A 55677-nucleotide genomic window follows, 5' to 3' on the forward strand; every position below is an offset into this window, starting at 1 on the left:
GGTTGTGCCGTGGGAGGATACTCGGATGGATCGGCGCGCCGCTGAGGCGCGCTTCCTGATCACAGGCCCCCGAACATGGCTCCGCTTGGGGGGGAAAGGTGCGTCCCAGCGAGGGCTGCTTTGCGCCCACATGGGTCAATCGAACGCTTCAGCGTCGTTACGCAGAGCTGATATCAGCCTGCAGCGGCATATGGACTCCTGAAGGTGGGCAACGGACTTGGCGTGAAGGCCCGGTTATGAGAGGGCGGACAGCAGTGACCGAAGTAGGTGTTGAAGCGGATTAAGGATTGGGCGCGGGCGCTCAAGCGTGGCGTTTATGCGCTCTACCTCGCAGCCCGCGATCCCCGGAAGCCATGGCACGCCAAGGCATTCGCGCTGGTGATTGCTGCCTAAGCTCTTTCGCCCATCGACCTCATCCCGGACTTTATCCCGGTCCTTGGTTGCCTCAATGAGGTGATCCTGTTGCCGCTGGCAATTCTGATCGCCGTTCGGCTGATGCCACCTGAGGTTATGGCGGAGCACCGCGCATTAGCCCCGCGGCCGATCTACGTCTGCTCCCGGTCGGAAGCGGCTATTGCGGCCTGTCTTTTCTGCGGCCGCCTCAAGAATGCTCTACTCAAAGCGGACCATCCGCCTTGGTGAAGGGATCCGGCTGCCGCAGGCGTGCCAAAGTCGCCGAGGAACGAACTCGCGGTCCGGTGGCGCCCCGTATGGGAGTTTAGCGGATGGGCGGGGCTGTGCAGGTCAGCTGCGCGACGTTGATGGGCAGGCTGCGGCGGTGATGCCGGTGGCCGATGTTGTGCTTCGCGCCGGGATCTGGCGCAGGATCACCGCCGCGACGCGCATGCTGAAGACTTGCTGGTGAGCGATGGTCGAGGGTCACCGTCGATTGCAGCAGGGCTGGGCTCCTGGAGTTAAGCAGGCCGTGCCGGATCACGGCGAGCCTCGTCCGGATGAGCATGCGGGCCGCGGCGGTGCGCACGGCTGGGCGGTGCGCTCGAAGGTCTCGAGGTTGAGCATGCGGCCGCCACAGCAAGGACAGGGCGGCCGATGATCCGCGGGCTCGCCCTCCTCGTCTGGCTCAGGCGGACGTGGCGGTACCGCGAGGAGTTCGCAGGCCCTGGGAAGAATTTCACAACGGCCACCGGTTGCGAGCAGGCCGTAGTGGCGGATGCGGTGAAAGCCCCGTGGCAGGACATGCAGGAGAAACCGGCGGATGAACTCGTCGGTCCGGAGCGTCATGACCTGTTAGCGCTCAGTACCGAGATGAGCCGGCACGTCCTGGCGTACAACATGAAGCGGGTGATCGCGATCTTGGGCACCGGACCACTGATGCAGACCATCCCGGCCTGATTACCCGAGCAATCCAGACAGACTACCGCGGCCACAGCTGTAAGCCGATGCAAATCGACCCATCAGCGTGTCTTGCCACGGCCTCAGCCAGAAGCGGCCTTCGCCCTACAACCGGCCTAATGGGCTGGCGCGCTGCCCGCATTCGACGACAGCCACGAGGCCTAGCCGGGAAACTGACGTACCCAGCTTCGTTGCCGACGTTCCGTATCTGCGCCAGGAGCCAGAGACAAGTGCCCGAACTGACGACCCGCACGAACGCTTGTCACAATTGAAGCTTGCCGCTTACTGGTCTGGGTAGTTCCCGCCTCAACCAAAGTGGCGCGACGACCTGAGCACCTAACTACGTTGCGGGTTTCGCCCGGCCAACTCCGCCGCTCGCACCAAGTCCGCGAGGGTCCGTACATCCATCTTCCGCATAACACTGGCGCGGTGGAGCTTCACAGTAATCTCACTCAGGCCCAATTCGGCGGCGACTTGCTTATTCATGAGCCCACCTACGACGAGGGCCATGACCTGCGCCTCGCGGGGAGTAAGGTTAGCATAGCGCGACCGAACTGCCGCGGCCATCTCTAGACTACGGCGTCGCTCACGGTACTTCTCCAACGCGGCGTCAACAGCGTCCAACATATCCTGGTCGCGGAAAGGCTTGACGAGAAAATCGACCGCTCCCGCCTTCATCGCACGAACGCTCATTGGCACGTCGCCATAGCCCGTGACAAAAATGATGGGCGGGTGTTCCCCGCGTTCGGCCAGACGCGCCTGGAACTCGAGCCCACTCATGCGAGGGATGCGCACGTCCATGATGATGCATCCAACTTGGTTCGGCAGGGGAGCATCGAGAATCTCGTGAGCGACCTCGTAGAGGCGGGTGCTGTGGCCGACAGAGCGGAGAAGGCTATCGATCGCTTGGCGAACCCGAACGTCGTCGTCCACCACAAGCACGAGGGGTTTAGGCTCCTGCCCATCATCCGGGTTCCTGCCCTCCTCCATTCGACCTCCCGCCGGAAATGCCCCGCGCGTTCATAGCGGCTTGCCCTCGCCCACGGCAACGTGAATACCGCCTTGATTGCTCGGGCACAAAGAAGGTACCCGGGGTCGGTCGCCCACGCCGACCCGCGCTGCCCTCAAAGTGCCAGCATCCAATCTCGGGTCAGGGCCACGTCCATCTGAGAGAGGCTGTGCCCGAGCGGCAGCAGGTGATGCTTCACGGCCGCGCCCGCGTCCTGGAGGATCCAGGCCAGTCGCTCGCTATCCTCGGCGGGCACGATAGGGTCGGCGGCACCAGAGAGCAGCAGAGCCTTCGTACCGTCCAGCCGTGCCGCCGGCGGGTCGCGGAAGGGCGGCATGGCGCGCAGCAGCGCCGCGCCGCGCAGCAGGCCGGGATGGCGCAGCAGCAGGGACGCCGCGACGTTGGCGCCGTTCGAGAAGCCGAGCGCGACAGGGGCGGCGATCCCGTATCGCGCCTGCGCCGCACGGATGAAGTCCGCGAGGTCGTCGGTGCGGCCGCGCAGGTCCCCCTCGTCGAACACGCCTTCCGCCAGCCGGCGGAAGAAGCGGGCCATGCCGTTCTCCAGCACCTGGCCGCGTGGGGAGAGCAGGGATGCGCCGGGCGCGACCAGGCGGCCGAAGGGCAGCAGGTCGTTCTCGTCGCCACCCGTGCCGTGCAGCAGCAGCACCGGCGGACGGGCGGTGTCCGTGCCGGGCTCGAAGACATGAACAAAGTCGGCGTTAGAACTCACGGTCGTGGCTCCCGGGCCGCGCCTTGGCGCGGCCTACATTGGGGATGGTCAGGCGAGGATGGGCAGGGCGGCCTCGATGGCCTCGCGATGTCCTTCCAGGAAGGCCGGCAGCTTCAGCGCACGGCCGAGCTCGCCGGCCGGCTCATCCACGTCAAAGCCCGGGATGTCCGTCGCGATCTCGAACAGGACATGGCCGGGCTCGCGGAAGTAGACGGAGCGGAAGTAGTCGCGGTTCTTCTGCTCCGTCGTGCGCAGCCCGTGGTTGGCGGCCAGCTTGCGGACCATCTCCATCTCCGCCGCGTCATCCGCCGCGCGGAAGGCGAGGTGGTGGACGGAGCCGCGCCCCAGCCGCGCCGGCAGGAAGCCGCTGACCGCGCGCAGGTCCACGATGCCGCCGATCTCCGTGCCCTCCACGGCGTAGCGGGTCGTGTCGCCCTCCCGCGCCACCTCCCGGAAGCCGAACACGTCGGAGAGGATCGCCCCCGTCGCCTCGGTCCGCTCCAGCATCAGGCTGACGCTGTGGAAGCCGCGGATCGCGTGCTCCACCGGCACCTCGCCTCCCCCGGCCGTGCTGTCCCAGGCGGGCTCGGCGTCAATGCCCGGCAGGCCGACCAGCGCGAGCCGCAGCCCGTCCGGGTCGCGGAAGGTGAGCACCGTCTCGCCGAAGCGCGTCGCGCGCTCCACGCCGTGGTTCACCAGCCGCGCGGTCCAGTAGCCGATGGCGGATTGCGGGATGCGGAACACCGTCTCCTGCAACTCGCCCGCGCCGGCGCGGCCAGGGGCGGCGTGCTCCCAGGGAAAGAAGGTGAGGATCGTGCCGGGGCTGCCGGCCTCGTCGCCGTAGTAGAAGTGGTAGGCGCCGGGATCGTCGAAGTTCACGGTCTTCTTCACCAGCCGCAGCCCGAGGGTGCGCGTGTAGAAGTCAAGGTTGCGCTGTGCGCTGCCGGCGATGGCGGTGACGTGGTGGATGCCGTTGCGGGCCATGGTGGATGCCTCCGGGAGGAGCGCGTCGGGCGCTCCGATGGGGACAGGAAATAGGACCCGGCCCGCACGGGGCCAGCGCAAACCGATTGCGCTCCTGCAATACAGGCCTTGCGACCTCCGGCATGGCATTGCGGCGCCGGGGCAGCCAACCTCCGGGCCAACGATCCCGCCCCGGGATCCCCTCGGAGACCCCCTCCCATGATCGACCCTCGTCTTGCCCCCTACGCCCTCCTGCTCCTGCGCGTCTCGCTGGGGGTGATGTTCATCGCCCATGCCTGGCTGAAGGTGGCGGTCTTCACCGTGCCGGGCTTCGCCGGCTTCATGGCCCAGGCCGGCTTCCCCGCCTTCCTCGCCTGGCCCGTGGTCCTGGCCGAGCTGGTCGGCGGCCTCGCCATCCTCTTCGGCGTCTATGCCCGCGCCGCCGCGGTGCTGACCCTGCCCGTGCTGGCCGGCGCCCTGATGGTGCATGCCGGGAATGGCTGGGTGTTCAACGCCCCGAATGGCGGCTGGGAATACCCTGCCTTCCTCATCGCCGCCGCCATCGTGCAGGCACTGGCCGGTGACGGAGCGCTGGCACTCCGGGCCACCCCGGTGCCGGCCACCCGCCCGGCCCTCGCCGCCACGGCCTGAAGCGACTAGAATTCTGCGATCCGCCGGCGGCACGGTTCCCCGTACCGCCGGCTTCGCGCGTCAGGACCCCTGCCTTGAAGGAACCCGCCCGCACCCTTGCCTGGGACGACTTTCGGCTGATCGATGCGGTGGCGGGCACGCGCAACCTGCCTGCGGCCGCCGCCCGGCTGGGCATGGACCATTCCACTGTCTTCCGGCGACTGAAGGCGATCGAGGCGGTCCTCGGCCAGCCGCTCTTCGAGCGGCACCGCACCGGCTACACGCTGACCCCGGCCGGCGAGGAGGTGGCGGCGCTCGCCGCGCGCGTTGACGAGGACATCACCGCCGTCACGCGGCGCCTAGCCGGGCAGGCCCTTGCCCCCTCGGGCGAGGTGCGGATCGCGACCAGCGACAGCCTGCTTTCCGATCTGCTGATGCCGATGCTTAGCGCCTTTCGCGAAGCGAACCAGGCGATCCGGCTGGACGTCGTGACCGGCAATGCGGCGCTAAACCTGTCCCGCCGAGACGCGGACGTGGCAGTGCGCGCGACGGACGCGCCGCCGGACACGCTGGTCGGACGCCGCGCCGCGCGCATCGCTTGGGCCCTCTATGGCGCCGCCAGCGCGGAGCATCCGCAGGATCCGGCGGAGAGCGCGCACTGGGTCTGCCTCGGCGACAACCTCTCGGGGCTGAAGGTGGTGCGCTTCGCCCAGGCCGCGGTCGCGCCGGGGCGGCTGGCCGCGCGCTTCGACACGGTGCTCGGGCTCGCCCACGGGGTGGCGGCCGGGATCGGGGTCGGGCATTTGCCATGCTTCATCGGCGATGCCTGGCCGGGCCTGGTGCGCCTCGCGCCGCCCGACGCGGCCTATGCCTCTGACCTCTGGCTCCTCACCCACCCCGACCTGCGGCACACGCCCCGGGTGCGGGCGCTGATGGACCATCTGGCTGAGGCGATCTCGGCGAAGCGTCCGCTGATCGAGGGAGCCTCGTCCCCCATCAGCCCCGGCCCGGCCTGACCGTCAGGAAGTGCCGGACCACCGGTGCCTCCGGGCCGGTATGAAAACTGCGCACGGCCTCTTGCACATCCGCATCGGCACGGGAGACGCGATGGTGCTGGCGCAGGTGCTCGGCCCAGCTCTCGACGGTGAACCACTCCACCATCTTCTCCGGGTCCGCCGCATCCTCGGTAATGCCCCAGCCAAAGGCGCCATCGCGCCGCCTCTCCTTGGAGAGGCTCTCCACCGCACGCAGGAAGGCGGCGCGATCGGCCCTGGCGACCCGGTACTCGATGAGGATCAGCACAGGGCCGCAATCGTGCGGAACGGGGTCGGCTGTCAGCGGCTCCGGCCAGTGATCGGAGGGGACGAGGTCCGCTTCCCCCGCCGGCAGCTTCACCCGGTGCAGCACGAAAGCCACCAGCACGAGGCCACCTGCCCCAAGCAGCAGCGCCGCCGGTACCCCGACCGCCTCTGCCACCAAGCCCCAGCCAAGGCTGCCGAGCGACATCGCCCCGTTGAACACGGTGAGATAGACGGCCAGCGCCCGGCCACGGACCCAGTTCGGCAGGATGGCCTGCGCCGCGCCGTTGAGCGTGGTCAGCGCCACGATCCAGGCGATGCCGAGCAGTAGCAGGGCGGGCAGCGCGAGCCAGCTTGGTGGTGCGAGCGCCAGGGCGGCCATGACGGCCGCCGCGGCGATGCTAGCCGCGAGCATCAGCCCGTCCGCATCCAGTACCGCGCGCAGGCGGGGCAGCAGCAGCGCCCCACCGATGGCCCCCAGCCCGACCGCGCCTAGCAGGATGCCGTAGAACCCGGCATCGCCGCCTAGTAGGTTGCGCGCTACCAGCGGCAGTAGCGCCCAGACCGCGCTGGCGAAAGCGAAGAAGATGGCGGCCCGCAGCAATACCAAGTGCAACTCACGGCTGGCGCGGGCGTAGCGGATGCCCGCCCGGAAGGCGCCGCCGAAGTTCTCGGCCAAGGCGTCCTCTGCCTTTGCGGGGCGCTTCCACCAGAGCAGGGCGAGAATTACCAGCACGTAACTCGCCACGTCCGCGCCGTAGGTGACCGCGGCGCCCGCCGCCGAGAGGAGGAGGCCGCCCGCAGCCGGCCCGATGGCGCGGGCGATGTTGATGCCGAGGGAATTGAGCGCGACCGCGCCCTTCATCTCCTTCGCCGGCACCAGCTCCGGGACGATGGCCTGCCAGGTGGGCGCCATGAGGGCGGCGCCGATGCCGCCGACGAAGGTGAGCGCGACGAGCGACGTGACCGTCATCAGTCCGAGAGAGGACAGGACCATCAACGCGCTGCTGACAGCCGCCAGCAGCAGTTGCACGGCAATCAGGAAGCTCCGGCGGTCCAGGATATCGGAGAGGACACCGGCCGGGATCGCCAGCAGAAAGATCGGCAGCGTGCCCGCCGCCTGGATCAGCGAGACAGCGGCGGGACCCGCCGCGAGGTCCGTCACCAGCCAGGAGCTAGCCACATCCCGCATGAAGCTGCCGGTGTTGCCGAGGACGGTGGCGGCCCAGATCACCGCGAAGGTGGTCTGGCGCAGCGGGGAGAAGGGGCCGGGCGCGGCGCTCATGTCACCCTCCGGTCCCAGAGCGCGACGAGGAGGAAGGCACCGGCGAGGCCGAGATGCTCGTAAAAGGAATTGGCGGTCATGAAGCGCTCCATGCCGCCTGGCAGTTCCCAGTAGCGGTTCGCGATGAAGGTCGCGGCGAGGGTGAAGGCCATCAGGCCCAGTGCGCCGAGCCAGCGCAGCCAGCCGGTCAGGATCATCGCGCTGGCCAGGAGTTCCAGCGCGATGGTGGCAGCCGCCGTGGCGGGCGGCAGCGGCAGGCCGAAATAGGCTGCCTCCGCCACCGCGCCGGGGTAGTCGAACAGCTTGTTCAACCCGCCCTGGAGATACGCCGCGCAGAGCCCGAGCAGGCCGAGGAAGGTCAGCGCGCGGCGCGCGGCCGGGCTCATCCTCAGAAGGCCCAGCAGGAGCAGCCGAGGGCACCCCAGAAGCCCTGATCCTTGCCCGCCGGGGTGGAGGCAGCCCAGGCGCGGGCATGGTCGTGCCCGTGCACGCCGCAGGCCGCATCGCAGCAGCCGGCCACGGCGCGGGCGAAGGCGCCCGCCGCGCCCGGCTTCCCCGCCCGGCGATCCTGATAGCCACCGAAGCGGCGCACCGGCGACCAGTCCGGCATGGCCGGCGGCAGGAGCGGCGCCAGGGAGGCGAAGTCCCCTGCCCCATGCACGATCTTGCCACCGACGACGGTGAGGAGCGAGGTGACGTCCTGGATCTCGTCCCCCGGCACCTTGAAGTAGTCCCGGTCCAGCACGGCCAGATCGGCGAGCTGCCCCTCCGCGATCAGGCCCTTCTTGCCCTCCTCGTTGGAGAACCAAGTGACCTTTTCCGTCATCATCCGCAGCGCCGTCTCGCGGTCCAGCGTGTTGCGTTCCGGCGTGATGCGGAGGCCGCCAACGGTCTTGCCCTGGGTAAGCCAGTAGAGCGCGACCCAGGGATTGTAGGAGGCAACGCGTGTGGCGTCCGTGCCGGCCGAGACCTTCACCCCCATTTCCAGCATCTTCGCGACCGGCGGCGTCGCCTCCGCCGCGCGGGCGCCGTAGCGCTCCACGAAGTACTCGCCTTGGTAGGCCATGCGGTGCTGCACGGCCACGCCGCCGCCGAGGCGCGCGATGCGCTCCAGGCTGCGCTCGCTCACCGTCTCCGCGTGGTCAAAAATCCAGTGGAGGTCGCCGATCGGCATCTCGGCGTTGACCTTCTCGAATACGTCCAGCGCTCTGGAGATGGTCTGGTCGTAAGTGGCATGCAGGCGCCAGGGCCAGCGGTTCTGGATGAGGATGCGGACCACCGCCTCCAGCTCCGGCTCCATCTCCGGCGGCATCTCCGGGCGCTCCACCCGAAAGTCCTCGAAGTCGGCGGCGGAGAAGACGAGCATCTCGCCCGCGCCGTTCAGGCGAAAGTAGTCGTCGCCCTGCTGATATTTCGCGCTGCCCGTCCAGCGGAGGAAGTCTTCCTTCTCCTGCTTCGGCTTCTGCGTGAAGAGATTATAGGCAATCCGAACCGTCAGCTCGCCATCCTCGGCCAGCTTCTGGATCACCTTGTAATCGTCTGGATAATTCTGGTAGCCACCGCCCGCGTCGATCGCGCCCGTCACGCCAAGCCGATTCAGGTCCCGCAGGAAGTGGCGAGTGGAGTTCAGCTGGTAGTCGAAGGGCAGAGTCGGGCCCTTGGCCAGGGTGGCGTAGAGGATGGTGGCGTTCGGCCTGGCCAGCAGCAGCCCGGTCGGCGTCCCATCCGGCGCGCGCTGGATCTCTCCGCCTGGCGGGTTCGGCGTGTCCTTGGTGTAGCCCGCCGCCCGCAGCGCCGCGCCGTTCAGCAGCGCGCGGTCATAGAGGTGAAGGATGAAGACCGGCGTGTCGGGAGCGACCGCGTTGATCTCCTCCAGCGTCGGCAGGCGCTTCTCCTCGAATTGGTGCTCGGTGAAGCCGCCGACGATGCGGACCCATTGCGGCGGCGGCGTGATCGCTACCTGCTTTCGCAGCATCTCCATGGCCGTGGCGAGGGACCGTACCCCGTCCCACCGCAGCTCCATGTTGAAGTTCAGGCCACCGCGGATGACGTGCAGGTGGTTGTCGATCAGGCCGGGGATGAGGCGCCGGCCCTTCAGGTCGATCACCCGAGTGCCCGGCCCGGCCATGGGCAGGATCGCTGCGCTGTCGCCCACTGCCGAGAAGCGGCCATTCGTGACCGCCACGGCCTGCGGGGCCGGATTGCTCCGGTCCAGCGTGGTGATCTCGCCGTTGTGCAGAATCAGGTCGGGCGCGGATGCGGCCATGGCGGGGCTCCGATCAAGGGTGGACAGGCCGATGGCGGTTAGGCCGCCGGCGATGCGGCGGCGGGACAGGTTCGGCATCACGCGTGGTCCCTTGCGGTGGCATCATGGCCGGGCAGCCGGCCGAAAAGGTGCTGTGCGCAGCCGGCCTGCGAAACTGCTGCGGAAGTTGAATGCCCCTCCAAAAGGCGCCTAGCCACGGGCACGAGTTGCTCGCCCAGCAGGATGCCGAGCAGGCCCACTAGTGCGATCACCGGTGGTGCCGGAGAGCGGACGCCCATAAGGCTGTACATCGCGCCGACGAGCAGGCCGGCGCCGAGGGAGAGCAGGTAGGGCTTCATCGCTACCTCCGAGGAGCGCCGGGCGCTGTGTCCCGGCGCGCGGTTGCGGTCTCAACCTTCGTGGGCGTTGAACATCGACTTTGCGTAGATGATGCCCAGGCCGTAGCCGCCGCCGTACTTCTTCGCGATACCAGTCGTCATGTCGTAGGTTCCGGTGCGGGCCCAATCGCGCTGCAGCTCCAGCAGGTATTGTAGCGCGGTCATCGGCCGCGCACCGGCCTGGATCATCCGCTCCACCGCGCGCTCATGCGCCTCGGTCGAGACGTCACCGCAGGCATCAGCGATGAAATAAACCTCAAAGCCCTGGTCCAGCGCGGAAAGCGCGGGGCCCACGATGCAAACGCCCGTCCAGAGCCCGGCCAACACGATGCGGGGCTTGCCGATGCGGTTCACCTCATCGATCACCGCCGCATCCTCCCAGGTGTTCATGGAGGTGCGGTCGAGCAGCGCCTGGTTCGGGAAGGGTGCGGTGACCTCCTCGAACATCGGACCGGAGAAGGACTTCTCGGCCACCGTTGTAAGGATGGTGGAGACGCCGAAGCCGGCAGCGGCAGCGGAAACGAGGGCGGCGTTGTTCCGCAGCGTGACCGGGTCGATCGACTTGGTCGCGAAGGCCATCTGCGACTGGAAGTCGATCATGATGAGCGTGTGGTCGGAAGGGTTGAGCAGGAGCTTGCCAGGGGTCGGGGTCGCTGTGGGCATATCGGCCATTCCTATCATGGCTAGTGTGGTGCAATGATTATGGTGAAAGAGGCGCAAGTCCATGACAGCGGCAGCAATACGGGGATTGCATGCACGCAATCGAGAGGAAGAGCGCCACTGCGGGCGCCCTTCGCGGTCAGGACTTGGCGAAGGCGAGCAGGTCGGCGTTCAACTGGTCGCGCGCCGTGTCGGGCAGCGCATGGGCAACACCCGGGTAGATCTTCAGCGTCGCCCGCGGCGCGAGCTTCGCGGAGCGCATGCTGGTGGCCGCGATCGGCACCACCTGGTCATCATCACCGTGCAGGACCAGCACGGGGATGGTCAGCTTCTTCAAGTTGTCTGTCAGGTCCGTCTCGGAGAATGCCCTGATGCAGTCGTACTCGTTTTTCAGCCCGCCCATCATGCCCTGCAGCCAGAAGCTGTCGCGCATGCCCTGCGTCACCTGGGCGCCGGGGCGGTTCGCGCCGAAGAAGACGGTGGTGAAGTCCTGGAAGAGCTGAGAGCGATCCTTCAGCATGCTGGCGCGGAGCCCGTCCAGCGCCTCCAGCGGTACGCCGTCCGGGCTCACCTCGTTTCTTACCAGGAAGGGCGCGACCGCGCTGACCAGCACGAGCTTCGTGATGCGGGAGGTGCCGTGGCGCCCGGCCACGTGCAGCACCTCGCCACCGCCTGTGGAATGGCCGACCAACATCGCGCCGCGCAGGTCCAGGTGCTCCATCAACGCGTAGAGATCGTCCGCGTAGGTGTCCATGTCGTTGCCCGAGAAGGGCTGGGAGGAACGCCCGTGGCCGCGCCGGTCGTGGGCGATGCAGCGGAAGCCGTTTGAGGAGAGATACATCATCTGCGCCTCCCAGGCGTCGCTGCTCAGCGGCCACCCATGGCTGAACACGATCGGCGTGCCGCTGCCCCAATCCTTGTAGTAGATCGAGGTGCCGTCCCGTGTGGTGAAGGTGGCCATGCTGCGATGCTCCGAATGCGGTTGGGTGTGATGCGCCGGCGCGGTCTGCGCGCCGGCAGGAAGAGCCGGGAGAGCCGCAGCGCCGATGCCGCCCAGGACCAGGCCACGGCGGTAAACCGCGCCGGCGGGTGATCTGTCGCTCATGCTGCTTCTCCTGCCGTGTCTGGGCACCGCGACGCACGGGGCTCTCCCTCGGACAAAACGGAAACTAGGAGGTGAAGCAGCGGCCCTCTTGTCAGGCATTGACGGATTTGGATCATCCGAACATCGTTAGCGGCCCGTTACGCGAAACCTGTCGGGCGGGCAGGCGCGGATGGGGCCTGATCTTTCGTATAGTGTTGTATCGAGGGCCAACGCAGTATAGCCGCACCGGACCGTCGTGCCCGTGCGGGGTCCCGGGAAGGTCGGACGACTTGCGAGATCACCTCATCGCCATCGTGGACGACGACGACAGCGTCAGGGTGGCGCTGACAAGCCTCGCGCGCTCAGCCGGGCTCAGGGCCAGGGGCTACGCCTCGGCGGACGCCTTCCTGGCGGAGGATATCTCGCCCTTCGATTGCGTTGTCTCCGACATCCAGATGCCGAAGCTGTCCGGCTTCGACCTGCTTCAGGCCGTGCGGTCCCGCCGCGCCGAGCTTCCTGTGATTCTGATCACCGCCTATCCCGACGAGCGCATCCAGCAACGCGCCATCAGTGGCGGGGCGCGCTTCTTTCTCGAGAAGCCCTGCGATCCTAACCTCCTCGTCACGCGGCTCGCGGAGGCGATGGAGGCGGCCGCCCCGTGAGGATGGATCTTTTGCCCCTGGCGCCCGAAGCCACGCCGGACCGCCCAGCTGACGCCAAGTGGCTCGCGGCCCTCGCGACTGAGCCGGTGGCGACCGACGGGTTAGTGGAAACCCTTCGTGCCCGCTGCCCGAAAAATGGCCGGAGCTGGCTGATCTCCCGGGCCATGGTGCCGGAGGAGTCCGCCGCAGCAACCCGGCTCCGCCGCGCCTTCGCGCTGCGGCAGGTGCTCTCCCCCGATTGGGCCGTGCTGCCGCTGCACCTTATTCCGACCCTGGACGGGCCGGTCCTCATCCTGCGTGACGACGGAGGCGTGCCACCGTCGGATGGGGCAGTGCGCGACATCGCGGGCTTCCTCCGCCTTGCGGCTGGCACCGCCCATGCGCTGAGCCAAGCCCATGCGTATGGGCTGCTCCATCGCGACCTCACGCCCGCCAGCCTGTTCGAGGGCACTGACGGCGTGGTCCGGCTGGCCGGGTTCGGCCTGGCGCTCGCGGAAGGTGAAGGCTTCCTGGCGGGAGAGAGCGGGTTTGGCAACCCAGCCTTCACCCCGCCCGAGCGCGCGCGGCGGACCGAACCCTTCAGCGGTGCCCGGAGCGACCTCTACGCGCTCGGCATGACCCTCTACGCGCTCCTGGCCGGGCGCCTTCCCTTCGAGGCGGAGGATGCGCTGGGCTGGGTCCATGCCCACGCCGCAAGACGGCCGCCCCCGCCCGGCCGCTTCCGAGCCGGGGTGCCGGCGATGCTGGACGCGGTTCTGCTGAAGCTGATCGAGAAGGAGCCCGGGCGGCGCTACCCCTCCGCCTCCGCACTGGAGCGTGACCTGCGGCGCTGCCTCGCAGACTGGGAGCGGGAGGGGGCCGTCGAGCCATTCAATCTTGCCGAGACGGTAGGGGACGGCGCTGTGCCCGCCGCGTCCAGCAAGGGCACCACCTCACGAGCCCTACCATCGAGAGCGGTCGGGATGCGACCGCGGGCAGAGTGCCTAATTCTCGAGGGACGCTTCCCGGAGGCTGCGGTGGAGATCGCGCGCCTCCGGCAGGCGGCGACGGAGGAGGCGGAGCACCTCGCCGCGCTCCGTCTCGACATCCGGCTGCGAAGCCTGCGTTCCGACTTCGCGGGCGCAATCCGGGCGGGGACCGAGGCGCTGCCGCTGCTCGGCATAAAGCTGCCGGCCTCCCCTGGCATTCCCGAGACCGAGGCTGCCTACTGCCGACTACGGGCCGCGATGGGCGCGCGTGGCCCCGCTGCACTGCCCGAGCTGTCGCCCATGACCGATCCGCTCCTGCAGGAGGGGATGGAGCTGCTCGCAAGCCTCGTAATTCCGGCCAACTTCGTCGATGACGCGCTGATGTTCGTGCTTCTTTGCGAGCAGGTGCGGCTCACCGTCCTGCACGGGATTGCACCAGCATCGGCGCAGGGTATTGCCTGGTTCGGCGTCGCCCTCGCCCACCGGTTCGGCGAGTACGGGCGCGGGATGGAGTTTGCGGAGGCGGGTATGCGCGTCGCCGAGGCGTCAGGAAGCGCTGAGATACGGAGCGCCACCCTTGTCGCCCTGGACCAGGTGAGCGCCTGGAGCCGCCCCTTCGACTTCGCTCTCGGCTGCGCCCGTGCCGCCCTGGCCGAGAGCAGGGATAGCGGCGACAACGCTATGGCCTGCTACGCCTGCAACCACATCGTCTCCGACCTCATCGTTATGGGTGTCCCTCTTGTCCGGGTGGAGGAAGAGATCGCGCGCGGGCTCGCCTTCGCACGACAGGTCCATTTCGCGGATGTGGAAGCCATTCTCGGCGTGCAGCACGCCTTCGTGGGCGCGCTCCGCGGGAACGGGGCGCTGCCGGCCGAGCCGCCCCGAAGTGCGATGACGCCGCTCCTCTGCTGGTACTGGATGTTCCGCGGCATCCTCGCCTTCACGGAGGACGATCCGGACAGGGCGGAGGAGTACCTGGACCGTGCGCGCTCGCTCGCCTGGTCCACGCCGGCGCATATCCATGTGATGTGCATCCACTTCTTCGCCGGCCTGATCCAAGCGGCCCGGGGCGACGCGGCGGGACTCGCACCTCACCTCGCAAAAATGCGCGGCTGGGCCGGCCTCAACCCCGGGAACTTCCGGGACAAGGCGCTGTTGCTGGAGGCCGAGTCGGCCCGGCTTGAGGGCGCAACGCTGCGCGCCCTCTCCCTGTACGAGGAGGCCGTCGTGGCCGCCGCAGCCGCGGACCGGCCGCAGGTGCGCGCCATCGCGCATGAGCGGGCCGCCACATGCTACGCGGCGCATGGGCTGGAAGGCGCGGCCCGCCACCATCTTCGCGGCGCCCATTCCCAGTACGAGGCCTGGGGCGCCGTGCAACGGATGGCAAAGCTCTCGGCCCGGCACTCCTTTTTACCAGCCCCCGTCCAGGCCGCCGCACGGCGCGACAGCCAGCATAGCCATGACGGACTTGATCTCGGCGCCGCCATGGCGGCCGTGCAGAGCCTCTCGGGTGAGATCGACACGGATCGCCTCGTCGAGCGCCTGCTCGGACAGGCGATGGCGGTGGCGGGCGCAAGCCGCGCCGCCCTGGTCATGACCGGTGAGGGGCACACGGTGCTGGAAGCGCTCGGCACCTTGGATGACGGTGCGCCTGGGAAGGGCCACATCTCCGTTTGCTTCGCCCGCACCACCCCTTCCGTGAGCGACCTTCCGCTCTCCATTCTTTACGGGGTGATCCAGCGCCGCGCCGCGGTTTCCATTCCCGACCTGCGCGGGCCGCATGAGCACGGCTTTGACGGCTACTTCGCTATCCGCCCCGCCCGCTCCCTCCTCACGCTGCCACTGATCAAGCAAGGCGCGCTCATCGGTGTGCTGCACCTGGAGAACGAGGTCGCCGCCCACGCCTTCGACGGGTCCCGCCAAGTGCTGCTGGAGATCATCGCCAGCCAAGCGGCGATTTCGCTGGAGAACGCCCACCTTTACGCCGCCCTGCGGACGAGCGAGGCCTTCCTCACCCTCAGTCAGCGCATCAGTCGCTCCGGCAGCTTTCGCTGGAATCGCGCGAGGGACGAGCACAGCTGGTCGGATGGGCTATTCCTCCTTTGGGGCGCCGACCCGTCGGGCAGCCCGCTGTCACTGGACGAGATGCGGGCGCGCACGCACCCCGAGGACCGGGCCCGCCTTGAGGCGGTCATCGGGCAGCCCTGGGGCGGTGGGGTAACCGGCCCGCACGCCTTCCGCATTCTCGATCCGGCGGAGGGCGCGGCGCGCCATGTAGAGCTTATGATCGGATCGGCGGAGCCGGAGGTTTTCGTCGGTGTCCTCACTGACGTGACAGAGCGCCGCGCAACTGAGGCGGCCCTGCGCCGCGCCAGGACGGAGCTGGCCCAGGCGGCCCAGGCGGCCACCATGGGGGAGCTTGCCGCCTCGATCGCGCACGAGATCAACCAGCCCCTCTCAACCATCGTTGCGCAAGCCGGTGCCGTGGGGCGCTGGCTGAGCCGCCCGGCGCCCGAGATCGGGGAGGCCATGGCCGGGTTGGCCGACATCCTCCACGACGGACAGAGAGCGAGCGACATAGTTCGCTCGCTGCGCGCACTGGCCCGCCAGACCGCGCCGGAGCGCCGCCAAGTGGCAGTGGACGCCCTGGTCCGGAGGGTGGCCAGCCTCATCTCGGCCGAGGTTGAATTGAAGGGTGTGACGCTCGAGCAGGTGCTGGCCGCGCCGGATGCCACCGTCCTCGCCGACCCTGTCCAGCTGGAGCAAGTTTTCCTCAACCTCATCCTCAACGCCGCGGAGGCGCTCGAGGCAATGAGCGGCCAACCGCGCCGCATCGTCATCGCCTCCAGCCACGACGCGGCGACCGCCGCGGTCGAGTTCACGGTGGAGGATACCGGGCCGGGAATTACTGATGCCGACCTCGCCAGGATCTTCGATCCCTTTTTCACCACGAAGTCCACCGGCCTGGGCATGGGACTCCCCATTTGCCGATCCATCATGGAGGCGCATGATGGATGGCTGGAATGCGTCGCAACGGGTCCCTCCGGAAGCCGCTTCCTGGTCCGCCTACCCGCTTCGGTGTGAGGCATCCGGGCAAATTCCGGCTGGATTGGACAAGACCGTCGCGCGTAATGACCCCAGCCTCCACATCGGCCGTGTTCATGCGCGGGGCCGGTCGGGATCCGCCCACCTTCAGCCTGCACCCCCCAGGCTGAGACGGCCCTACCCCCGCTCCCCTCAGTGGGAGCGGGGGCACTGCGCTGTTGGTCAGGTCCACAAGGGCGAGGTATGCGCACTCGTGAGCACAGCTGGGAGCAGGCGACGACCGCAGGATGGTCCCATTCAGGTCCTGACGGAACAAGAACTCGGCTGGCTCCCGCCCCATTCTGTCGAGACCCGGCCCGAGGGGGCTGGCCGAAAGGTTCGACACGCGATGACTGACACCCCCCTGCAGACCCGGCGCCTGGCTGCGCTACTCACTCCCTCCGGCCTTTCAGCGGAGGCAATCCGCGATATCCCGGCGGGGCTGTCCGCGTTGCTGGCGGATGTGTTCGCTCTCTACCTGAAGACAAAGAACTTCCACTGGCACGCCTTTGGCCCGCATTTCCGCGACTACCACCTGATGTTCGACGAACAGGCGGGCGAACTGCTGGCCATGGTGGATCCTGCCGCAGAGCGGGCGAGGAAGCTTGGAGGCACCGCCATCCGCTCGGTAGGGCATGTCGCGCGGCTGCAGCGCGTGCTGGACAACGACGCTGAATTCGTGGGCCCGCAGGACATGTTAGCCGAGCTCCGGGAGGACAACGGTGCCCTGGTGGGCCGTATGCGTGCGTTACGGTCGATGTGCGACGAGCATGGAGACGTCGCCACAGCCAGTCTCCTGGAGAACTGGATCGACGAGGCCGAGGGTCGCGTCTGGTTCCTGTTTGAAACCGGTAGACGAGGGACTGGCTGAAACCAGGGCAGCTTGGTCGGCGCGCTCCCCTCGCCTAAGCTGCACTCTCTCTGGCGGATGGTGGTGCGGAGTCGCCCACGGTGACGATCGATCGCGAAAGCCTTCAGCCGCTCCGCTGGGATGGTCGGACCGTCCTCTCCCGCGCGCGCCCGCAGGCCGCTTCCCCCAGTCTCCTCGTTCTGAGCCCTGCGTCTGAGGAGTTCGCCACCTTGGCCGGGGTCCGGATGCGCCGGGAATTTGCGCTGGCAGGTCGCCTCTCTCGTGACTGGGCGGCCCTGCCCCTCCGCTTGGGCGCCCTGGGCAACGGCGAGGCACTGGTCTTGGAGGATCCCGGTGGCGATCCGGCGAGCCCGGCGACCACCGGCCCTCTGCCTCTCGCCCGCTTCCTGCGTATCGCCGCCAACGCTGCCGAGGCGCTCCGGCATATGCACGGCAACGGCCTGATTCATCGGGACATCCAGCCGAGTCATCTTCTCATCGATTCAGACGATCGGGTTCATCTCACCGGTTTCGGGATAGCCTGCGACCTTCCGCGCGTGCGCCAGGACGCTGCGCCGCCTGCCCTGATAGACGGGACGCTCGCCTACATGGCGCCGGAGCAGACCGGGCGCATAAATCGCCTCATCGACGCGCGTACCGACCTCTACGCACTCGGCGTCACCTTCTACGAGCTCCTGAGTGGCCGGCTGCCCTTCACGGCACAGGATCCGCTCGAGTGGTTCCACTGCCACGTTGCCCGCCCGCCCGCGCCCCTCCCGACCTCGGTCACCACGGCCGCGCCTGCCGTAGCTGCGATCATCCTCAAGCTGCTCGCGAAGGCGCCGGAGGAGCGGTACCAGACCGCGGGAGGCCTTGAAGCCGACCTGCGACGCTGCATCGGAATGGGGGCGCCCCTCCTGCCATTCCCACTCGGGCAGGCCGACGTGCCGGACCAGATCGTGCCGCCGGGATGCCTCTATGGACGGGAGCGCGAGCTGAAGGCGCTCTCTGCCGCCCTCCGCGGTCTGACAGAGCGCGGGGAACAACGGATGTTGCTGGTTTCCGGCCCTCCCGGGATCGGCAAGTCGGCGCTCGTCGAGGAGCTCCGTGCCGCGCTTGTCCCGGTACGCGGCGTGCTCGCCACCGCCAAGTGCGACCAGTACCGGCGCGACATTCCCTATGCCGCCCTGACCGACATCGTCCGTGACCTGGTCGGACGCATCCTCGTAGTGCCCGAGCCGCGGAAACTGGGTTGGCGCGACCGGATCCGGAAGGCGGTGGGGCGGAATGGTCGGGTGCTGACCAATCTTGCCCCTGCCCTTACACGGCTGATCGGCGAGCAGCCGGCTCTGCCGGCCCTGCCTTTGGCAGACGAGACTCGTCGCTTCCAGCGCATCGTCGTGGGCTTCCTGGCGCTCTTCGCGCGGCCGCAGCACCCCCTGGTGCTATTCCTGGACGATCTGCAATGGCTCGACCGGGAGAGCTTCGGGCTACTGGAGGCACTGATCGGGGACCTGCCCGACCACATGCTGCTCGTGGGCACCTACCGAGATGCGGAGGTCCCGCCCGATCACCCGTTGCATGGCATGGTCGCAGCTACCCGGCAGGCCGGGATCGTCGTGGACCAGCTGTTCCTCGGTCCGCTGAATGCCGATGATATGGCGCGCCTAGTGGCGGATACCCTCCATCACGAGCCGGAGGCGGTGCGCCCCCTCAGCGACGCCATTGCCGCGCGCACAGGTGGAAATCCTTTTTTCACCGGTCAGTTCATGACGGGGCTGGCAGAGGAGGGCCTGCTCCGTTTCGACCATGCCGCGCTACGCTGGCACTGGGATCTCGACGGCATCCTCCGCAAGCCCGCGACGGAGAACGTCGTGGCGCTGATGGCCGAGCGGCTGGTCCGGGTTTCGGAGGGCGACCGCGCACTGCTCCTTACCCTGGCCTGCCTCGGCGGCGCCGTCTCGGCCGACCGGCTCGGCTTGGCGCATGGCGTCGACCGCCGCGCAGTCCAGGACGGGCTGCGGGCACCCATTGCCGCAGGGCTGCTCGTGCACGGGGCCGGTACCTACGGCTTTGCGCATGATCGGATTCAGGAAGCCGCCTACGCCGCGCTCCCAAAGGAGGAGCGGGCGGCGCGACATCTCCGCATTGCCCGTCATCTCGCCTCTGCCCTTGGCCCGGAGGAGGCGAACAGCGCCGTCCCACCGGTGGTAGACCAATACAACCGTGCGACGGGGCTGATCGTCGACATGGCTGAGCGTGAGAGGGTCGCCGCCCTCAACCTGCGCGCCGGCCGGCACGCCCGCGCCAGCACGGCCTATGAGGTCGCGTCCGGCTATTTCGAAGCGGGGCTAAACCTGCTGGGCCGGGATGGCGGGCCGCGGGGCCGGTTAGGCTTCGGCCTCTCGCTTGGCGCCGCCGAATGCCTGTTCCTCAGGGGCGACCAAACCACAGCCGAGAGGCGCCTCCTGGCATTGCTACCCCAGGCGGAGGGTGTAGAGAAACGGGCCGCCGTGGCCGCGCTGCTCATAACGCTGCATACGGCGCAGGACCGCAGCGACCGGGCCGTCGAGGCCTGCCTCTCCTTCATGCAGGAAACCGGAGGCCAGTGGCGCCCGCATCCCGGCCCCGAGGCCGCTCGGCAGGAATACGCCGCACTACAGGCCGACCTCGGAGGCCGTCCCGTGGAATCCCTCTCCGGGCTGCCGCGCGCGACCTCGCGCGAGGCGCAGGCCTTCATGGACGTGCTAGCAGCCACCCTTCCCCCAGCCTTCTTCACGGACCAGGACCTAGTCTGCCTCATCCTCTGCCGGATGGCGCGGCTGAGCCTGGCGAACGGGAACGCCGACGCCTCCCCTCTCGGCTACGCTTACCTCGGTATGATGATGGGCCCGTATTTCGGCGACTACCCGGCCGGCTTCCGCTTCGGCCGCCTGGGTCAGGAGATGGTGGAGGCCGAGCCGGTGCCCCGCTACGAGCCGCGCGTGCGCATGTGCTTCGCCTGCCACGTGGCGCCCTGGACTTGGCCCTTCGCCCGCACCCTGCCCCTGCTGCGCCGCGCGCACGAGATCGCGGTGGAGGTGGGCGATCTGACCTATTCCGGCTTTTCGGCCTGCACCTTCGTCACCAGCCTCATTGCCGCCGGCACCTCCCTTGGCGAGGTGCAGGCGGAAGCCGAGGCGAAGCTGACGTATGTCCGCGGCATCCGCTTCGGCCTGATTGCAGACATCATCACCAGCCAGATCGGCCTGCTGCGGGCCCTGCGCGGCCTGCCGTCCGACATCGCCGACCCGGCTTTCGAAGCGAGGCTGGAAGCCGAGCCGGACCTCGCCATCGCCGCCTGCTGGCACTGGATCCGGCGACTGCAGGTTGCGATATACGAGAACGATACGCCGCTGGCGCTGATCGCCGCCCAGCGGGCAGCACCGCTGCTCTGGACCACCGACGGCCATGTCGAGATGGCGGAGTACCATTTCCACGCGGCGCTCGCGCGCGCAGCGGCGGAGGAAGCCTCCGCGCCGGCTGCGCCAAGCCCCGAGCTGCTGCGGCACCAGGGGCAGATGCGGACCTGGGCGGAGAGCGGCCCAGCGAACTTCACAGCGCGCGCCCTGCTTCTGGACGCCGCTGTCGCCACGGTGCGCGGCGATAGCCTCGCGGCCATACAGCATGTCGAAGCCGCCATCCGCGCCGCAAGAGAGAGCCGGCTGATCCAAGTCGAGGCCCTGGCGCAGGAGTGGGCTTTCCGCTTCTACCGCCGCCGGGACCTACCAACGGCGGCCCTCGCCCATCTCCGCGGGGCGCGGAGCGCCTACCTGGCCTGGGGGGCCACAGCGAAGGTGCAGCGGATCGACGAGTTGATCCGCGAACTCATCGAGGTTGGTGAACCGGCGGTCGCCCGGCACTCGCCCGAAGGCGTCACGCTGGACATGGAGAGTCTCGTGCGCTCCTCTCAGGCGGTGTCCGGCGAAGCGGGGCTGCCCGCGCTGATGCGAACCCTGATGGTCACGGTGCTGGAGCACGCGGGCGCCACGCGCGGTCTCCTCGTGCTGCCACGGTCGGGAGAGCTGCGAATGGTTGCTGAGGCACGCGCAGGATCGCAAGGCATTGAGGTGACGTTCCCCGACGCCTCACTCACCGGAGCCACCGCTCCTCTCTCGATTCTTGACCGCACGATGGAAGACCGGGAGCCGGTGCTGATTGGCGATGCGGCGAGGCAGCACGATCTCTCCACGGACCCCTATCTCGAAGCCCAACCCACCCGTTCTCTGCTTTGCCTTCCGCTACTCCGGCAGGCGAAAATCATGGGGCTGCTGTATCTCGAGAATGGGCTGAGTCCGCACGCCTTCACCGAGGCCCGGCTCGCGGTGCTGCGGCTCCTTGCCTCGCAGGCGGCGATCTCCCTCGGCAACGCCGCCCTGGAGGAGAAAGAGGCGCTGCTGAAGGAAATGCACCATCGGGTAAAGAACAACCTCCAGCTTATCAGCAGCCTGCTTAACCTGCAGGCCTCGCGCATCGAAGACCCTCAGGTCGCCGGCCTTTTCGCCGACAGCCGTGACCGGGTCCGCTCCATGGCGCTGGTACACGAGAACCTGTACCACGCCGGCGACTACACGCGCGTCTCCATGCGCCGGCACCTCAGCAGCCTCTGCGCTCAGCTTCGGAGCGCATACCGGTCGCAGGAGCGGGACATCGCCGTGGTGACGGAGCTGGCGGACCTGCACCTGGACCTGGACAAGGCGGTGTCCTGCGGACTGATTGTGAACGAGCTGGTCTCCAACGCCTTCAAGCACGCCTTTGCCGGGCGAAGCGCAGGGGAGATCAGGGTGACGCTCGACGAGGAGGCGGACGGCCGGGCGCGGCTCTCGGTTAGCGACGACGGGAACGGGTTCGCGGGGGGCAAAGTCCCCGATCCGGAAACTGCCGACAGCCTCGGCCTGCAGCTCATCGGCGACCTCACCCACCAGCTACGCGGGGAGATCGCGATGGAAACGGGCGACGGGGCCAGCCTGTCCGTCACCTTCCCGCTCAGCCCGCAGGCCGGCGAAGCGGCCCGGCTGCATTAGCGCCAGTCAGCCCCGGCCCACATCCATCAGGGCGGCGGCGCGGACGAGGTCCGCGAAGCTGCGGACGCCCATCTTGCGCATGATCTGAAGGCGGTGGCCCTTTACGGTCGGCTCCGAGACGCCCAGCCGGCCCGCGATCTGCTTGTTCATTAAGCCATCAACCATGAGCGACATCACTTCGCGCTCGCGCGCCGAAAGTCCGTCATGGGCCTGTTGCACCGCGGCCAGCCTCCGGCGCGCCTGTAGCTCCGCGGCATCGGCAGCGATGGCGGCGTGTATCGCGTCGAGCAGGTCCTGGTTGCGCACGGGCTTGGCGAAGAACTCGAACGCGCCCGCCTTCATGGCGCGCACCGCCATCAGCACGTCGGCATGGCCGCTGATGAAAATCACCGGTAGGTCGACACCGACCTTGCGGAGATCGGTGAGGGCGTCGATCCCATTCCGCCCGGGTAGCCGGACATCAAGTACGAGACAGCCCGGGACATCATAGCGCAGGGCACTCTGGAACGCCGCAGGCGAGGCGAACAGCGCGGGCCGCAGGCCGACAGAGAGAAGCAGCTCTCCCATCGCCTCCAGCACGTCGGGATCGTCGTCGACGACATAGACCAGCGGCTCCTGGCCGCCCTCAGCCTTGGCGGCCGTGCTGCCCATGGTTCGCGCCCGGCAAAACAATCTCGAAGGTAGTCCCTGTCGGCCCGCTTGAGCGGACGCTCAGCCGTCCGTCATGCGCGTCAGCGATGGAGCGGCAGATCGACAGGCCTAGCCCGAGGCCGCCCGCCTTCGTGGTGAAGAGCGGCTCGAAGATGCGGTCCCGGATTTCCGCCGCGATCCCGGGCCCGGAATCCTCCACTGCGACGGTGACCTCCCCGTCCCTCTCAAACAGCGTGACGCGGATCAGCCCGCTCCCGGCTCCCTCGCCGATCGCCTCCCGGGCATTCAGCACCAGGTTCATGACGACCTGCTGCAGCTGTACCCGGTCCCCGGTCACGACGGCCGGTGCGGGCGGGAACCCCGTTCTCAGCGCGATCCCGGCGTGCTGAAGTTCGCCCTGCATCAGCCTCAGCACATCCTCGATGGTTGGCCGCAGGTCGAAGGTGACCATTTCCGGCTTGCTGTTGCGCGCCAGCGCCCGGATGCTCCGGATAACCTCCGCGGCCCGGTGTCCGTTACGCATCACCCGACGCGCGGCCTCCTGCGCCCGGTCGACGTCCGGTGACGGGGCGTTGAGCCAGCGGATGCAAGCTTCGGCATTGGTCACGGCGGCCATCAGCGGCTGGTTCACCTCATGGGCTATGGAGACTGTCAGCTCGCCCAGCGTGGTCAGGCGCGCGGCGTGCGCCAAGTCGGCCTGGGCGCGCCGCAGCGCCTCTTCAGCGTCCCGGCGGCGCGTCACATCGGAAAAGACGAGGACGGCGCCGAGCACCGCGCCATCGTCGCCCAGCACCGGCGCTCCGCTGTCATCGATCGGTACTTCCCCGCCATCGCGGGACCGCAGGACCGTATGGGGCGGAAGGCTTGTCGCGAGGCCGGAGCGCAGCGCGCGCACCACAGGGTCCTCTACCCCCTCCCGGGTGATGCCATTCTCGACGCGAAAGACTTCGGCGATGTTCCGTCCCAGCGCTTCCTCCCGGTTCCAGCCGGTCAGCGCCTCCGCGACGGGGTTAATGAAAATAATATCGGCCTTCTCGTCAGTCGAGATCACGCCGTCCGCGATGCTGGAGAGCGTCGTCGCGTAACGCCGCTCGCTGGCTCGCAGCTTCCGCTCCGCCGCGTGCTTGTAAAGCGCCAGCTCGATCACGGTCATGAGCTGGAGGGACTCGAAGGGCTTCAACAGGTACCCGAACGGCTCGGTTCGGCTCGCCCGGCGCACCGTCATCTCGTCCGCGTAGGCGGTAAGGAAGATGACGGGCACCCCGCAGTGGTCGCGGATCTCCTGCGCGGCCGTCACGCCGTCCATCTCCCCGTCCAGGTGGATGTCCATCAGCACCAGTTCCGCGCCGGTGCCGAGGACGCGGTCCACCGCCTCCTCCCCTTGCGAGGTCGTACCGGCGACCACGTGGCCGAGCCGTGTCAGCTGTTGCGCGAGGTCCCTCGCCACAATGCGGTCGTCCTCGACGATCAGGATGCGTGCTGACTTCATCTTTCCCCGCCGATGCTCCGTCACCCCAGCCCTCACGCGGGTCTCGGCATGCCCAGATTATGCACGATGCTCGACCAAGCGCCACGGCCGTGGAGAGCCCGGATCGCAGGACCCGCGGGGCGGCCGCACACCGTGGCCCGCCCCCCTATACGAAGGTATAGCCTCCGCGGGCCGAACAGCTTACCGGCCCGAACCTGTGCTGAATGGCGAGCGCCCCGCTACTCCCTCACTCTCCCGTCAGCGGAAACCGACGAAAAACGGAGCAGGGCGATGATCTCCAGCCAGCATCCCATCAGGGCCGGTAGCCATGAGGATCCCCGGAGACGAGGCGAGGCGGGGGCGATTCACCGCCTCCTGCGGGATGCGCTCGACCTGCTCGACCGCGACCATGGCGCCGCGGCGGTCAACCTGGCCCGGGCCACCCAACTGCTGGACGCCGTGCGACCGGGCAACGCCGATCGCAACGCCATCCCGGGCGGACTGGCACGGTGGCAGATCGTCAGCATCGTTCGCTACGTCGAGGCAAATCTCGAGAGCCAGATCCTGCACAAGCACCTCGCCGCCGAGGTGCGGCTAAGCTGCGGTTACTTCGGCCGTGCCTTCAAGCAGAGCTTCGGGAAATCCCCACATAGCTATGTGATGGAGCGCCGCATCGAGCGGGCCAAGGCCCTGATGCTGGAGACCCGGGCGCCCCTCTGCGACATCGCCCTGTCCTGCGGGCTGTCCGACCAGGCGCACTTCTCCCGCGTGTTCCGCCGGTTGACGGGCAGCACGCCCTTGGCCTGGCGGCGGCGGCATCAAGCGGCGCTGGCACGGTAGGGGAGGAAGGAGGTACGACCATGACGACAGGCATCCAGACCGGCATCCCCCATTCGTCGGCCGGGCCGCTGACGCAAGGCATGAGCTTCGCGATGGCTGCCGCTGCGGGCCTCGCTGTGGCGAACATCTACTACAACCAGCCCATGCTAGGGATCATCGAAGGAGACTTCCCCGGTTCCGCCAGCACCGCCCTGATTCCCACGGCCACGCAGCTCGGCTACGCCGCCAGCCTGTTCCTGCTGCTGCCGCTTGGTGACCTGCTGGACCAGAAGCGGCTGATCGTTTGGCAGTTCGTTGTTCTCGCGGCCGCGCTCGCACTGGCCGCACTGGCCCCAAGCGCGCCGATACTCGTGCTCGCCTCGCTCGCCGTCGGGCTCTGCTCAACCGTCGCGCAGCAGATCGTACCCTTCGCCGCCCACCTCGCCTCTCCGCAGCACCGCGGAGCGACAGTTGGCACGGTGACCGGCGGGGTGCTGACGGGCATCCTGCTCAGCCGCACGCTAGGCGGCTTCGTCTCCGCCCATGGCGGCTGGCGCGCCATGTTCTGGCTCGCGGTTCCCATGGCACTAGGGGCGGCGGCGCTGATGGCGGCAGTCCTTCCCTGCCGGCCCGTCGCCGCCCAGGTCAGCTACGGCGCGGCGCTCCGATCTCTGCTGGACCTCTGGCGCGGTCACCCATCGCTCCGGGGGGCGACGCTGATGCAGGCTGCCCTCTTCGCCTCCTTCTCCGCCTTCTGGACGATCCTGGCACTCCGGCTGGAACAGCCACCCTTCGGCCTGGGCGCGGAGGTAGCGGGGCTCTTCGGTGTGGTCGGCGCGGTCGGCGTCGCGGCCGCGCCGTTGGCCGGCCGACTGGCCGATCGCCGTGGCCCGCGGCTGGTGATCTGTCTGGGCGCCACGCTCACCCTGGCCGCCTGGGCCGCCTTCGCCGCCTGGCCGAGCATCCCGGGGCTGGTGCTGGGGGTGGTCGTCCTCGATTTCGGGGTGCAGGGCGCTCTCGTCTCCAACCAGCACGTCATCTACGCGCTGCAGCCGGACGCGCCGAGCCGCATCAATACGGTCTTCATGACCGGCATGTTCCTGGGCGGGGCCGCGGGCTCGGCGGGAGCCATGGCGGCCTGGCGGGCCGGCGAATGGGGTGCCGTTTGCGCCTTCGGTGCACTTCTCGCCGTCGTGGCCATCCTCCTGGAACTCGTGGCGAACCGATCCCGGAGGGCCGCCCGATAAGGCCCTTGCGGGTGGCGGTCGCTTACAGCTCGCTGAGTGGTCTCTTCACCGCCTGCCGCCTCCGGCAGGACGGGCATGAGGGCCGGGTTTTCGAGCGCTCCGCCAGCGGGCTGGTCGCCCAGCGCGAGGTCTTCGACAACCTGCGCGCGATGGACGCGTAGCGCGCCGCGCAGATCGGCGTCGTCGCGCGGAAGCGTATTACCTTCGACAGCGCTGGCGACATCGCCCACTGGCAGGCGACGCCGCAGATGCAAGTCTCCTGGAACAATCTCTACCGCTCGGTCCGCGCCCGGCTGGAGGACGGCTCATACATTCTCGGCCAGGAGGTCAGCGGCGCCTCGAACGCGGGGATGGAGGGCGCACTGCACTTCGCGAACGGCAGGGCAGAGGCCGCCGATGTTGTGATCGGCGCCGAATGCCTGGGTTCCGTGCTGCGCGGATTAGTCACGGGCACACCCACGCCGAACGCCCATGCCGGCTACGTCGCTAGGCGCGGGCTCGTCTCGGAGGCTCTCCTACCGATCGAGGCCGCGGCCGCGCTGCTGGACGGTTTCGCATTCCAAATGGTGCGGCGCTCGCACATCCTCGGCTACTCCGTGACCGGCCCGGGAGGCGAGATCGAGCGCGGCGCCCGGCGCTACACCTGGGTGTTGTACCGCCGCATTTCGGCAGCCGAGCCGGGGAGCGCGCTGACCGATGTGTCCGGCCGCGCACACCCCTACTCGCTCGCGCCGGGGCAGCTTCCAAGTCTCCGCACCGCCAGACTCCGCGAGGCGGCACGCGCCCTTCTTCCGCCGCCCTTCAGCGCCTCGACGCTCCAGTTGGCGGCGCGGGGATTGGAGGCGTCGAGGGGCGGCGCGTTCCATCCTTCCGCTACCCCGCCCACCAGGGCGCGCTGCCGCTCCTCCCCGCGCGCGATATTGCGGGGCGTGTGGCAGCCGCCGCAGTGGCCGAGCCCTTCCATCAAATAGGCACCGCGGTTCCAGTCCTCCCCGCGCCCGGGCACCGGATCCACCGGGCCGCCTCCCAGGAAGAGCAGCTTTCACCCGGCGAGAGGCGGCCAACGGTGCCGGTAGCGGCCTTTCGCCTCGGGCACGGTGGGCCGAGCATCGAGAGGGCCCCGCGCACAGTGGGTGCCGACACCTAGGTCGTGTTGCGGGAGATTGGCTATGCCGCCGAGGAGATCACAGCCTTGAGGGAGGCAGGCTGCATCTGACCGACGGTGCTGGTACCCACTTTGTGGAGCGGCGGGAGCAGGCTCCTCCTCCTGCCGCCCCTGTTCAACCCCGCTTCTCGAGCAGTCCGCCATCCACCGGCAGGATCACGCCCGTGATGTAGGCGGCCTCGTCGGATGCGAGGAACAGGGCGGCGTTGGCGACGTCCCACGCCGTGCCCATGCGCCCCATCGGCACCAACGCCTCGCGCTCGGCCCGCACCACCTCGCGCGGAACGCCGCGCTCCTGCGCGCGGCGCTCGATCGCCATCGGCGTGTCGATCAACCCGGGCAGGATGACGTTGGCGCGGATGCCGTGGCGCGCGTTCTCCATCGCGATGTGCTGCGTCAGCGCGTTCACCCCGGCCTTGCTCGTCTTGTAGGTCACGGTCGGCCGCGCGGAGAGGGAGGAGGTGGAGGAGATGTTGACGATGCAGCCCGCCTTCTGCACGACCATCTGCGGCAGGACGTGCTTACAGGTCATGAACATGCCCTTGAGGTTCATGGCCATGATCGCGTCCCACATCTCCGCGTCCATCTCGGCCGTCTTCCGGTCACCCTTGGAGCGGCCGACATTGTTGTGCAGCACGTCGATGCGGCCGTAGCGCTCCACGCAGGTGCGGGCGATGGCCGCGCAGTCCTCCTCCTTCGTGATGTCGGCGCGCAGGGTGGAGGCGGGGCGGCCGTGCCGCTCCACCGCCGCGCGCGTGGCCTCGGCCCACTCCTCGTTGATGTCCACCAGCAGCAGCGTCGCGCCTTCCTCGGCGAAGCGCTCCGCCACCGCGCGCCCGTTGCCGATCGTCTCGCCGGGCTGCTGCCCCGCGCCGACGACGATCGCGACCTTGCCTTCAAGCCTTCCGGCCATGCTCTCTCTCCGCTTCCGGCCGCGCCTCAATCCGGCGACAGCTTCCCGTCCGTCACCACCCGCCGCCAGCGCGCCTCCTCGGCGCGCATGAAGCGGGTCATCTCCTCCGGGCTGTTCACCGCAACCGTCAGCCCCTCGCCCGCCAGCCGGTCGCGGTAGGCGGGCGCCTCGGTCGCCTTGCGCATCGCCGCGTTCAGCCGCGCCACCACCGGCGCCGGCGTGCCCGCGGGGGCGAAGACGGCGTACCAGACATCTGCCTCGTAGCCCGGCAGGGTCTCGGCCACCGTCGGCACACCGTCATAGGCGGGGGTGCGCTGGGCCGAGGTGACGGCGACGGCCCGCAGCTGTCCCTGCTTCACGAGGTTGGCGACCCCGCCCGCCGTCGCGAAGACCATGTCCAGCCGCCCGCCCAGCAGGTCGGTATAGGCGGGCCCGGCGCCGCGATAGGGCACGTGGGTGATGTCCACCGCGGCCGTCAGCTTGAACAGCTCCGCCGCCAGGTGCACGGCCGAGCCATTGCCGGAGGAGCCGTAGGTCAGGCCGCCCGGATCTGCCTTCGCGGCGCGCACGATGTCGGCCACGGTCCGCAGCGAGCTGTTGGGCCTCACCACGATCACGTTGGGCCCGCGGCAGATCAGCCCGACCTCGGTGATGGCCTTTTCGGTGTTGTATGGGAGCTCGCGCACGAGCGAGGCGTTGATTGCCAGCGCCGAGGTGGTGAGGAGCAGGGTGTAGCCGTCCGGCGGTGCCTTGGCGACGGCGTCGGAGCCGATGACTGTGCCGCCGCCGCCGCGGTTGTCCACCACGAGTGGCTGGCCGAGCTCCTCGCTCATGCGCTGCGCCAGCTCGCGCCCGACTACGTCGGTCCCGCCCCCGGCCACGAAGGGGACGACGACGCGGATCGGCCGGCTCGGGTACGGCTGCTGTGCTCGGGCAGGTCCCGTCCCGATGCCAACCACAGCGAGGTTGGCCAGGGTGAGTCCCCATCCCCGCCGGGACAAGGCAATGCCGCCTGCCGCGTTCGCTCCATACAGTCGCACAGCAGTTTCCTCCACTTGGCATTCCCGGCGCAGCTTTAGATCAAGACTTCCACTACACGCAATCATCTTCCATTGTGCGGAAAGAAAGTCTAGGATGCCTTTATGGCTCGACAGCCCCGCCCGGCCACTCCTCGCCTCCCAAAATCCGAACAGCCCGCTTCCCTTCAGGCTGTACCCCCGGCCAGTCAGGTCAGTGCCCTGAACGGAGACGGGGTGCGGGCCGTGGACCGCGCCCTCGTCCTGCTGCGCGCCTTCCGGGAGGAGGACGGGCCGCTGGGCCTGACCGAGCTCTCCCGTCGCGCCGGGCTGAACATCACGACCGCGCTGCGCCTGCTCGGCACGCTGGAGGGGCACGGCTTCGTCAAGCGCCTGCCCTCCGGCGGCTACCTCCTTGGATCCACCCTGTTGCTGCTGGGGGACCTGTTCCGCCGGTCGCTGCGGCTGGAGCACCACGTTATGCCCGCGCTGGAGCGGCTGCGCGCCGAGAGCCGGGAGAGCGCCGCCTTCTTCGTGCGAGAGGGCGAGCAGCGCCGCTGCGTTTTCCGCCTGGATTCCCCCCAGCTCGTCCGCGACGTCGCCCATGTTGGGGAGGCCCAGCCGCTCGGCCGCGGCGCCCATGGCCGCTCCCTGATCGCTTTGGAAAGCGGCGAGAGCCTGCCCGTGGTCACGCGGGGCGAGCGCCTGCCCCAGATCGCCGCCATCGCCTGCCCCGTGCTGGACGCCGATGGCCGCGTCGCCGGCTCGGTCGGCATCTCAGTGCCGCTCTACCGCTTCACCGCGGAGACGGAGGCGCTCTGCGTGCCACTGGTGCTGCGGGAGGCCGTTGCCATGACGCGCGACCTCGGGGGCGACCCGGGGCCGATCGAGCGCGCTACGCGCTGACGGAAGGGAGGAGAAGAGATGGCCCGGATCGAGCTGACGCCCGAGGCAGAGCGTACACCGGAGGAACAGGAGGTCTGCCAGGAGGCGCTCTCCGGCATCCGCGGCCGCGTGCCCGCCCCGATGATCGCCTGGCTGAAAAACCCGGAGCTGGCCCGCCGCGGCCAGCGCCTGGGCGAGCTGCTCCGCTACCAGACCACGCTGGAGCCCCGCCTGTCGGAGCTCGCCATCCTCGTCGTCGGCCGCCACTGGACCGCCCACTACGAGTGGAGCGTGCACAAGCGCGAGGGGCTGAAGGCTGGGATGGACCCGGAGGTGGTCGCCGCCATCGCCGAGCGCCGCGCACCGAAGCTTCGGGACGCGCGGGAACAGGCGATCTACGACGTCTCCACCACCCTGATGGCCACGCGCCGCGTGCCGGACGACCTCTACCGTCGCGGGATGGAAGCCCTGGGCGAGCGCGGCATGGTCGAGCTCGTGGCCCTGCTCGGCTACTACACCCTCGTCGCGATGACGCTGAACGTCTTCGAGATCGGCCTGCCCGACGCCTTCGCGCCCGAACTCGGCGCAGAACCGGGAGACCCCGTACCGTGACGGCCTGGGAACCGAACCTGCGCTACCCCGATCCCGCCATCCGCGCGCTGGACCACAGCTTCGAGAAGTATCACCTGGCGCTGGCCGGCGTGGAACGCCTCCACACCGGCTGCCGCTGGGCCGAGGGGCCGGTCTGGTTCGGCGCCTGGCGCAGCCTGCTATTCAGCGACGTGCCGAACGACCGCATCCTCTGCTGGAGCGAGGCCACCGGCGCCGTCTCCACCTTTCGCGCCCCCTCCAACCGCGCCAATGGCAACACGCGCGACCGCGAGGGACGCCTCGTCACCTGCGAGCACGGCAGCGAGGCCGGCGGCCGCCGCGTGACGCGCACGGAGCATGACGGCGCCATCACCGTCCTCCTCGATTCCTTCGAGGGCAAGCGCCTGAACTCTCCCAACGACGTAGTGGTAAAGTCGGACGGCTCCATTTGGTTCACCGACCCGCCTTTCGGCATCGTCGGCTACTACCAGGGCGAGAAGGCAGAGCAGGAGCTGCCTGCCCGCATCTACCGGATCGACGGCGCCACCGGACGCGCAAGCGTGGTGGCGGATGACGTGAACGGGCCCAACGGCCTCGCCTTCTCACCGGATGAGTCCAAGCTCTACGTCATCGAATCCCGCACGCGCCCACGCAACATTTGCGTCTTCGATGTGGCGGGCGAGGGCCTGCGCAACAGCCGCGTGCTGGTGGATGCCGGCACCGGAACGCCGGACGGCTTCCGCGTAGACGTGGATGGCAATCTCTGGTGCGGCTGGGGCATGGACGCGGAACAGGACGGCGTGCGCGTCTTCAACCCCGCCGGCGGTCCCATCGGCCACATCCACCTGCCGGAGCGCTGCGCGAACCTCGCCTTCGGCGGGCGCCACCGCAACCGCCTGTTCATGGCCGCCAGCCACTCTCTCTACGCGCTCTACGTCAACACGCAGGGGACCCCCGGCGGCTAGCCGGGACATGATCCAGGAGACGACGCGATGACCACCCGCCGCCAGTTCGCCAGCCTGGTCGCCGCCGCGCTGCCCCTCGCCCGCCCGGCCATCGCTCAGTCCGCCCGCATCCCGGACGGCCCTATCCGCCTCGTCGTGCCCTTCCCGCCCGGCGGGCCGAATGACCTCGTCGCCCGCGTGCTCGGCCAGAAGCTGGGCGCCATCCTCGGGCGCAACGTGGTGGTGGAGAACCGCTCCGGCGCCGGCGGCGTGATTGGCACGGACAACGTGGTGAAGGCCCCGCCCGATGGGCGCAGTCTCTGCCTCACCAGCGCGGGGGCCATCGCCATCTCGCCCGTGCTCGGCGCCCCCATGCCCTTCGACGTGGCGAAGGATGTCGCGCCCATCACCCTTGTCGCGCTGATGCCGGAACTGCTGGCGGTGCCGCCCTCATTTCCCGTGAACACGGTGGCGGAGCTGGTGGCCTATGCGAAGAAGAATCCGGGCCGCGTGAATTACGGCTCCTCCGGCATCGGCTCCATGCCGCATCTGGCAGGGGAGGCCTTCCGCGCCGCCGCCGGGATCGACATCACCCATGTTCCCTATCGCGGCGCCGCGCCCGCGGTCACGGATCTCATCGCCGGCCAGGTGCAGATGATGTTCGCGGATATGCCGGCCATGATGTCCCAGGTGCAGGGCGACGCGCTGCGCCCGATCGCGCTGGCGAGCGGCGAGCGCTCCCCTCTCCTGCCGCAGACGCCCACCATGGCGGAGGCCGGCGTGCCGGTGACGGCCGATAACTGGTACGGCCTCGTCACCTCCGCGCGGGTGCCCGCCCCGGTGCAGGCGTGGCTGCAGGAGGCCGCCGCGCGCGCCCTGCGCGACCCCGAGCTGGTGCGCTCCTATGGCGAGCAGGGCGCGCGCCCCGTGGGCGGCACCCAGGCGGAGTTCCGCGACTTCATCGTGGCGGAGAGCGCCCGCTGGGGCGAGGTGGGCCGCCGCGCCAATATCAGGATGGACTGAGGCGGTGCCCGACCTCGCCATCCTGCCCGGCGCCGGCCAGGTGCCGGTTTTCGCATCCGTGGAGGATCCCGCCGATCGCCTGTCCTGGTTGGAGCCCCCCCCGGCGGCCTTGCCGGCCGGGGCGGTGCCCTATCGTGCCCTGCTGCGCTTCGGCGCCGCGGATCCCGTTACGCCCTTCCTCTACATCGTGGAGCAGGACGCGGATCCGGCCGAGGAGGCGGAGTTGAATGCCTGGTACGCGCAGGAGCACATGCCCCGCCTGGCCGGCGTGCCCGGCGTTGTCGCCGCGCGCCGCTACGCCGCGCTCGATCCGGCGCAGAGCCCGCGCTACCTCGCCGCTTATTGGCTGGAGCGGCGCGAGGCTTTTGAAAGCCCCGCCTGGATTGAGGCGCGCGTGACGCCCTGGACGGCGCGTGCCCGGACCTTCTTCCGCAACCCGCGCCGCATCATGCGCCGGCTAGAGGATACCCCGTGATCGTCGAAGCCAATGGCCTGCGCATCCGCTGCGAGGTGGAGGGCGATGCCGGCCCCTGGATCGTCTTCAGCAACTCCCTCGGCACCACGCTGGAGATGTGGGACGGGCAGATGGACGCCTTGCGAGGCCGGTACCGCATCCTCCGCTACGACACGCGTGGCCATGGCGGAACGGAGGCGCCCCCGGGTCCCTACAGCTTCGATGATCTGGCGGAGGACCTGCTGGCGCTGATGCAGGTGCAGGGGATCGATCGCGCAGTGCTAGTCGGGCTTTCGATAGGGGGCATGCTAGCGCAGGTCGCCGCGCTGAAGGCGCCGCGGCGCTTCGAGGGCCTCGTCCTCTGCGACACGACGAGCCGCTATGGGCCGGAGGTGGCGGATTTCTGGGCCGCGCGCGCCCATACGGCGCTGACCGAGGGCCTGGCCTCCATCGCAGAGACGACGCCGGCACGCTGGTTTACCGCCGGCTTCAGGGAACGCCGCCCGGAGGTGGTCGCGCAGTGCCAGGCGGTGCTGCGCGCCACCTCGCCGCAGGGCTATGCCGGGTGCTGCGCGGCCGTCCCGGCCATCGACGTGACGGACCAGTTGCACGGCCTCTCCATCCCCGCCCTCGTGGTCGTGGGGGAGCAGGACCCATCCACCACGCCCGAACACGCGCGCCGCATCGCGGAGGCGCTGCCGGGCGCGGAACTCGTGGTGCTGCCCGATGCGGCACATCTCTCCAATGTCGAGCAGCCCGCGGCCTTCAACGCCGCGCTGCTCGCATTCCTCGGCCGCATCGCGGCCCGCTGAAGCAAAGGGACGACACCATGGCAGGACGCCTCGAGGGCAAGGTTGCCATCATCACGGGCGCTGGTTCCGTCGGGCCGGGCTGGGGCAACGGCCGCGCCGCCGCCGTGCTCTTCGCGCGAGAGGGCGCGCTGGTCTACGGCGTGGACAAGAATCCCGCCGCGATGGAGGAGACCACCGCCCGCATCCGCGAGGAGGGCGGCCGCTTCGCAATGGGCAGCTGCGACGTGATGAGCAGCGCCTCCGTCGCGGCGATGGTGCAGGCTGCCCTGGCGGAGTACGGCCGCATCGACGTGCTGGTGAATAACGTCGGCGGCTCCGCCAAGGGCGGGCCCGTGGAGATGAGCGAGGAGGTCTGGGACACCCAGATCGACTACAACCTGAAAAGTGTCTTCCTGACCTGCAAGCACGTGCTGCCTGTCATGGAGAAGCAGGGCGGCGGCGCCATCGTCAACACCGCCTCCACATCCGGCCTCCGCTGGACCGGCGCGGCGCAGGTCGCATACGCCGCTTCCAAGGCCGGCATCATCCAGTTCTCCCGCGTCGTCGCCGTGGAGTACGCCGCCCGCAACATCCGCGTGAACACCGTGGTCCCCGGCCAGATGCACACGCCGATGGTGGAAACGCGCCTGGCCGGCCAGCGCTCGGGCGGCGATGTCCAGGCGCTGCTGGAGTCACGCCTGAAGCGTATCCCCCTGGGCTTTGCCGGCGACGGGCGGGACACGGCCAATGCCGCGCTGTTCCTCGCCTCCGACGAGGCGCGCTTCGTCACTGGCACGGAGATCGTGGTGGATGGCGGCATGTCCGTCCGCTGCGATTGAATGGAAAAAAGAGGAAACGTCCCATGGTCCTGCCCCTGACACGCCGCGCCCTGCTCGCGGCGGCCCTCGCTGCACCGGCGCTCCGCCCCTTTGGCGCCGCGGCTCAGTCCTTCCCCGACAAGCCCATCCGCCTGCTCGTGCCTTTCCCGCCGGGCGGCCCTGTGGACCTCTCCGCCCGCATCGTCGCGCAGGCCCTGTCCGAGGAGCTGAAGGCCTCGGTCGTCGTGGAGAACCGCTCCGGCGCCGGCGGCGTGGTCGGCACGGATGCCGTCGCGAAGGCCCAGCCGGACGGCTACACGCTAGGCTTCAGCAGCACGGGCGCCGTGGCGGTGAACGTCACGCTGATGCCGAACAACCCCTACGATTCCCGCAAGGACTTCGCGCCCGTCTCCATCGTGGCCGGCGTCCCCACCCTGCTCTGCGTAAACCCGAAGCTGCCCGCCCGCAGCGTGGCAGAGCTTGTCGCGCTGGCCAAGGCGCAGCCCGGCCGCCTGAACTTCGGCTCCTCCGGCCCCGGCGGCACCCCGCACCTCTCGGGCGAGCGCTTCAAGCTCGCCACCGGCGCCAATATCGCCCATGTTCCCTATCGCGGCGCCGCCCCCGCCATTACCGCCCTGCTGGCCGACGAGGTGGAGGTCGCCTTCCTCGACCTCCCCGTGCTCCTGCCCCATGTGCAGGAAGGCCGCCTCCGCGCCCTCGCCGTCACCAGCCCGCAGCGCTCCCCTGCCCTGCCTGATGTGCCGACCTTCGCGGAAGTCGGCGTCCAGGGCATGGAGATCGAGAACTGGTACGCTCTCCTCGCCCCCACCGGCACGCCGCCCGACCGCGTGGCCCGGCTGCACGCCGCCACCGCTGCCGCCATGGCCCGGCCCGCCACCGCCAACCAGTTCACCTCCCAGGGCGCCCGCATCATCGTCAGCCGCCCGGACGAAGCCCTGGCCTTCATCCGGGAGGAGGTGGGCCGCTGGGGCGAGGTGGTGCGGGCAGCCGGCGTGAAGGCCGACTGATGCCCCGCTACACACCCCCGCCGGACGCCTGCGACGCCCACTGCCACATATTCGGCCCGGCGGCCCGCTTTCCGCTCGCGGAGGGCCGCACCTACACCCCGCCCGACCGCGGGAAGGAGGACTTGGCCGCCCTCTACGCCCGCCTCGGGCTCACCCGCTCCGTCATCGTGCAGGGCGCGGCGCATGGCACGGACAACAGTGCCATGTTGGACGCCATCGCTTCCAGCAACGGCCGGTACCGCGGCGTCGCTCTGATCGACGACAGCTTCGACGACAAGGCACTCCAGGCCCTGCACGAGGGCGGGGTGCGCGGCGTGCGCTTCGGCTTCGTGCGTCACCTGCGCGCCCGCCCCAACCTCGGCTTCTTCCGCCGCACCGTGGACCGCATCGCCCCCCTCGGCTGGCACGCCCAGATCCACCTGGACGCCGCCGACCTGATCGAACTGCGGGGCGAGCTGGACGCCCTCCGGATCCCCTTCGTCATAGATCACATGGGCCGCGTGGACGCTGAGGGCGGGGTGGATCAACCCGCCTTTTGCGCGCTGCTGGAACAGGTGCGGCGGGAGAATTGTTGGGTGAAGGTCTCGGGCAGCGATCGTGTCTCGGCGATCGGAGCGCCTTTCCATGATGCCCTGCCCTTCGCCCGTGCGCTGGTCGAGGCTGCGCCAGACCGCGTAGTCTGGGGCACCGATTTTCCGCACGTTAACCCACGTCATGCTGTGCAGGACGACACCGCCCTCCTGGACCTGCTCCCTCTGATGGCCGACGAGGCCGGGCTGCACCGACTGCTGGTGACCAATCCCGCCCGCATTTACGGCTTCTGAAGCGCTGCCGAGTGTCCCAAAGTTCAGGACGAACCGTCAAAATGGATCCCGTCGTCGTCGCGGTTGCCATCACCGGCTCGGTTCCGCGCAAGAAGGACAACCCGGCCGTGCCCATCACGCCGGAGGAGCAGGTGGAGTCCACCCACCAGGCTTATGAGGCCGGCGCTTCCCTCGTCCACGTCCACGTCCGCAACCCCGACGAGTCCTCCTCCGACCCCGCCCTCTTCGCCCGCGTGCAGGAAGGCGTGCGCAAGCACTGCCCGGGGATGATCGTCCAGTTCTCCACCGGCGGGCGCGGGCGCGACCGCTCCGCCCGCGGCTCCTCCCTGCCGCTGCGGCCGGACATGGCCTCCCTCTCCACGGGATCGGTGAACTTCCCCACCATCGTCTACGAGAATCCGGCGGCGCTGCTGACCGAGCTGGCCACGGGCATGCGCGACAACGGCGTGCTGCCGGAGATCGAGATCTTCGACCTCTTCCACCTGCACGGCGCCAGGCGCCTGCTGGAGGCCGGGCTGATGAACCCCCGCCCGCACGTGCAGTTCGTCATAGGCGTGAAGAACGCCATGCCGGCCGAGGAGCACCTGTTGGATCTCATGCTGGGCGAGCTGCGCCGCGTCCTGCCGAAGGCCAGCTGGACGGCGGCCGGAATCGGGGCCAACCAGACCCGGGTCATGGAATGGGCGCTGGCCCGCGGGGCTCAAGGTGTCCGCACGGGGCTGGAGGATAATATCCGCGTCTCGCGCGACCGTCTGGCCGCCTCCAACGCGGAACTGGTGCGCTTGGCTGTGGAGACCGCCGCCCGCCACGGCCGCCGCCCCGCGACGCCGGCCGAGGCGCGGGGAATGCTCGGGCTGCCACACTAAGCCACGGATCGACTTGGCCCCGAACGCGCTTCCGTCCCGAGAGGCACCGCCTCGTGAGGGTGTGCCTGGGCGGAACGCGGAGCCCCGTCTGAGGTGGTGGACGAGGGGAATACCGGGGGGACGCCCAAGAGCCGCCTCACACAGGTCTATGATACGGCCTTTGACACCAAGGGTGCCGAGCTCGGCATTGAGGATCCTGCCCGGTTCCGGGAGGCATAGGACAGGCTGGGTTATCGTCGAATGCCTGGTCATACTCATCAGCCGGACGAATACCCTGATCCGGGGGACATTTTCTCGGCTCGGTCGGCCGGGTATCGGCTCGGAGAAAGGTTGGCTGTCCCACAAGCGGTCCGTGGCTCGCCGCATCAAGAGCTGGGCGCCACCACCTAAGTTCCACCACGAACGTTGCTCGCATGCGAAAAGCGATCGAAGGCTCGGGGAAGAATGAGGCGCGTGGTGTCCATTTTTGTCGTGCTTGCCTTGGCTTGGCTCCTAGCCGTAGCCCTCCTTTGGTGGTTCCAGGAGCGCATGGTGTTCCCCGCGGGCGGCGGTACGCTTGGGCAGCCACTTCCCGGTTCTCCCTTTTCCGCTCATGAAACCGGCACGGCGGATGGGTTGCGGCTTCGATTCTGGGCCGCAGCGCCTAACCCCGGCATGCCCGTAATCCTCTACTTACACGGCAATGGTGGGCACGCTGGGCACCGTGAGCAGGCCCTTCGCCCCTTCGCTGCCGCGGGTTACGGAGTCGTCCTTGCGGAATACCGGGGCTATGGCGGTAACCCCGGCCAACCAACCGAGCAGGGGCTGCTTGCCGATGCCCGCGCCCAGACGGACTGGGCCACGGCTCGCTGGTCCAGCGCCCCTCTGGTAATCTGGGGAGAGAGCGTGGGTACTGGCGTCGCCGTGGCACTGGCATCGGAAAGGCAGGTGGCCGGGGTGGCGCTGGACTCTCCTTTCACCTCGGCACGCGAGATTGCGGCAGGCGCCTTCCCTTGGGCCCCGGTCGCGCTGCTGATGCGGCACCCGTTCGAAAGCTTGAGACACCTGCCAAAGGTGAAAGCGCCAGTCTTCGTGCTGCATGGAGAGCGAGATGGGGTCGTGCCTGTCGAGCACGGACGCAAAATGCTGAGTGCGGCGCCCTGCCCCGCAGGTGGAGCCTTCTTTCCGGGAGTGGAACACCCGGCGCTGCTGGCAGACCAAGGTTCAGCTGCCCGTGACGCCGCAATGGACTTCCTGGCCCGACTGCACGCTCGGAAGATCACCTGCCCCGAGATCGGGTAATAGGCATCCCCGCGGGTTCCTGGTGCACCGGCACGTGGATGAAAGGCATAGGATCAGGAGCCCGCGCCAAGGTCGATAGTTGTTCGGGTGCTTTTCCATCCGTGTCGCCGCAATCGGCCTATCGCCCGCCCATGTTCACCACCAACCAACGACCGTTGCTCGGTGGTGAACATCCCTTTGGTTGACGACGTCCGATACAGTTCATCCACCTAGTGGGGCCTCCTCTTCCGCCTACGCCCCACCGGTGCACTCTGGGCGCAGGCTGCGGCTCGGGTGACGAACTGCATCGTCACCGTCCGGGCCTCGTGAGGAACACTCTGGCCGGACGCGTTGCCCTTACGTCCGTGCCTGCACCTTCTTCCGGGCAACACATTCAAGCGTGCCTGAGGACCCGGCTGCGTCGCACCATTACGTTCACCACCTCGCTGAGCGGCACCGATACGCCGGCATCCGAAGCGGAACTGAGCGCTATCTCCATGTCCTTGATGGACCAAGGCATCTCTCCCGCCCGGTTCCAATGTTGCAGTGCCCAGTTGTTCGCGCTGCTGGTCATTAGGGCCCGGCGCAAGCAGGCGAGATCAAGATCCCAAGCTGCTGCTAGGCGCAGCCCCTCCTCATTTGCCATGGCACAGGCCCAGAGGATCATGTTGTTCACTGTCTTAGCGATTTGCGCCGCGCCGAGACGAGTGCCGACAATCTCGACGTCGGCTACGTAGGGCTTCATCAGTGCGGCCGCCTCGCGACAATCGACATCTGGGCCCGACAGGAAGGCGAGGAGTGTACCGGCGATTGCACCCATTTCCGCACGACACACGGGAGCATCCACAACACGGATGCCGGCGTTCACGGCCGCAACGCCCATCCTGGCTGCGAATTCCGGCGCCACGGTGCTGACGACCAGCACCAAAGTACCCGGTCGGCAGCGAGCGATGATGCCGTCCTCACCCGTGATGATCTCCTCCACCTGGCGCTCGGAGCCGACCACGATAACAATGGCTTCGGCCTGGGGGTATACCTCCGAAGGGTCGGTGACGACCTGGCCGCCCTTTGCCACGAAGAGCGACCGCCGCTCCGCCGAAGGATCGAAGCCAACCACGGCGTGGCCCGCATCGCGGGCGTGGCATGCCATCGGCAGGCCCATGCGGCCCAGGCCTGAATAGAGGATCATGCGCGCTGGCTCCCTGCTGGCCGGATAGCGGCCTTTGAACATCCAGCCCTCAATGTTATCGAGGTAGGAGAGGCCCTATCAGCCATAGGGCCGAAATTGACCATTGCGCTGGGGGGAAGAAAGTGGACCTGCTGAAGAGCGTGCAGGTCTTTGCCAAGGTGGCCGAGACGGGCAGCTTCTCGCGCGCGGCAACGCGGCTTTCCATTTCCAACGCAGCGGCGACGCGCCATGTGGCGATGCTGGAGAAGCGCTTCGCGATTCGCCTGTTCGAGCGGACCACGCGCCGCCTGCGCCTGACGGAAGCCGGGCATGTCTGCCTGGAGCACTGCATTCGTGCGCTAGCGGAGCTGGAGCTAGCCGAGATGTCGGCGAGCCATGGCGCCATCACACCAGAGGGGACACTCCGCGTCAGCTCCACCTCCCTGTTCTGGATGGTGTGCATCGCGCCACGCCTGCCGGCCTTCCTTCGGCGGTACCCACGCCTGACGTTGCAGGTGAACTTGACCGAGCGACAGCCTGATCTGGTCGACGAAGGGTATGACGCCTCTGTGCAGTTCCTGGAACCTATCGGGCAGACGCTGGTAGCACGGCGGCTGCGCCGCATCGATCGCGTGGTCTGCGCCTCACCGGAATACATCGCCCGCCGGGGAAGGCCGGCCAGCATTCCCGAGGTGGAAAAGCACGACTGCCTCGTTTACGCGCAATCCGCCGAGGTGGTGGAATGGCAGTTCGACACGGAGGACGGCCGGGTAGCCGCCGTGCCCTTCGGCCAGCTTCGCTCGACGGACGCGCAGACGCTACGGCTGGCGGCGCTGGCCGGATTGGGAATTGTCCGCAGCCCGCGCTTCCTGGTCGAGGAGGACCTGCGGGTCGGGCGGCTCATCCCGCTCCTGGAGCATGCCAGATCGGTCGACCCGGACCTGTATGTCGTCTTTCCGAGCCGTAAGTTCATGCCAGCCAAGCTGCGCGTCTTTGTCGACTTCCTGAGCACGGAATTCGGCGAGCAGAGCGGCTAGAAGTGTCACCTCAGCCCGCCAGCTTCTGCCGCAGCCCCTCTCGTTCGAGACGTGGCAGCACCTCTTGTACGAAAAAGGGAATCTCCTTGAGATAGTCGAGGAAGGCGATGGAGGTGCCCGCCAAGCCATGGCCGCTCATCGCCGCCATCTCGGCCACGATGTCATCTGGTGTTCCAACAAGCGGAAGGGCACCGGGATAGGCGCCAGCAAAGCGCTTTCCCATCGTGACGTTGAAGCGTGACTCGAAGGGGCGGACGAGCGTGCTGGCACCGCTCCCAGCACTGGTTCCACGCATGCGGCGGTAGTAGTCCTGTCCTTCCGTATCGGCCATCTCCTCAGCGAAATAATGGAAGAACTCCTCGGCCTCTCGCCGTGTCGGACGGCATACAACATGCGACATGCCGAAGACGGAGATGCTGCGGCTCCGGCTGGCCATATAGCCGTCGACGTCAGCGATAATGCCGGGAATCTGACCGACCTGCGTTAGGTTCGTGAAGAGGACATCGGCGGCCTGCGCGGCAAAGTCCCGCCCTTTTGGTGAGAAGCCCGCCGACATGACGGCCGGCCATGGCCGCTGCACTGACAAAGGGTTAGTCTCAAGGCGCCGGAGCTTGAAGAAACGCCCATCCCAGTCGAATTCCGGCCCGCCTGACAGGAGCTTCGACCAGATCTGGAACCACTCCAGACCATGATCGTAGCGAGCTTCCTGGTCGATGGTGATGCCGTGGAGATCGAACTCCTCCTGATTCCATCCGCAGACGATATTAAGGCCCGCGCGGCCATGGGTGATGTGGTCGATCGTCGCCATCGCCTTGGCCGCGAAGGCCGGGGTGACGAGCGGGACGTGCACCGTGCAGAAAATCGCAATGCGCTGCGTGAGCGCACCGAGGGCCGCACCATGGGTCAATGTTTCGAAGGACCGCCCGTAGATCTTGGCCTTGCCCTGGTAGGCGCGCCATTTGGCCACGGGCAGAATGAACTCGAGCCCCGCCTGGTCGGCGATGCGTGTCATCGCGACAATATCGTCCCAATCCGCCTTCCAGCGATCGGGCGCGAGGCTCATGGTCAGACCACCGTCGCAATTGGCGCTGAAGATGCCCAGCTTGAAGCGGTTCGGACCGAAGAGAGGATTCCGCTGACGGCTGATCTCCATGCTTTCCTCCCCCTTGTTGAGGCGAGCAGCATCCAGCGCGGTTCGTGGATGCGGGAAAAGGGGGCGCTGGCGAAAAATGCATTTACATGGGGAGGAAGAATGAAGCGGCCGCTGGCAGGGTCCATATTATTGCTGCTTCGGTAAAGATCAGTTGCCCACCGTGAACATAATTCCTGCACACTTGCCAAGATAAGGTAGGCAGGCCGTCGCGCGATCCGTCATGGCCCAAAAGCATGAAACAGGAGGAAGAACAGTTGCAACGGATACTCCCGCCCGTATCCCGTCGCTCTCTGGCCAGCGCAGCCGTAGCAGGGCTGCTGGCGCCGGCCATGGCTTCCGCGCAGGTCTATCCATCCCGGCCCATCCGGCTGATCGTTCCTTGGCCGGCGGGGGGGATCTCCGACGCATCAGGGCGCATCATCGCGCAGCATCTCGGCGAGCGGCTTTCGGTACAGGTTTTCGTCGACAACCGCGGCGGCGCAAATGGGCGTATCGGCGCGGAAGTGGCCGCAAAGGCTGCGCCGGATGGGCACACGCTCCTCATGGCCTCTGCCGAAACCCATTCCATCAACCCGGCCATCTATCGCACGCTTCCCTACAGCCCGACGCGTGACTTCGTGGCCGTCGCCCCCTTCGTTCTCAACCCCTTCGCGCTTGTCGCTCGCACGGACTTTCCGGCGAACACGGTGCGGGAAGTGATGGCCCTGGCAAGGGTGAGCCCTGGTAGGTTCACCTATGCCTCCTGGGGTATCGGCAGCACCTCGCAGATCGGCATGGAGATGGTCAGTGCGCCGTCCGGTGCGCAGATGGTGCATGTGCCCTTCCCTGGTGAGGCGCCGGGAGTGGTTGCCCTCATGGCGGGACAGGTCGATCTCATGGTGCTGCCCGCCGCACGCGCAAACACTTTCCGGCGTGAAGGTAAGGTAAAGGTCTTCGCGGTCACCCTGCAGGAGCGCCACCCATTGCTGCCCGATGTGCCCGGCATGCGCGAGGAGGGGTTTCCATCTGTGAATGTGGCCAATTGGTTTGGCATCACGGCGCCAGCGAAGACGCCGCCGGCTTACGTTGAACGGCTGGCGGCCGAGGTGAATGCGATCGTGCAGGTTCCCGAGATCCGGGCGCAGTTCCAATCCCTGGGTGTCGATGCCCATGCGCCGATGACCCAACAAGCGTTTCAGGACTTCCTGGCCTCCGATGCGGATCGCTGGGCGGATGTCGTCCGGCGGGCCAACATCAGCCTGGATTAGAACGCACACCGTGCCAAAACCCGCGTATTCGTCGTGTGCGTCCACATTGCCCCACCCGCGGCGTCGGCACGCCCCTCTCCGTCAACGCCCGTGCCAGTCCCGCGTTGGTCGCGACTCCCGCGCTTCGCGGCGCGTCCAACTCCAGCGCGAGACGGTGCCCTGTCCCGGCGGCATGCTCCTGCCGCAGGCGGGCCGCTGCGGTCGCACACGGGTCGGAGCCATGCCCGTCCGTGGTGACACGCTCGGGCGTGATGCCGGTCTCAGCCTTGGCCGACCCGATACAGGTAACACCATCGGCCCCGAACCTTCAGATATGTCTCATCGACTTGCCAATGGCGGCCGCCGGCGCCACTCCTGCCGCGCCGACGACAACCGAGTTCGTCGGCTAAGACCGGCGCGAGCTTCGCCTGCCAGTCGCGGACAGCTCCGCGGCTGAATACGAGACCGCGCTGAAGAAACATCTCGGTCGAGTCGCTCAGGGTCAGCGGTAGCGCATGCGCCAGAGCACCACGAGCGCGCCGACGCCGGATGGGTACTAGGCGTAGTTCAGCAGCCCGCCGCTGCGCTCGTTGTGCTGCTTGCCGCAGCCCCGGCAGCGGAACCGGCGGTAGCCCCGGGCAGTACGCTCTGGCCGCTCCATCATAGCAGCTGAGTCGCAGGCCACGCAGTCCATCCCCAGCTCCAGCTCCGCTTCCCCCGCAGCTACCAGTCCCGCTCCGGCCGGCCAAATGAGCCTTCTGGCACAAGGCCTGACAGAACCAAACAGGGACTTCCCTGCTCATATCTGCTGTGGCAGCCAGTCGGGTGCTGCCAGCAAGGCCAGCAGCCGTGCTGGTGCAGTGCGTTCTGGATCCAGTTCCTCATCCGACCAGAGCAAATTCAACGTGCCCACGCAGTTCCCGCCGATCAAGATCGGCAGGTTCACGATACTCCTCAAGCCGAGGCCGAGGATGACGGCGTGGTCCGCAAAGTGCTCGCGGATCGCCGCATCTCCCTCGCCTTCGAAGCGCCGCCCCTCCAGAAGCACTTGGCGACCCCACTCCGTGTCACGCTTCGGCTTGCGCCCGCCTACCGGGTATTCGTTGGGACGGGAGCTGAAGATGCGCTGCACCGACATGGTCTCGCGGTCGAAGACCATGGCGGTGAGCAGTTGATGACCGACCAGCTCGCGCCCTAGCCGGTCGGCCGCGCGGATACGCGGCAGCGGCCCCTCCTCGCGGGCCGCTGCCTCGAAGGCCTCGATCATGCCGAGTGGCAGGTCAGGCATCGGTCTTGTCGATCCCGAGGTCCTGGATAACCTTGCGCCACTTCACTGCATCGCCGCGCAGCGTCGCGGCAAAGGCTTCCGGCGTTTGATTGACCACCTCGACGCCGATCGCGGCCATCTTGTCCTTCACCTCAGGCAGCATCAGCGCCTTGTTGATCTCGCTATTCAGGCGGCTCACCAGTGCGGACGGCATGCCCTTCGGACCCAGCACGCCGTACCAAACTGCCATCTCGTAGCCCGGCAGCCCCTCGCTCACCGTTGGCACGTTCGGCATCAGGGCGGAGCGGTGGCCCTCCGTTACGGCCAGCAGCTTCAGCCGGCCGCCGCGCACGTGGTCCAACGTCTGTGTGCCTGCGGAGAAGAAGAGCTGCGTCTGGCCGGCCACCGTGTCGAGCACCGCTGGCGCACCGCCACGATAGGGCACGTGAACCATGTCCAGCCCCGCCATCTGCGCGAACATGGCGGCGCAAAGATGGTTGGTGGAGCCGGCGCCAGCCGAAGCATAGGCGATCTTCCCGGGGTTAGCCTTCGCATAGGCGATGAACTCCGGGACGGTGTTCGCGGGCACGGAGGGATGCACCACCATCGTGTTCAGCACATAGGCGAGCAGCGAGACCGGTGTGAAATCCTCCACTCCGTTAAAAGGCATGTTGCGGAACAGCGCGTCGTTCATGGCGTGCGTGCTCATCGAGCCGAAGAGCAGCGTCTGCCCGTCCGGCGCCGAGCGCGCGACGGCGGCCGAACCGATGTTGCCGGACGCGCCGGAGCGGTTCTCCACGACGAAGGGCTGACCGAAGGAGAGCCGCAGCGGCTCCGCCAGGATGCGCGCCAGGATGTCGGTCGACCCGCCCGGCGCCCAGGGTACGATGATGGTGACGGGACGGCTCGGATAGCCGCCCTGGGCCCGTGCCGCGCGCGGCACCGTCGCCAGTATCGGAGCAGCAAGAAGGGAGAGCGCCGCGCGGCGTGAAACGATCGGTTGGATCATGGATTGGAAGTCCTGCGAGACGCAGCTCGCTTCATAGGTTTGGCGGTGTCGGCGTGTCCGTCCGCGAGTTCCCGCGGCTCCGGGGTATGGTCGCAGCCGGCGCCCCCGCTCTGGAACGCGAGGTGGACCGACTGAAGATGAGCGCGCATGCCGTGCTGCGCTGCGGTGGCGTCCCGAGCGGCGATGGCGTCCGCGATGGCTTCGTGCTCCAGCGCCGAGGATCGGCGCATCGGCGCGGTGGTGATGGCGGCCCGCAACCGGCCCCAATCCGTCAGGGCGCGGCAGGCCTCCAGCCGGACGGCGGCGGCAGGACGGACGGACATGGGACCTTTGGTAAATTGGTTGCTGGTGTCCCACAACCCACCTGCCGCCTTTCGGTACTGCCGCCCGACATGTATGACGCGGCCCGCGAGAGCGCGGCATCAGCTATGGACCCAATCTCGATTGGTTCCGGCAACGCAGGAGGTTCCATGTTCACCACCCGGCCGGAGATCCGTGGTACCTTCGGCGCGGTGGCGACCACCCACTGGCTCGCCAGCGCTGTCGGTATGTCGGTGCTGGAGCGCGGCGGCAACGCTTTCGACGCCGCCGTCGCCGCCGGCTTCGTGCTGCAGATCGTGGAGCCGCACCTGAACGGCCCGGGCGGCGAGGTGCCGATCATCCTCAAGCGGCCCGGCACGCCGGAGCCGGTCGTCATCTGCGGCCAGGGCCCCTTCCCCATGGCCGCCACGCCGGAAGCCTTCGCCGCACTGGGCCTTCGCCAGGTGCCCGGCACCGGCTTGCTCCCCTCCGTCGTCCCCGGCGCCTTCGATGCCTGGATGCTGCTGCTGCGCGATCACGGCACCTGGACCCCGCGCGCCGTGCTGGAGGCCGCGATCGGCTATGCGGAGGACGGCTTTCCCGTTCTGCCCCGCGTCTCCTCCTCCATTCTGCCCGCGCGCGACTTCTTCCCGGCGGAGTGGCCCAGCTCCGCCGAGGTCTGGATGCCGGGCGGCGAGATCCCACGCCCGCGCAGCCGCTTCCGCACCCCCGGCATCGCCGCGACCTACCGCCGTATCCTGGCGGAGGCAGAGGCCGCCGGCGCTGATCGCGAACGTCAGATCGAGGCGGCGCGGAACGCCTTCTACCGCGGCTTCGTCGCCGAGGCGGTGGACCGCTTCTATCGCTCCTCCGAGCTGATGGATTCCAGCGGCCGCCGCCACGCCGGCCTGCTGCGCGCCGACGACTTCGCCCGCTACGAGGCACGGGTGGAGCGCACGGTGTCCCGCGACTACGCCGGCGTCACCATCCACAAGACCGGCCCCTGGGGCCAGGGCCCTGCGCTGCTCCAGACCCTGGGCCTGCTGGAAGGCTTCGATATCGCCGGCATGGACCCGGCGGGCGAGCGCTTCGTGCACACCGTCGTCGAGTGCATGAAGCTCTCCTATGCCGACCGCGAGGTCTTCTACGGCGACCCCGACGCCTCCGACATCCCGCTCGATACCCTCCTCTCCCGCGACTACGCCGATCGCCGCCGCGCCCTGGTCGGCGAGACGGCCTCGATGGACCTCACCCCCGGCGACCTACCCGGCGCCGCAGAGGCGATGCGCCGCATCCTCGCCATGGCTGGCGCCGAGACGCCGGTCGGCATCGGTTTCGGCGAGCCCACCTTCGCGCCGCTGCCGGTGGAGTGGGGCGACACGGTGCATCTCGATGTGGTGGACCGCTGGGGCAACATGGTCTCCGCCACCCCCTCCGGCGGGTGGCTGCAATCATCCCCGGCCGTGCCAGGCCTCGGCTTCTCGATTTCCACCCGCGGGCAGATGGGCTGGCTCAACGCCGGCCTGCCGAGCGACCTGCGCCCGGGCACCCGCCCCCGCACCACCCTCACCCCGACGCTGGTCACGCGGGATGGGGAAGGCATCCTCGCCATGGGCACGCCGGGTGGCGACCAGCAGGACCAGTGGACGCTCGCCGTCCTGCTGCGACGCCTGCATCATGGGCTGGACCTGCAGGCGGCAATCGACCTGCCGCTCTTCACCAGCAAGCACTTCCCTCAGTCCTTCTATCCCCGCAGCTTCGAGGCGGGGCGGCTGCTGGTGGAGGACCGCCTCGGCCCCGACGCCATTGCCGCGCTGGAGCGTCGCGGGCACCGCGTGAAGGTGGAGAGCGGGTGGTCCCTCGGCCGCGTCTGCGCCGTGGGGCGCGAGGACGGCTTCGTCATCGCCGCTGCCACGCCGCGGCTGATGCAGGCCTACGCCATCGGGCGATAGGGGCGGCCCGCAGCGGCAGCGGCCCGTCCGTCCTCACCTCCTCCATCACGGCGTAGGTGCGCGTCTTCCGCACGCCAGGCAGGCCAAGCGGCACCTTGCCGAGGAAGTCGCGATAGGCCGCCAAGTCCCGGACCCGTGTTTTCACGAGGTAATCGAAGCCGCCCGCCACCATGTGGCACTCCAGCACCTCCGGCGCGCGGTTGACGGGGGCCGCGAAGCGCGCCGAAGACGTCGGGAGTGGTCTTGTCCAGCAGGATCTCCACGAAGACCAGCTGGCCGAAACCGAGGCGGTGCGGGTCCACCCTTGCGCCGAAGCCTGTCACCAGACCCTCCTTGAGCAGGCGGCGCATCCTCTCGCTCGTGGCCGTTGGGGGAAAGCCCTATGCGGTCCGCCAGTTCCAAGTTGGTGATCCGCTCCTCCTTCTGCAGAATGGAAAGGATCATGCGGTCCGTGCGGTCGATATCCTGCACCATTCCCGCTATCAGCAACCTTCCCTAGTGAAAGATCCGGAACAGAGGCCGGATAAGCCATGGTGCCTCCTGTTTGACCTCGGCAATGGCAAGTTGAGGGAGCAGTGGTCGGGACGACCGAGCCGGGGCAGTCTGACGGGTTGGCGCCAGACCCCGCCACCTATCCCTGGATACCGCTTTCCGGCTGAGGTCATCCGCCATGCCGTGTGGCTCTGTCATGTGGTCAGCCTGAGCCCGCGGGAAGTGGAGCTGATCCTGGCCGAGCGGGGCGTCACCGTCACGCATGAGAGCATCTGGCACTGGTGCCGCAAGTTCGGTGCGGGGTGCGCGGCCAAACTGCGGCGGCGTCGGCCGAAGCCGGGCGACACGCGGCACCTCGATGGGGTGTTTCTCCGCATCAACGGCGAGCTGCATTAGCTCTGGCGAGCGGTGGACCAGCACGGCGTGGTGCTGGATATCCTTGTTCAGGATCGGCGGAACGGAAGTGCCGCCGAGCGGTTCTTCAGGCGCCTGCTTGCTGGGCTCAAGTACAGGCCGCGTCGGCTGGTCACTGACGGGCTGAAGAGTTACAGCGTGGCGAGGGGCGAGCTCCTGCCGGGGTCCGGCATCGAAGCGGTCGCTACCTGAACAATCAGGCGGAGAACTCGCATCGGCCTACCCGCGGGAGAGAGCGGCAGATGCAGCGTTACAAGTCGGCCGACCAGGCTCAGCGGTTCCTCTCGGCACACAGCATGACCTATGGCCATTTCCGTCCGCGCCGGCACCTGATGGCGGCTAGCGAGTACCGGCGCGCCCGGATCAAGGCCTTCCGGATCGGGCGGCAGGGAACCTGGGCCCAGGCCGTTACCTGAACTGGCAGACGCCCTGCCACGCGGCGCAATCGTCTTCGCGTCAGACAAGTTGACAATGCCGTCGCGATCTTACTCGCCTCGATGCGGGCAGCGCGGTTCCTCCACTCATGCCATCCCTGCAATCCGAACAGCAGCAAGCAGACAAAAAGACAAAAGCGGCGTAGGTCCAGGGCTGAAGGCGTCCACTATTCCCGGCCGCGGTGACGCCGCCTGCAACTTCGCCGCTCCCGCTTCCCAGGAAATCGGATACCGGGGACAGAGAAGACTCTTGCGTTCGCTTCGTTCGATCAAACCGAGTAGGGGCTGGCCGGGCAAGGCGCGGAGGGCGAGGTGCTGCACAGGCACAACCCGCGCGGCCACACCACTCCGCCGCTTCTACGCGTGGCTACCAGCGATAGCGGAGGCCGGCGGCGACCGTCTGGGCGGAGAAGCGAGACCGCAGATCTGCATCGTATGAGGCATATAGCGCCAGCCCGGACGAAAGCTGCGCCATGATGCCCGCCCCCGTCACGAGAGCGTCCCGCCCAGTATGGGATGTGGCGGCTGTGAAGGGCTGGCCGAAGCCGGACAGGATCGCCGTGCTGCCTGTCGCGGTGTCGGCGAACTCATGGCGCCAGCCGAGATGGGCCGCAGGCGTCAGCTTGATCCCGTTTGCCAGGCTCATATCCTGGCTGACCCGCACACCTACGGACGAACGGAGGCTTGTTACCCCGTCGCTCCCGACCCGCAGGGCAATCGCAGCAGGGCCATTCTCCTTCACGTCGCTCCGGCCGAAGTACTGAACGCTTAGGCCCAGGGCAGGCTCGATCCGAAGATTCCCCGTCCGGAGAACCGTACCAACGCGCCCCTCGGCGAAGACACCGTCGCCCCAGGCCGTGCCACGCGTCTCGCTTCCGAGAAAGCTGAGTTCACGCTTCACCTTGTCCTCAGAGAAGCTGGCGCCAAGTTGCAAGTCGGCGAAGGCGCTGCCCTGGCTCCAGCCGGTATAGCCGGCGATGTGCAGGGCCTGCATACTGGCCCTGCCGCCATCGCGGGAGTTCAGGCTGCCGCCCGTATAGGCAATGGCACCGCCTGCGACCCATTGACCACCAAGGCGAATATCGGCGCCGGCCGCCACGCCGCCCGTGCTGGCCGAGTAGCCACGTGTTCCGTTGCTGCCCAGCTCGCTCCACTGACCAAGGCCGCGCATCCAGATCGAGCCACCCCAGCCGGCTTCCACGGCCTGGCTGTTTGGGCCGGAGGCGCTGCCGCGGAGCATGGCCATTTGGTCCGAGACGGCGCCCATGGCGAGGCGCTGCGCCTCGACATTATTCAGGACGACATCGCCATAGGTCTTGCCTGCAAGCTGATCCAGCGCCGGCGCGATCGCCTGTGCCGGTAGCGGATAGAGGGCGGAGAACAGAATGGCCCGGTCACCATCCTGGCGCGGCCCAGCCACCAGGCGAATGTTGTCCAGCGCTGCTCCCACGGCCCGCTGATTGGGCGACTGTGCCAAACCCGTTGCCGTCAGATTTCCGTAAGAGGTTGGCGTTACCACGAGTGAGAGCGCATTCGGCTCGTACAGCGCATCCAAGCGCGTGCCCGGCGCCAACCCGTCCGGCTGCGTCAGCCCGGCGAAGGAGCCGCTGACGCCGCCATCGGCCTGGATGACCTGGAGGACCTGGCCGAGCGCCGGCGCGTAGGCGTTGGTCGCGCTGCCCGTGATGCCACGCAGCACCGGCTGCAGCTGGCCCGCAGCCGTGAAGGCGCTGCCCGTACCCTTGAGAATCAGCCGGCTGGTGTTGCCGGCACCGTTACCCGATCCTGTGCCATCCACGTTGAGCAAGAGGGTCGCACCGGGCGCGAGCGCGACCGGGGCCGTGAAGGTCAGCGTGCCCGGCGAGTTGCCGGGCGCCAGGGTGCCCATGACGAGGGTGGGCGCGCCGATCGTTCCAATGCCGCCCAGGACGGCACCCGGAGCAACCATGAGGCCACCGACGTTCAGCGTGCCATCCACGCTCAGCTGCCCCTCCCCGACAGCCACCACACTCGTGCCGCTGGTGCGACCGGCCATCCGGAGCTGCCCCGCGCCGGTCTTTAACACCGTGCCGGTGAAGGTGTTCGTGCCGGAGAGGTTCAGGGTATGGCCGGCGGTATTCAGGACGGCACCGCCATCGGCGACCACGAGAGCACGGGCGCTCGCGACATCGGCGCCGAGGGAGAGCGCGGCCCCGTTCAGCAGCAGCTGGTTGGACGCGGCCCCAAGCGCAGAATCGCCACTGATGGCGAGGGTGGCCGCGTTTACTGAGACATCACCGAGGAAGTCGTTCACGCCCGTGAGCGTCAGGGTGCCACCGCCCATGGCGGTTAGCCCACCGGACCCGCTGATCGGCCCCGAGAGGGAGACGGAAAAACCGTTGGTGTCGAAGGTACCGCCATCGCCGCCGAGCGTCACGCGACGCGCCGAGCTCAGATCGGCGAGGGCGCGCAGCGTGCCACTCGTCAGAGCAAGCGCTCCCGAAGCACCGCCCATGCTGGCGTCAGCGGTGATGGCCAGGATGCCGCCATTCACCGTGGTGCCGCCCGTATAGCTATTGGCGCCGGTCACAGTGAGCACGCCGCCTGTCGTGCTCAGCCCCCCCGGGCCCGAGATCGGGCCGCTGATCGCGGCTGCACCGCCCAGAGAGAGGCTGGTGTCGGAAACCAGGTAAACCGGAAGTTCTGCGGCAAAACCATTCGGCAGCCCCACAGGCCCCTGCAAGCCCAACATCGGGGTCACCGCCCCATACTGTCCGCTGACGTTTCCGGTCCAGCGGAGGCCGTAATATCCGTTGTCCGCATCGTAAAAAATGTCGTAGCCGCGCAGGAAATGCAGGCCGGTGTTGACGAAGAACCGGTCATTTCCGCGGATGAAGGGGTCATGCGGATTGAGCGGGTTCGCCGGATCTCCGATCAGGATATCATAGGAAGCAAGCTGCGGCGTGGTCTGACTCGGGAACAGAAGGATGATGCTTGTGCCGGTCGGAACGGGCTGGTTTCCCGTCACGCTCGGGTCCAGCACTAGGCCGGCCTGGGCCGGAGCGCGCAGGATGAGACCGGTGATGCCGGTATCCACCAGCACATTCCCGCTTCCCGCTACGCCATTGACGGAGATCTGCGCCGGCACTTGCTGCCATTCGCTGTGGGACGCCGTGCTATGGGCGGGATCCTGGAGCAGCTTGATGAAGGCGGCCCCGGCCGTGCTCTCGCTCGACAGTCCAAGCGTCAGGCCCGAGCGGCTGACGCTGTAGCCCATTGTCCAGCCGGAGGGCAGCGGCTGGAGGGCCGCTCCCGGAGTGGTTGCGACCGAAACAAGGTTCAGAAGCGGATTGAAGGAGGGGGCAGGCTGGCTGTCCGCGGAGCGGCCGAAGCCGATGCCCATCATGGACACGCCGGTCGTCAGCGGGTCCGTCGTGCAATGCTGGCCGCTGCAGGTTCTCTTACTCTCGACCTGAAGGACGGGAACCAGCGCTTCCGCAACTGGGTTGTTGTTAGCGTCTAGGATAGTCACTCTGTCCAGGTATCGCTTACCCACGTAATAGTAGTTGCTGCTACTGTAATACTGGCTACCGGACCCAAGAAGCACGGCACCGGAGCTGGGGCGATAGTTGTCCGGGGTGGCGATAATTCCGACCGAACCCGTATCCATAACGAAATCATGGGTTGTCTGGCTGTTGTTCGATTGCAGTCTGATCTGGGGAAGATGGGCGAGATCGGTGTTCGTGCCGCCATTGGCAAAGGGCACGAAGACGGAAGACGAACCGGCGTAGAGATTCCACCCCGCTGTTTGAGCCTCGGCAGCGGGGATCAGGTTGATTGCTGCAATCAGGCCCGCACCGGCCAGCGAAAGCCTCCGCGGATTACCAACGCGGCGATGCCTCCGGACTAGTGGCGCGGGGGGGAGTTTGGCCAGTCCACGGCCGATCAGGTCGGGCGCGGCGCCAGGGGCGTGAGACATGAAGTCCTGCTAACTCAGTGATCTAAAGCTTTGGATTGAGCACAACTTAATGGGGAATTCCGAGGCAGCGTGCAACTTGTTTCTTATGTGGGAACATGAGAGTGCCAGGAATGTGCCCTGCCTCTCACAAGAGCCTCCATCGGCCTTGGTTCCGGCGAGCAATCCGCAAGCCCACGATCTGTTGAGCCGGAGTTCGCTGCCAGGCATTGTCACGTTGATCGGCACCGAGGTGAGCTTGGCGGCTAGGTGGGGGTAGCGGGACGTCATGCCGTGGCTTGGACGCATGTTTCCTGCCAGCCCCCGAAGGCTTGGTCGCGCGCATGACGGTACTTGATGGCGCTCATCAGATGCCCCTTGAGCGGAAGTGACCGTAGATCATGGCGTGTGCCGAAAGGAAGCGCTGGGCATGCCCGGGCGACTTGATGCTGTGGACGACGCCTGCCCCGTCGTGGGCATGGGATGGTAGGATTCCATAGGCCCAACTCCAAGGAGCTGTGCCATGCATCGGGAAATTGCCACCCTCGGTCTCGACCTCGCCAAGAACGTGTTTCAGGTCCATGCGGTCAGCGGTGACGGGCGCGTTGTTGTCCGCCGCCAACTCCGCCGCGCCGAGGTCCTCAAGTTCTTTTCGGCCCTGCCCCCGTATCTTGTCGGCATGGAGGCGTGCGCATCAGCGCACCATTGGGCACGCGAGCTGATCGCGATTGGGCATGAGGTGAAGCTGATGCCGCCAGCCTACGTTAAGGCATATGTAAAGCGCGGCAAGACAGATGCTGCTGACCTCGAGGCGATTACTGAGGCCGTGACACGGCCGACTTTTGAGGAGGTTCACGACCGCATCCAGGCAAGCAGAAGATTGCCATCCGGTTCGCGTCGGTAGGAACCGCCGAGGTGATGCGACCAAACACTAGTTTCTGGCGCCTTCAGCCGAATGCTTTGGGACAGGTTAGGGGCGTGGGTCTCGCCCCGGGTAACACGTTCAACACGCCAGCGATCCATGCCGACATCGCGAAGGCGCTCAGCCTTTTTGCTGTGCATATGAACCGCGTTCTGCAGGATCTCCGACTGGGTCGGTTGATTACCTGAGCCGGCATTCACGCTCACCATCCTCGAGTGGAAGGAACGGCAGGACCTTGCCCTGTCCGACGCGACCAATCCGCATCAGGTCCACCACGGACGCCCCTAATCCTGGGTCTGCGACTGGACTGGTGGACTGGTCTGCCCGGCGGTGATCTGGTCTTCGGACGTGCCACCTTGGAGCTTCTTGGGGTTTTCGGGGCGGCATCGTCATGACCACGATCAGCCTGGACCATGCCCAATGGGTGCCACTGATGCTTGTGGCGCAGCAGATTCTGCTTGCGTGGAAGCGCGACAAAGAGGCGCTGCGCCGCTTCGTTGAAGCCGCGCTCTGGATCGGCCGGACTGGTGCGCCGTAGCGTGACCTGCCCGAGGCACCGGGCCTTTGGTCCAGCGTCTACCACCGCTGGCGGTGCTGGTGCCTGTGCGGCTGGTGGAAGTTGGTTTTCGAACCGTTCCGCCCGATCCTTCCAGCAGACAGGCTGCTGCTTCCGGACAGCACCACATGCAAGGCCCACCGCGCCGCAAGTAGTGCCGTGGACAGCACGGCGGCCGCCGAGGCGCTCGGCCGTAGTCCTGGCGGGCTCTGCTCCAAGCTGCCCGCCTGCGCCGATGGCGCGGGTCGGGTCCTCTGGCCGATCGCCAGCCCCGGACACCACTCGGACCTGCGCTATGCCAGCGCACTCGCCTCGGGCATCCCGGCCTGCGACGCCGCACTCGACCGGGGTTACGTCTCGGCCGCCCTGCGCGCAGCCTTCGCCGCCGAGGGCTGCGCGGCCCATACCTTGCCCAAGCGGGGCATGGTCGATCCATCTGCCTGGGATCCCGAGCTATATGCCTAGCGCCACCACATCGAGAAGCTGTTCCCTGGCCTCAAAGACTGGGCTCGCATCCCCTCTAGCGCGACAAAACCCGGCGCCGCTCGATGGGCCTCACCCATCTCGCCGACGCGATGGTCAACCTACGCATCGCGGAGCCAAGTCACAGACCCTAGCTCCGGAGCGGAGCGCGGATGCATCGGTCCTCTATGCTGCGACCTTGAACTCTGACCTCCCGCCAAGAGGCCGTGAGCATGAGTCCACGGCGAGGTCACTGCCACGATCTTCATCATCGATGATTGTAGTTCATTCAGGCACATTCCAATA

The 55677-nt window shown here is 68.0% G+C and carries 53 protein-coding genes and 3 pseudogenes; 31 read left to right on the top strand and 25 right to left on the bottom strand.

Annotation, left to right across the window (positions count from 1 at the left end; genetic code table 11):
• The first annotated feature begins 405 nt into the window (after positions 1 to 405).
• Entirely contained in the window at positions 406 to 642 is a 237-nt protein-coding gene (locus tag ACO1BU_RS21505; protein ID WP_424138081.1) for a YkvA family protein, read from the top strand.
• Between the two features lie 76 nt (positions 643 to 718).
• Here ACO1BU_RS21505 and ACO1BU_RS21510 read toward each other — a convergent pair whose 3' ends face one another.
• The 5 genes and pseudogenes from ACO1BU_RS21510 to ACO1BU_RS21530 form a co-directional block, all read right to left on the bottom strand.
• Positions 719 to 982, bottom strand: coding sequence for a hypothetical protein (locus ACO1BU_RS21510; RefSeq protein ID WP_424138084.1), 264 nt, complete (start codon positions 980 to 982; stop codon positions 719 to 721).
• Positions 934 to 1242: pseudogene (locus ACO1BU_RS21515) on the bottom strand (transposase); the annotation flags it as partial. The pseudogene ACO1BU_RS21515 and the gene ACO1BU_RS21510, both read right to left, overlap by 49 nt.
• Positions 1243 to 1689: 447 nt before the next feature.
• Positions 1690 to 2343: a response regulator transcription factor gene (locus tag ACO1BU_RS21520; protein ID WP_424138024.1), complete on the bottom strand. Its 654-nt coding sequence runs from the start codon at positions 2341 to 2343 to the stop codon at positions 1690 to 1692.
• A 134-nt stretch (positions 2344 to 2477) separates the two neighbouring features.
• Complete coding sequence (locus tag ACO1BU_RS21525; protein ID WP_424138025.1) at positions 2478 to 3092, bottom strand: alpha/beta hydrolase; 615 nt, start codon at positions 3090 to 3092, stop codon at positions 2478 to 2480.
• 48 nt (positions 3093 to 3140) lie between these two features.
• Positions 3141 to 4076, bottom strand: a complete 936-nt coding sequence (locus tag ACO1BU_RS21530) for a ring-cleaving dioxygenase (RefSeq protein WP_424138026.1) — start codon at positions 4074 to 4076, stop codon at positions 3141 to 3143.
• A 198-nt stretch (positions 4077 to 4274) separates the two neighbouring features.
• On the opposite strand from ACO1BU_RS21530, the gene ACO1BU_RS21535 reads away from it, so the two are divergent.
• Together ACO1BU_RS21535 and ACO1BU_RS21540 are read left to right on the top strand one after the other, a co-directional pair.
• Entirely contained in the window at positions 4275 to 4706 is a 432-nt protein-coding gene (locus ACO1BU_RS21535; protein WP_424138027.1) for a DoxX family protein, read from the top strand.
• 74 nt (positions 4707 to 4780) lie between these two features.
• The gene (locus ACO1BU_RS21540; protein WP_424138028.1) at positions 4781 to 5701 is read left to right on the top strand and encodes a LysR family transcriptional regulator; all 921 of its coding nucleotides are present in this window, start codon (positions 4781 to 4783) and stop codon (positions 5699 to 5701) included.
• Here ACO1BU_RS21540 and ACO1BU_RS21545 read toward each other — a convergent pair.
• From ACO1BU_RS21545 to ACO1BU_RS21570, 6 genes are all read right to left on the bottom strand, one after another.
• Entirely contained in the window at positions 5682 to 7268 is a 1587-nt protein-coding gene (locus tag ACO1BU_RS21545) for an MFS transporter (protein WP_424138029.1), read from the bottom strand. The genes ACO1BU_RS21540 and ACO1BU_RS21545 overlap by 20 nt on opposite strands.
• On the bottom strand, positions 7265 to 7654 hold the full coding sequence (locus ACO1BU_RS21550; RefSeq protein WP_424138030.1) for a DoxX family protein: 390 nt from the start codon (positions 7652 to 7654) through the stop codon (positions 7265 to 7267). Before ACO1BU_RS21550 ends, ACO1BU_RS21545 begins: the two co-directional genes overlap by 4 nt.
• A 2-nt stretch (positions 7655 to 7656) precedes the next feature.
• Complete coding sequence (locus tag ACO1BU_RS21555) at positions 7657 to 9612, bottom strand: amidohydrolase (protein ID WP_424138031.1); 1956 nt, start codon at positions 9610 to 9612, stop codon at positions 7657 to 7659.
• The gene (locus ACO1BU_RS21560) at positions 9612 to 9872 is read right to left on the bottom strand and encodes a DUF1427 family protein (RefSeq protein WP_424138032.1); all 261 of its coding nucleotides are present in this window, start codon (positions 9870 to 9872) and stop codon (positions 9612 to 9614) included. Before ACO1BU_RS21560 ends, ACO1BU_RS21555 begins: the two co-directional genes overlap by 1 nt.
• A 51-nt stretch (positions 9873 to 9923) precedes the next feature.
• On the bottom strand, positions 9924 to 10574 hold the full coding sequence (locus ACO1BU_RS21565) for a hydrolase (protein ID WP_424138033.1): 651 nt from the start codon (positions 10572 to 10574) through the stop codon (positions 9924 to 9926).
• A gap of 136 nt (positions 10575 to 10710) precedes the next feature.
• A complete protein-coding gene (locus ACO1BU_RS21570) occupies positions 10711 to 11676 on the bottom strand; it encodes an alpha/beta fold hydrolase (protein ID WP_481133228.1) in 966 nt (321 codons plus the stop codon).
• 269 nt (positions 11677 to 11945) lie between these two features.
• Here ACO1BU_RS21570 and ACO1BU_RS21575 point away from each other — a divergent pair, with 269 nt between their 5' ends.
• From ACO1BU_RS21575 to ACO1BU_RS21590, 4 genes are all read left to right on the top strand, one after another.
• Positions 11946 to 12317, top strand: a complete 372-nt coding sequence (locus ACO1BU_RS21575; RefSeq protein WP_424138034.1) for a response regulator transcription factor — start codon at positions 11946 to 11948, stop codon at positions 12315 to 12317.
• A gap of 2 nt (positions 12318 to 12319) precedes the next feature.
• Entirely contained in the window at positions 12320 to 16369 is a 4050-nt protein-coding gene (locus tag ACO1BU_RS21580; protein WP_424138035.1) for an ATP-binding protein, read from the top strand.
• 349 nt (positions 16370 to 16718) lie between these two features.
• Entirely contained in the window at positions 16719 to 17240 is a 522-nt protein-coding gene (locus ACO1BU_RS21585) for a Dps family protein (RefSeq protein WP_424138036.1), read from the top strand.
• 80 nt (positions 17241 to 17320) lie between these two features.
• Entirely contained in the window at positions 17321 to 22282 is a 4962-nt protein-coding gene (locus ACO1BU_RS21590) for an AAA family ATPase (protein WP_424138037.1), read from the top strand.
• A 6-nt stretch (positions 22283 to 22288) separates the two neighbouring features.
• Here ACO1BU_RS21590 and ACO1BU_RS21595 read toward each other — a convergent pair whose 3' ends face one another.
• Together ACO1BU_RS21595 and ACO1BU_RS21600 are read right to left on the bottom strand one after the other, a co-directional pair.
• Entirely contained in the window at positions 22289 to 22933 is a 645-nt protein-coding gene (locus tag ACO1BU_RS21595) for a response regulator transcription factor (RefSeq protein WP_424138038.1), read from the bottom strand.
• Positions 22908 to 24422 (bottom strand): ATP-binding response regulator, encoded by a 1515-nt coding sequence (locus tag ACO1BU_RS21600; protein WP_424138039.1) that lies wholly within the window; start codon positions 24420 to 24422, stop codon positions 22908 to 22910. Before ACO1BU_RS21600 ends, ACO1BU_RS21595 begins: the two co-directional genes overlap by 26 nt.
• Positions 24423 to 24692: 270 nt before the next feature.
• Here ACO1BU_RS21600 and ACO1BU_RS21605 point away from each other — a divergent pair, with 270 nt between their 5' ends.
• From ACO1BU_RS21605 to ACO1BU_RS21620, 4 genes are all read left to right on the top strand, one after another.
• The gene (locus tag ACO1BU_RS21605) at positions 24693 to 25241 is read left to right on the top strand and encodes a helix-turn-helix transcriptional regulator (RefSeq protein ID WP_424138040.1); all 549 of its coding nucleotides are present in this window, start codon (positions 24693 to 24695) and stop codon (positions 25239 to 25241) included.
• A 20-nt stretch (positions 25242 to 25261) separates the two neighbouring features.
• Entirely contained in the window at positions 25262 to 26467 is a 1206-nt protein-coding gene (locus tag ACO1BU_RS21610) for an MFS transporter (protein WP_424138041.1), read from the top strand.
• Positions 26468 to 26478: 11 nt separating this feature from the next.
• Positions 26479 to 26628: a hypothetical protein gene (locus ACO1BU_RS21615; protein ID WP_424138042.1), complete on the top strand. Its 150-nt coding sequence runs from the start codon at positions 26479 to 26481 to the stop codon at positions 26626 to 26628.
• A gap of 87 nt (positions 26629 to 26715) precedes the next feature.
• A complete protein-coding gene (locus tag ACO1BU_RS21620) occupies positions 26716 to 27438 on the top strand; it encodes an FAD binding domain-containing protein (protein WP_424138043.1) in 723 nt (240 codons plus the stop codon).
• A gap of 309 nt (positions 27439 to 27747) precedes the next feature.
• Here ACO1BU_RS21620 and ACO1BU_RS21625 read toward each other — a convergent pair whose 3' ends face one another.
• Together ACO1BU_RS21625 and ACO1BU_RS21630 are read right to left on the bottom strand one after the other, a co-directional pair.
• Positions 27748 to 28545, bottom strand: a complete 798-nt coding sequence (locus tag ACO1BU_RS21625; protein ID WP_424138044.1) for an SDR family NAD(P)-dependent oxidoreductase — start codon at positions 28543 to 28545, stop codon at positions 27748 to 27750.
• 26 nt (positions 28546 to 28571) lie between these two features.
• A complete protein-coding gene (locus ACO1BU_RS21630; RefSeq protein ID WP_424138045.1) occupies positions 28572 to 29585 on the bottom strand; it encodes a tripartite tricarboxylate transporter substrate binding protein in 1014 nt (337 codons plus the stop codon).
• 222 nt (positions 29586 to 29807) lie between these two features.
• On the opposite strand from ACO1BU_RS21630, the gene ACO1BU_RS21635 reads away from it, so the two are divergent.
• From ACO1BU_RS21635 to ACO1BU_RS21685, 11 genes are all read left to right on the top strand, one after another.
• On the top strand, positions 29808 to 30467 hold the full coding sequence (locus ACO1BU_RS21635) for an IclR family transcriptional regulator (RefSeq protein ID WP_424138046.1): 660 nt from the start codon (positions 29808 to 29810) through the stop codon (positions 30465 to 30467).
• An 18-nt stretch (positions 30468 to 30485) separates the two neighbouring features.
• Positions 30486 to 31058: a carboxymuconolactone decarboxylase family protein gene (locus tag ACO1BU_RS21640; protein WP_424138047.1), complete on the top strand. Its 573-nt coding sequence runs from the start codon at positions 30486 to 30488 to the stop codon at positions 31056 to 31058.
• Positions 31055 to 32002, top strand: a complete 948-nt coding sequence (locus tag ACO1BU_RS21645) for an SMP-30/gluconolactonase/LRE family protein (protein WP_424138048.1) — start codon at positions 31055 to 31057, stop codon at positions 32000 to 32002. The genes ACO1BU_RS21640 and ACO1BU_RS21645 overlap by 4 nt, the downstream gene beginning before the upstream one ends.
• Positions 32003 to 32029: 27 nt before the next feature.
• Entirely contained in the window at positions 32030 to 33004 is a 975-nt protein-coding gene (locus ACO1BU_RS21650) for a Bug family tripartite tricarboxylate transporter substrate binding protein (protein ID WP_424138049.1), read from the top strand.
• Positions 33005 to 33008: 4 nt separating this feature from the next.
• The gene (locus tag ACO1BU_RS21655; protein WP_424138050.1) at positions 33009 to 33479 is read left to right on the top strand and encodes a hypothetical protein; all 471 of its coding nucleotides are present in this window, start codon (positions 33009 to 33011) and stop codon (positions 33477 to 33479) included.
• On the top strand, positions 33476 to 34270 hold the full coding sequence (pcaD, locus tag ACO1BU_RS21660; protein WP_424138051.1) for a 3-oxoadipate enol-lactonase: 795 nt from the start codon (positions 33476 to 33478) through the stop codon (positions 34268 to 34270). The genes ACO1BU_RS21655 and pcaD overlap by 4 nt, the downstream gene beginning before the upstream one ends.
• A 17-nt stretch (positions 34271 to 34287) precedes the next feature.
• Positions 34288 to 35088, top strand: coding sequence for an SDR family NAD(P)-dependent oxidoreductase (locus ACO1BU_RS21665; RefSeq protein WP_424138052.1), 801 nt, complete (start codon positions 34288 to 34290; stop codon positions 35086 to 35088).
• A gap of 23 nt (positions 35089 to 35111) precedes the next feature.
• The gene (locus ACO1BU_RS21670; RefSeq protein ID WP_424138053.1) at positions 35112 to 36095 is read left to right on the top strand and encodes a Bug family tripartite tricarboxylate transporter substrate binding protein; all 984 of its coding nucleotides are present in this window, start codon (positions 35112 to 35114) and stop codon (positions 36093 to 36095) included.
• The gene (locus tag ACO1BU_RS21675; RefSeq protein WP_424138054.1) at positions 36095 to 36919 is read left to right on the top strand and encodes an amidohydrolase family protein; all 825 of its coding nucleotides are present in this window, start codon (positions 36095 to 36097) and stop codon (positions 36917 to 36919) included. Before ACO1BU_RS21670 ends, ACO1BU_RS21675 begins: the two co-directional genes overlap by 1 nt.
• 41 nt (positions 36920 to 36960) lie before the next feature.
• Complete coding sequence (locus ACO1BU_RS21680; protein WP_424138055.1) at positions 36961 to 37785, top strand: 3-oxoadipate:acetyl-CoA acetyltransferase; 825 nt, start codon at positions 36961 to 36963, stop codon at positions 37783 to 37785.
• Positions 37786 to 38241: 456 nt separating this feature from the next.
• Positions 38242 to 39066, top strand: a complete 825-nt coding sequence (locus tag ACO1BU_RS21685; RefSeq protein WP_424138056.1) for an alpha/beta hydrolase — start codon at positions 38242 to 38244, stop codon at positions 39064 to 39066.
• A gap of 373 nt (positions 39067 to 39439) precedes the next feature.
• On the opposite strand, the gene ACO1BU_RS21690 is transcribed toward ACO1BU_RS21685, so the two are convergent.
• On the bottom strand, positions 39440 to 40276 hold the full coding sequence (locus ACO1BU_RS21690; protein WP_424138057.1) for an NAD(P)-dependent oxidoreductase: 837 nt from the start codon (positions 40274 to 40276) through the stop codon (positions 39440 to 39442).
• Between the two features lie 80 nt (positions 40277 to 40356).
• Between ACO1BU_RS21690 and ACO1BU_RS21695 the strand changes: the two genes are divergently transcribed.
• Positions 40357 to 41250 carry a LysR family transcriptional regulator gene (locus tag ACO1BU_RS21695; protein ID WP_424138058.1) on the top strand — a complete coding sequence of 298 codons (894 nt, stop codon included), beginning with the start codon at positions 40357 to 40359 and terminating at the stop codon, positions 41248 to 41250.
• 10 nt (positions 41251 to 41260) lie between these two features.
• Here ACO1BU_RS21695 and ACO1BU_RS21700 read toward each other — a convergent pair whose 3' ends face one another.
• Positions 41261 to 42403, bottom strand: a complete 1143-nt coding sequence (locus ACO1BU_RS21700) for an LLM class flavin-dependent oxidoreductase (RefSeq protein WP_424138059.1) — start codon at positions 42401 to 42403, stop codon at positions 41261 to 41263.
• A 329-nt stretch (positions 42404 to 42732) separates the two neighbouring features.
• On the opposite strand from ACO1BU_RS21700, the gene ACO1BU_RS21705 reads away from it, so the two are divergent.
• Entirely contained in the window at positions 42733 to 43650 is a 918-nt protein-coding gene (locus ACO1BU_RS21705) for a Bug family tripartite tricarboxylate transporter substrate binding protein (RefSeq protein ID WP_424138060.1), read from the top strand.
• 260 nt (positions 43651 to 43910) lie between these two features.
• On the opposite strand, the gene ACO1BU_RS21710 is transcribed toward ACO1BU_RS21705, so the two are convergent.
• The 5 genes from ACO1BU_RS21710 to ACO1BU_RS21730 all read right to left on the bottom strand — a co-directional run bounded on the left by ACO1BU_RS21710 (position 43911) and on the right by ACO1BU_RS21730 (position 46228).
• On the bottom strand, positions 43911 to 44111 hold the full coding sequence (locus ACO1BU_RS21710; protein WP_424138061.1) for a DDE-type integrase/transposase/recombinase: 201 nt from the start codon (positions 44109 to 44111) through the stop codon (positions 43911 to 43913).
• Between the two features lie 74 nt (positions 44112 to 44185).
• Positions 44186 to 44314, bottom strand: coding sequence for a hypothetical protein (locus ACO1BU_RS21715; protein ID WP_424138062.1), 129 nt, complete (start codon positions 44312 to 44314; stop codon positions 44186 to 44188).
• Positions 44315 to 44428: 114 nt separating this feature from the next.
• Complete coding sequence (locus tag ACO1BU_RS21720; protein ID WP_424138063.1) at positions 44429 to 44896, bottom strand: GAF domain-containing protein; 468 nt, start codon at positions 44894 to 44896, stop codon at positions 44429 to 44431.
• A gap of 13 nt (positions 44897 to 44909) precedes the next feature.
• Positions 44910 to 45905, bottom strand: a complete 996-nt coding sequence (locus ACO1BU_RS21725) for a Bug family tripartite tricarboxylate transporter substrate binding protein (RefSeq protein ID WP_424138064.1) — start codon at positions 45903 to 45905, stop codon at positions 44910 to 44912.
• Positions 45902 to 46228: an FCD domain-containing protein gene (locus ACO1BU_RS21730; RefSeq protein ID WP_424138065.1), complete on the bottom strand. Its 327-nt coding sequence runs from the start codon at positions 46226 to 46228 to the stop codon at positions 45902 to 45904. Before ACO1BU_RS21730 ends, ACO1BU_RS21725 begins: the two co-directional genes overlap by 4 nt.
• A 147-nt stretch (positions 46229 to 46375) precedes the next feature.
• Between ACO1BU_RS21730 and ACO1BU_RS21735 the strand changes: the two genes are divergently transcribed.
• Positions 46376 to 48157: a gamma-glutamyltransferase family protein gene (locus ACO1BU_RS21735; protein ID WP_424138066.1), complete on the top strand. Its 1782-nt coding sequence runs from the start codon at positions 46376 to 46378 to the stop codon at positions 48155 to 48157.
• On the opposite strand, the gene ACO1BU_RS37745 is transcribed toward ACO1BU_RS21735, so the two are convergent.
• Both ACO1BU_RS37745 and ACO1BU_RS37750 read right to left on the bottom strand, forming a co-directional pair.
• Positions 48105 to 48329, bottom strand: a complete 225-nt coding sequence (locus ACO1BU_RS37745) for an Lrp/AsnC ligand binding domain-containing protein (RefSeq protein WP_481133229.1) — start codon at positions 48327 to 48329, stop codon at positions 48105 to 48107. The two genes, ACO1BU_RS21735 and ACO1BU_RS37745, sit on opposite strands and share 53 nt — an antisense overlap.
• Positions 48299 to 48631, bottom strand: a complete 333-nt coding sequence (locus tag ACO1BU_RS37750; protein WP_481133230.1) for a winged helix-turn-helix transcriptional regulator — start codon at positions 48629 to 48631, stop codon at positions 48299 to 48301. The genes ACO1BU_RS37745 and ACO1BU_RS37750 overlap by 31 nt, the downstream gene beginning before the upstream one ends.
• Before the next feature lie 201 nt (positions 48632 to 48832).
• Here ACO1BU_RS37750 and ACO1BU_RS21745 point away from each other — a divergent pair, with 201 nt between their 5' ends.
• From ACO1BU_RS21745 to ACO1BU_RS21755, 3 genes and pseudogenes are all read left to right on the top strand, one after another.
• The gene (locus tag ACO1BU_RS21745) at positions 48833 to 49045 is read left to right on the top strand and encodes a hypothetical protein (protein ID WP_424138067.1); all 213 of its coding nucleotides are present in this window, start codon (positions 48833 to 48835) and stop codon (positions 49043 to 49045) included.
• A gap of 30 nt (positions 49046 to 49075) precedes the next feature.
• A pseudogene (locus ACO1BU_RS21750) lies at positions 49076 to 49305 on the top strand (DDE-type integrase/transposase/recombinase); the annotation flags it as partial.
• The gene (locus tag ACO1BU_RS21755; protein WP_424138085.1) at positions 49306 to 49479 is read left to right on the top strand and encodes a hypothetical protein; all 174 of its coding nucleotides are present in this window, start codon (positions 49306 to 49308) and stop codon (positions 49477 to 49479) included.
• Positions 49480 to 49864: 385 nt separating this feature from the next.
• Here ACO1BU_RS21755 and ACO1BU_RS21760 read toward each other — a convergent pair whose 3' ends face one another.
• Entirely contained in the window at positions 49865 to 53455 is a 3591-nt protein-coding gene (locus ACO1BU_RS21760) for an autotransporter outer membrane beta-barrel domain-containing protein (RefSeq protein ID WP_424138068.1), read from the bottom strand.
• Positions 53456 to 53954: 499 nt separating this feature from the next.
• Here ACO1BU_RS21760 and ACO1BU_RS21765 point away from each other — a divergent pair.
• The 3 genes and pseudogenes from ACO1BU_RS21765 to ACO1BU_RS21775 all read left to right on the top strand — a co-directional run.
• Positions 53955 to 54302: pseudogene (locus ACO1BU_RS21765) on the top strand (IS110 family transposase); the annotation flags it as partial.
• A 442-nt stretch (positions 54303 to 54744) separates the two neighbouring features.
• Complete coding sequence (locus ACO1BU_RS21770) at positions 54745 to 54891, top strand: hypothetical protein (protein WP_424138069.1); 147 nt, start codon at positions 54745 to 54747, stop codon at positions 54889 to 54891.
• A gap of 177 nt (positions 54892 to 55068) precedes the next feature.
• Positions 55069 to 55374, top strand: coding sequence for a hypothetical protein (locus ACO1BU_RS21775; protein ID WP_424138070.1), 306 nt, complete (start codon positions 55069 to 55071; stop codon positions 55372 to 55374).
• The last annotated feature ends 303 nt before the right edge of the window (positions 55375 to 55677 follow it).

Origin of the sequence: Roseomonas chloroacetimidivorans, from assembly GCF_049629625.1 — a bacterium.
Lineage (GTDB): Bacteria > Pseudomonadota > Alphaproteobacteria > Acetobacterales > Acetobacteraceae > Roseomonas > Roseomonas chloroacetimidivorans.

Excerpts from the sequence above, each read along its gene's own strand:
- ACO1BU_RS21585 (WP_424138036.1), top strand. The coding sequence starts at position 16,719 with ATGACTGACACCCCCCTGCAGACCCGGCGCCTGGCTGCGCTACTCACT.
- ACO1BU_RS21610 (WP_424138041.1), top strand. The coding sequence starts at position 25,262 with ATGACGACAGGCATCCAGACCGGCATCCCCCATTCGTCGGCCGGGCCG.
- ACO1BU_RS21550 (WP_424138030.1), bottom strand. The coding sequence starts at position 7,654 with ATGAGCCCGGCCGCGCGCCGCGCGCTGACCTTCCTCGGCCTGCTCGGG.
- ACO1BU_RS21640 (WP_424138047.1), top strand. The coding sequence starts at position 30,486 with ATGGCCCGGATCGAGCTGACGCCCGAGGCAGAGCGTACACCGGAGGAA.
- ACO1BU_RS21670 (WP_424138053.1), top strand. The coding sequence starts at position 35,112 with ATGGTCCTGCCCCTGACACGCCGCGCCCTGCTCGCGGCGGCCCTCGCT.
- ACO1BU_RS21690 (WP_424138057.1), bottom strand. The coding sequence starts at position 40,276 with ATGTTCAAAGGCCGCTATCCGGCCAGCAGGGAGCCAGCGCGCATGATC.
- ACO1BU_RS21735 (WP_424138066.1), top strand. The coding sequence starts at position 46,376 with ATGTTCACCACCCGGCCGGAGATCCGTGGTACCTTCGGCGCGGTGGCG.
- ACO1BU_RS21705 (WP_424138060.1), top strand. The coding sequence starts at position 42,733 with ATGGCTTCCGCGCAGGTCTATCCATCCCGGCCCATCCGGCTGATCGTT.
- ACO1BU_RS21730 (WP_424138065.1), bottom strand. The coding sequence starts at position 46,228 with ATGTCCGTCCGTCCTGCCGCCGCCGTCCGGCTGGAGGCCTGCCGCGCC.
- ACO1BU_RS21710 (WP_424138061.1), bottom strand. The coding sequence starts at position 44,111 with ATGTTTCTTCAGCGCGGTCTCGTATTCAGCCGCGGAGCTGTCCGCGAC.
- ACO1BU_RS21570 (WP_481133228.1), bottom strand. The coding sequence starts at position 11,676 with ATGAGCGACAGATCACCCGCCGGCGCGGTTTACCGCCGTGGCCTGGTC.
- ACO1BU_RS21545 (WP_424138029.1), bottom strand. The coding sequence starts at position 7,268 with ATGAGCGCCGCGCCCGGCCCCTTCTCCCCGCTGCGCCAGACCACCTTC.
- ACO1BU_RS37745 (WP_481133229.1), bottom strand. The coding sequence starts at position 48,329 with ATGGTGGCGGGCGGCTTCGATTACCTCGTGAAAACACGGGTCCGGGAC.
- ACO1BU_RS21680 (WP_424138055.1), top strand. The coding sequence starts at position 36,961 with ATGGATCCCGTCGTCGTCGCGGTTGCCATCACCGGCTCGGTTCCGCGC.
- ACO1BU_RS21555 (WP_424138031.1), bottom strand. The coding sequence starts at position 9,612 with ATGCCGAACCTGTCCCGCCGCCGCATCGCCGGCGGCCTAACCGCCATC.
- ACO1BU_RS21565 (WP_424138033.1), bottom strand. The coding sequence starts at position 10,574 with ATGCCCACAGCGACCCCGACCCCTGGCAAGCTCCTGCTCAACCCTTCC.
- ACO1BU_RS21535 (WP_424138027.1), top strand. The coding sequence starts at position 4,275 with ATGATCGACCCTCGTCTTGCCCCCTACGCCCTCCTGCTCCTGCGCGTC.
- ACO1BU_RS21700 (WP_424138059.1), bottom strand. The coding sequence starts at position 42,403 with ATGGAGATCAGCCGTCAGCGGAATCCTCTCTTCGGTCCGAACCGCTTC.
- ACO1BU_RS21560 (WP_424138032.1), bottom strand. The coding sequence starts at position 9,872 with ATGAAGCCCTACCTGCTCTCCCTCGGCGCCGGCCTGCTCGTCGGCGCG.
- ACO1BU_RS21665 (WP_424138052.1), top strand. The coding sequence starts at position 34,288 with ATGGCAGGACGCCTCGAGGGCAAGGTTGCCATCATCACGGGCGCTGGT.
- ACO1BU_RS21650 (WP_424138049.1), top strand. The coding sequence starts at position 32,030 with ATGACCACCCGCCGCCAGTTCGCCAGCCTGGTCGCCGCCGCGCTGCCC.
- ACO1BU_RS21760 (WP_424138068.1), bottom strand. The coding sequence starts at position 53,455 with ATGTCTCACGCCCCTGGCGCCGCGCCCGACCTGATCGGCCGTGGACTG.
- ACO1BU_RS21625 (WP_424138044.1), bottom strand. The coding sequence starts at position 28,545 with ATGGCCGGAAGGCTTGAAGGCAAGGTCGCGATCGTCGTCGGCGCGGGG.
- ACO1BU_RS21755 (WP_424138085.1), top strand. The coding sequence starts at position 49,306 with ATGCAGCGTTACAAGTCGGCCGACCAGGCTCAGCGGTTCCTCTCGGCA.
- ACO1BU_RS21600 (WP_424138039.1), bottom strand. The coding sequence starts at position 24,422 with ATGAAGTCAGCACGCATCCTGATCGTCGAGGACGACCGCATTGTGGCG.
- ACO1BU_RS21770 (WP_424138069.1), top strand. The coding sequence starts at position 54,745 with ATGACCACGATCAGCCTGGACCATGCCCAATGGGTGCCACTGATGCTT.
- ACO1BU_RS21620 (WP_424138043.1), top strand. The coding sequence starts at position 26,716 with ATGCAAGTCTCCTGGAACAATCTCTACCGCTCGGTCCGCGCCCGGCTG.
- ACO1BU_RS37750 (WP_481133230.1), bottom strand. The coding sequence starts at position 48,631 with ATGGTGCAGGATATCGACCGCACGGACCGCATGATCCTTTCCATTCTG.
- ACO1BU_RS21725 (WP_424138064.1), bottom strand. The coding sequence starts at position 45,905 with ATGATCCAACCGATCGTTTCACGCCGCGCGGCGCTCTCCCTTCTTGCT.
- ACO1BU_RS21675 (WP_424138054.1), top strand. The coding sequence starts at position 36,095 with ATGCCCCGCTACACACCCCCGCCGGACGCCTGCGACGCCCACTGCCAC.
- ACO1BU_RS21720 (WP_424138063.1), bottom strand. The coding sequence starts at position 44,896 with ATGATCGAGGCCTTCGAGGCAGCGGCCCGCGAGGAGGGGCCGCTGCCG.
- ACO1BU_RS21520 (WP_424138024.1), bottom strand. The coding sequence starts at position 2,343 with ATGGAGGAGGGCAGGAACCCGGATGATGGGCAGGAGCCTAAACCCCTC.
- ACO1BU_RS21595 (WP_424138038.1), bottom strand. The coding sequence starts at position 22,933 with ATGGGCAGCACGGCCGCCAAGGCTGAGGGCGGCCAGGAGCCGCTGGTC.
- ACO1BU_RS21605 (WP_424138040.1), top strand. The coding sequence starts at position 24,693 with ATGATCTCCAGCCAGCATCCCATCAGGGCCGGTAGCCATGAGGATCCC.
- ACO1BU_RS21580 (WP_424138035.1), top strand. The coding sequence starts at position 12,320 with ATGGATCTTTTGCCCCTGGCGCCCGAAGCCACGCCGGACCGCCCAGCT.
- ACO1BU_RS21530 (WP_424138026.1), bottom strand. The coding sequence starts at position 4,076 with ATGGCCCGCAACGGCATCCACCACGTCACCGCCATCGCCGGCAGCGCA.